This is a genomic window from Bacillus sp. MT94, from assembly GCF_058792475.1.
Genome location: NZ_JBXAEZ010000001.1, coordinates 1 through 57,671, shown reverse-complemented (window position 1 = coordinate 57,671; position 57,671 = coordinate 1). Strand labels below are relative to the sequence as shown.

At 33.3% G+C, this 57,671-nt stretch carries 50 protein-coding genes and 2 pseudogenes (1 of these 52 running past the window's edge); 16 read left to right on the top strand and 36 right to left on the bottom strand.

The genetic code is table 11. The features are described from left to right. The 5 genes from AC1Q51_RS00260 to AC1Q51_RS00240 all read right to left on the bottom strand — a co-directional run. Positions 1 to 1,004, bottom strand: partial view of an ABC transporter permease gene (locus AC1Q51_RS00260; RefSeq protein WP_090976120.1) — the 5' portion only. 142 nt of this gene lie to the left of the window's left edge; 1,004 of the gene's 1,146 nt are visible here — the first part of the coding sequence; the start codon lies at positions 1,002 to 1,004; the stop codon falls past the left edge of the window. A gap of 1 nt (position 1,005) precedes the next feature. Further along, positions 1,006 to 2,115, bottom strand: coding sequence for an ABC transporter permease (locus AC1Q51_RS00255; RefSeq protein ID WP_001020153.1), 1,110 nt, complete (start codon positions 2,113 to 2,115; stop codon positions 1,006 to 1,008). A gap of 37 nt (positions 2,116 to 2,152) precedes the next feature. Beyond that, on the bottom strand, positions 2,153 to 3,091 hold the full coding sequence (locus tag AC1Q51_RS00250) for an ABC transporter ATP-binding protein (RefSeq protein ID WP_001093820.1): 939 nt from the start codon (positions 3,089 to 3,091) through the stop codon (positions 2,153 to 2,155). Positions 3,092 to 3,229: 138 nt separating this feature from the next. Further along, positions 3,230 to 4,330 carry a sensor histidine kinase gene (locus AC1Q51_RS00245; protein ID WP_492331291.1) on the bottom strand — a complete coding sequence of 367 codons (1,101 nt, stop codon included), beginning with the start codon at positions 4,328 to 4,330 and terminating at the stop codon, positions 3,230 to 3,232. A gap of 4 nt (positions 4,331 to 4,334) precedes the next feature. Beyond that, entirely contained in the window at positions 4,335 to 4,973 is a 639-nt protein-coding gene (locus tag AC1Q51_RS00240; protein ID WP_000704780.1) for a response regulator transcription factor, read from the bottom strand. A 284-nt stretch (positions 4,974 to 5,257) separates the two neighbouring features. Here AC1Q51_RS00240 and AC1Q51_RS00235 point away from each other — a divergent pair, with 284 nt between their 5' ends. The 4 genes from AC1Q51_RS00235 to exsE are packed head-to-tail and all read left to right on the top strand — an operon-like array spanning position 5,258 to position 8,196. Then, entirely contained in the window at positions 5,258 to 5,740 is a 483-nt protein-coding gene (locus AC1Q51_RS00235) for an RNA polymerase sigma factor (RefSeq protein ID WP_232339738.1), read from the top strand. Continuing rightward, positions 5,737 to 6,180 (top strand): hypothetical protein, encoded by a 444-nt coding sequence (locus AC1Q51_RS00230; RefSeq protein ID WP_065228606.1) that lies wholly within the window; start codon positions 5,737 to 5,739, stop codon positions 6,178 to 6,180. The genes AC1Q51_RS00235 and AC1Q51_RS00230 overlap by 4 nt, the downstream gene beginning before the upstream one ends. After that, positions 6,173 to 7,243 carry a hypothetical protein gene (locus tag AC1Q51_RS00225; protein ID WP_001039116.1) on the top strand — a complete coding sequence of 357 codons (1,071 nt, stop codon included), beginning with the start codon at positions 6,173 to 6,175 and terminating at the stop codon, positions 7,241 to 7,243. Before AC1Q51_RS00230 ends, AC1Q51_RS00225 begins: the two co-directional genes overlap by 8 nt. Next, complete coding sequence (gene exsE, locus AC1Q51_RS00220) at positions 7,240 to 8,196, top strand: exosporium protein ExsE (RefSeq protein ID WP_090976116.1); 957 nt, start codon at positions 7,240 to 7,242, stop codon at positions 8,194 to 8,196. Before AC1Q51_RS00225 ends, exsE begins: the two co-directional genes overlap by 4 nt. A 30-nt stretch (positions 8,197 to 8,226) precedes the next feature. Here exsE and AC1Q51_RS00215 read toward each other — a convergent pair whose 3' ends face one another. Together AC1Q51_RS00215 and dsdA are read right to left on the bottom strand one after the other, a co-directional pair. Next, complete coding sequence (locus AC1Q51_RS00215; protein ID WP_016109732.1) at positions 8,227 to 9,474, bottom strand: DUF445 domain-containing protein; 1,248 nt, start codon at positions 9,472 to 9,474, stop codon at positions 8,227 to 8,229. Between the two features lie 154 nt (positions 9,475 to 9,628). After that, on the bottom strand, positions 9,629 to 10,960 hold the full coding sequence (dsdA, locus tag AC1Q51_RS00210) for a D-serine ammonia-lyase (RefSeq protein WP_090976114.1): 1,332 nt from the start codon (positions 10,958 to 10,960) through the stop codon (positions 9,629 to 9,631). Positions 10,961 to 11,110: 150 nt separating this feature from the next. On the opposite strand from dsdA, the gene AC1Q51_RS00205 reads away from it, so the two are divergent. Both AC1Q51_RS00205 and AC1Q51_RS00200 read left to right on the top strand, forming a co-directional pair. Next, positions 11,111 to 11,656 (top strand): helix-turn-helix domain-containing protein, encoded by a 546-nt coding sequence (locus tag AC1Q51_RS00205; protein ID WP_000427637.1) that lies wholly within the window; start codon positions 11,111 to 11,113, stop codon positions 11,654 to 11,656. Positions 11,657 to 11,740: 84 nt separating this feature from the next. Further along, a pseudogene (locus AC1Q51_RS00200) lies at positions 11,741 to 12,680 on the top strand (IS3 family transposase). 63 nt (positions 12,681 to 12,743) lie between these two features. Here the strand turns inward: AC1Q51_RS00200 and AC1Q51_RS00195 are convergent. Next, entirely contained in the window at positions 12,744 to 13,760 is a 1,017-nt protein-coding gene (locus AC1Q51_RS00195; RefSeq protein ID WP_090976112.1) for a hypothetical protein, read from the bottom strand. A gap of 4 nt (positions 13,761 to 13,764) precedes the next feature. Beyond that, positions 13,765 to 13,980 carry a hypothetical protein gene (locus tag AC1Q51_RS00190; RefSeq protein ID WP_046945431.1) on the bottom strand — a complete coding sequence of 72 codons (216 nt, stop codon included), beginning with the start codon at positions 13,978 to 13,980 and terminating at the stop codon, positions 13,765 to 13,767. Positions 13,981 to 14,254: 274 nt separating this feature from the next. On the opposite strand from AC1Q51_RS00190, the gene AC1Q51_RS00185 reads away from it, so the two are divergent. The 9 genes from AC1Q51_RS00185 to AC1Q51_RS00145 all read left to right on the top strand — a co-directional run bounded on the left by AC1Q51_RS00185 (position 14,255) and on the right by AC1Q51_RS00145 (position 23,626). Next, the gene (locus AC1Q51_RS00185; protein ID WP_492331290.1) at positions 14,255 to 14,833 is read left to right on the top strand and encodes a helix-turn-helix domain-containing protein; all 579 of its coding nucleotides are present in this window, start codon (positions 14,255 to 14,257) and stop codon (positions 14,831 to 14,833) included. 59 nt (positions 14,834 to 14,892) lie between these two features. Continuing rightward, a complete protein-coding gene (locus AC1Q51_RS00180) occupies positions 14,893 to 15,663 on the top strand; it encodes an ATP-binding protein (RefSeq protein WP_046945433.1) in 771 nt (256 codons plus the stop codon). A gap of 479 nt (positions 15,664 to 16,142) precedes the next feature. Then, entirely contained in the window at positions 16,143 to 17,435 is a 1,293-nt protein-coding gene (locus AC1Q51_RS00175; protein ID WP_090976110.1) for a DnaB-like helicase C-terminal domain-containing protein, read from the top strand. 24 nt (positions 17,436 to 17,459) lie between these two features. Continuing rightward, positions 17,460 to 18,536, top strand: a complete 1,077-nt coding sequence (locus tag AC1Q51_RS00170) for a toprim domain-containing protein (RefSeq protein ID WP_090976108.1) — start codon at positions 17,460 to 17,462, stop codon at positions 18,534 to 18,536. 27 nt (positions 18,537 to 18,563) lie between these two features. Continuing rightward, positions 18,564 to 19,121, top strand: coding sequence for an RNA polymerase sigma factor (locus AC1Q51_RS00165; protein ID WP_046945436.1), 558 nt, complete (start codon positions 18,564 to 18,566; stop codon positions 19,119 to 19,121). Between the two features lie 461 nt (positions 19,122 to 19,582). Next, the gene (locus AC1Q51_RS00160; protein ID WP_046945437.1) at positions 19,583 to 20,242 is read left to right on the top strand and encodes a hypothetical protein; all 660 of its coding nucleotides are present in this window, start codon (positions 19,583 to 19,585) and stop codon (positions 20,240 to 20,242) included. Between the two features lie 86 nt (positions 20,243 to 20,328). Further along, positions 20,329 to 21,723: a DNA polymerase gene (locus AC1Q51_RS00155; RefSeq protein WP_090976106.1), complete on the top strand. Its 1,395-nt coding sequence runs from the start codon at positions 20,329 to 20,331 to the stop codon at positions 21,721 to 21,723. A 623-nt stretch (positions 21,724 to 22,346) separates the two neighbouring features. After that, a complete protein-coding gene (locus tag AC1Q51_RS00150) occupies positions 22,347 to 22,751 on the top strand; it encodes a DNA polymerase I (RefSeq protein WP_090976104.1) in 405 nt (134 codons plus the stop codon). A 167-nt stretch (positions 22,752 to 22,918) separates the two neighbouring features. Continuing rightward, on the top strand, positions 22,919 to 23,626 hold the full coding sequence (locus AC1Q51_RS00145) for a DNA polymerase (protein WP_090976102.1): 708 nt from the start codon (positions 22,919 to 22,921) through the stop codon (positions 23,624 to 23,626). Positions 23,627 to 23,737: 111 nt separating this feature from the next. Here AC1Q51_RS00145 and AC1Q51_RS00140 read toward each other — a convergent pair whose 3' ends face one another. From AC1Q51_RS00140 to AC1Q51_RS00095, 10 genes are all read right to left on the bottom strand, one after another. Beyond that, on the bottom strand, positions 23,738 to 24,490 hold the full coding sequence (locus tag AC1Q51_RS00140; protein ID WP_090976100.1) for a hypothetical protein: 753 nt from the start codon (positions 24,488 to 24,490) through the stop codon (positions 23,738 to 23,740). A gap of 13 nt (positions 24,491 to 24,503) precedes the next feature. After that, positions 24,504 to 25,529: a vWA domain-containing protein gene (locus AC1Q51_RS00135; RefSeq protein WP_090976098.1), complete on the bottom strand. Its 1,026-nt coding sequence runs from the start codon at positions 25,527 to 25,529 to the stop codon at positions 24,504 to 24,506. A 102-nt stretch (positions 25,530 to 25,631) separates the two neighbouring features. Next, positions 25,632 to 25,988 (bottom strand): thioredoxin family protein, encoded by a 357-nt coding sequence (locus AC1Q51_RS00130; RefSeq protein WP_046945443.1) that lies wholly within the window; start codon positions 25,986 to 25,988, stop codon positions 25,632 to 25,634. A 106-nt stretch (positions 25,989 to 26,094) separates the two neighbouring features. Further along, entirely contained in the window at positions 26,095 to 26,268 is a 174-nt protein-coding gene (locus tag AC1Q51_RS00125; protein ID WP_000900867.1) for a hypothetical protein, read from the bottom strand. 13 nt (positions 26,269 to 26,281) lie between these two features. Further along, positions 26,282 to 26,506 carry a DUF1653 domain-containing protein gene (locus AC1Q51_RS00120; RefSeq protein ID WP_000369000.1) on the bottom strand — a complete coding sequence of 75 codons (225 nt, stop codon included), beginning with the start codon at positions 26,504 to 26,506 and terminating at the stop codon, positions 26,282 to 26,284. Positions 26,507 to 26,540: 34 nt separating this feature from the next. After that, complete coding sequence (locus AC1Q51_RS00115; RefSeq protein ID WP_046945444.1) at positions 26,541 to 26,837, bottom strand: hypothetical protein; 297 nt, start codon at positions 26,835 to 26,837, stop codon at positions 26,541 to 26,543. Positions 26,838 to 26,888: 51 nt separating this feature from the next. Further along, positions 26,889 to 27,605 (bottom strand): hypothetical protein, encoded by a 717-nt coding sequence (locus AC1Q51_RS00110; RefSeq protein WP_090976095.1) that lies wholly within the window; start codon positions 27,603 to 27,605, stop codon positions 26,889 to 26,891. A 163-nt stretch (positions 27,606 to 27,768) separates the two neighbouring features. Further along, positions 27,769 to 28,794 (bottom strand): hypothetical protein, encoded by a 1,026-nt coding sequence (locus tag AC1Q51_RS00105; protein ID WP_090976093.1) that lies wholly within the window; start codon positions 28,792 to 28,794, stop codon positions 27,769 to 27,771. 179 nt (positions 28,795 to 28,973) lie between these two features. Further along, positions 28,974 to 29,345: a hypothetical protein gene (locus tag AC1Q51_RS00100; RefSeq protein WP_090976091.1), complete on the bottom strand. Its 372-nt coding sequence runs from the start codon at positions 29,343 to 29,345 to the stop codon at positions 28,974 to 28,976. 141 nt (positions 29,346 to 29,486) lie between these two features. Continuing rightward, a complete protein-coding gene (locus AC1Q51_RS00095; protein WP_090976089.1) occupies positions 29,487 to 30,158 on the bottom strand; it encodes a hypothetical protein in 672 nt (223 codons plus the stop codon). A 506-nt stretch (positions 30,159 to 30,664) separates the two neighbouring features. Here AC1Q51_RS00095 and AC1Q51_RS00090 point away from each other — a divergent pair. Next, positions 30,665 to 31,630 carry a sigma-70 family RNA polymerase sigma factor gene (locus AC1Q51_RS00090; RefSeq protein ID WP_090976086.1) on the top strand — a complete coding sequence of 322 codons (966 nt, stop codon included), beginning with the start codon at positions 30,665 to 30,667 and terminating at the stop codon, positions 31,628 to 31,630. A gap of 122 nt (positions 31,631 to 31,752) precedes the next feature. Here AC1Q51_RS00090 and AC1Q51_RS00085 read toward each other — a convergent pair whose 3' ends face one another. The 17 genes and pseudogenes from AC1Q51_RS00085 to AC1Q51_RS00005 form a co-directional block, all read right to left on the bottom strand. Then, entirely contained in the window at positions 31,753 to 32,577 is an 825-nt protein-coding gene (locus AC1Q51_RS00085; protein ID WP_090976084.1) for a GH25 family lysozyme, read from the bottom strand. A 19-nt stretch (positions 32,578 to 32,596) separates the two neighbouring features. Beyond that, positions 32,597 to 32,896 carry a hypothetical protein gene (locus AC1Q51_RS00080; protein ID WP_000998963.1) on the bottom strand — a complete coding sequence of 100 codons (300 nt, stop codon included), beginning with the start codon at positions 32,894 to 32,896 and terminating at the stop codon, positions 32,597 to 32,599. Positions 32,897 to 32,912: 16 nt separating this feature from the next. Continuing rightward, a complete protein-coding gene (locus AC1Q51_RS00075) occupies positions 32,913 to 33,920 on the bottom strand; it encodes an N-acetylmuramoyl-L-alanine amidase (RefSeq protein ID WP_090976082.1) in 1,008 nt (335 codons plus the stop codon). A gap of 199 nt (positions 33,921 to 34,119) precedes the next feature. Further along, a complete protein-coding gene (locus tag AC1Q51_RS00070; RefSeq protein WP_000655296.1) occupies positions 34,120 to 34,497 on the bottom strand; it encodes a hypothetical protein in 378 nt (125 codons plus the stop codon). Then, positions 34,497 to 34,865 carry a hypothetical protein gene (locus tag AC1Q51_RS00065; protein ID WP_046392586.1) on the bottom strand — a complete coding sequence of 123 codons (369 nt, stop codon included), beginning with the start codon at positions 34,863 to 34,865 and terminating at the stop codon, positions 34,497 to 34,499. Before AC1Q51_RS00065 ends, AC1Q51_RS00070 begins: the two co-directional genes overlap by 1 nt. Before the next feature lie 569 nt (positions 34,866 to 35,434). Beyond that, the gene (locus tag AC1Q51_RS00060; protein WP_492331289.1) at positions 35,435 to 39,790 is read right to left on the bottom strand and encodes a DNRLRE domain-containing protein; all 4,356 of its coding nucleotides are present in this window, start codon (positions 39,788 to 39,790) and stop codon (positions 35,435 to 35,437) included. Between the two features lie 42 nt (positions 39,791 to 39,832). Further along, a complete protein-coding gene (locus tag AC1Q51_RS00055; protein WP_090976076.1) occupies positions 39,833 to 42,727 on the bottom strand; it encodes a halomucin in 2,895 nt (964 codons plus the stop codon). Further along, a complete protein-coding gene (locus AC1Q51_RS00050; RefSeq protein ID WP_090976074.1) occupies positions 42,712 to 43,323 on the bottom strand; it encodes a hypothetical protein in 612 nt (203 codons plus the stop codon). The genes AC1Q51_RS00055 and AC1Q51_RS00050 overlap by 16 nt, the downstream gene beginning before the upstream one ends. 40 nt (positions 43,324 to 43,363) lie before the next feature. Further along, positions 43,364 to 43,855, bottom strand: a complete 492-nt coding sequence (locus AC1Q51_RS00045) for a hypothetical protein (protein ID WP_001111326.1) — start codon at positions 43,853 to 43,855, stop codon at positions 43,364 to 43,366. 75 nt (positions 43,856 to 43,930) lie between these two features. After that, positions 43,931 to 44,374 carry a hypothetical protein gene (locus tag AC1Q51_RS00040; RefSeq protein WP_006916875.1) on the bottom strand — a complete coding sequence of 148 codons (444 nt, stop codon included), beginning with the start codon at positions 44,372 to 44,374 and terminating at the stop codon, positions 43,931 to 43,933. Positions 44,375 to 44,452: 78 nt separating this feature from the next. After that, on the bottom strand, positions 44,453 to 45,172 hold the full coding sequence (locus AC1Q51_RS00035) for a hypothetical protein (protein WP_492331288.1): 720 nt from the start codon (positions 45,170 to 45,172) through the stop codon (positions 44,453 to 44,455). A 23-nt stretch (positions 45,173 to 45,195) separates the two neighbouring features. Then, complete coding sequence (locus AC1Q51_RS00030; RefSeq protein ID WP_090976072.1) at positions 45,196 to 46,317, bottom strand: hypothetical protein; 1,122 nt, start codon at positions 46,315 to 46,317, stop codon at positions 45,196 to 45,198. Between the two features lie 13 nt (positions 46,318 to 46,330). Further along, complete coding sequence (locus tag AC1Q51_RS00025; RefSeq protein ID WP_492331287.1) at positions 46,331 to 50,953, bottom strand: hypothetical protein; 4,623 nt, start codon at positions 50,951 to 50,953, stop codon at positions 46,331 to 46,333. A gap of 76 nt (positions 50,954 to 51,029) precedes the next feature. After that, entirely contained in the window at positions 51,030 to 52,919 is a 1,890-nt protein-coding gene (locus AC1Q51_RS00020; protein WP_084064840.1) for a hypothetical protein, read from the bottom strand. 23 nt (positions 52,920 to 52,942) lie between these two features. Next, entirely contained in the window at positions 52,943 to 55,078 is a 2,136-nt protein-coding gene (locus AC1Q51_RS00015; protein WP_084064844.1) for a hypothetical protein, read from the bottom strand. A 122-nt stretch (positions 55,079 to 55,200) separates the two neighbouring features. Next, positions 55,201 to 56,877 carry a hypothetical protein gene (locus AC1Q51_RS00010; RefSeq protein ID WP_001146340.1) on the bottom strand — a complete coding sequence of 559 codons (1,677 nt, stop codon included), beginning with the start codon at positions 56,875 to 56,877 and terminating at the stop codon, positions 55,201 to 55,203. 149 nt (positions 56,878 to 57,026) lie between these two features. Then, positions 57,027 to 57,671 (bottom strand): annotated as a pseudogene (locus AC1Q51_RS00005) (hypothetical protein); the annotation flags it as partial.

Below are 57,671 nucleotides of genomic sequence, written 5' to 3'. Positions count from 1 at the left end.
TCTAACAACCAGCGCTGTGGAAGAAAATTAGCTACTTTTTGTACTGCACTTGGCATAATATCATATGGGAAATAACATCCCGCAAGTAAGCATGTTGGTACAATGACCATGTTTTGCATCGCATTTGCCGATGCTGAGTTTTTCGAAAAAGCTACAAGAACTAATGATATTCCAATTGCGATTAATGCAAATAGCATTAGTACGCCCATCATCACTATAAAAGGCATATTGATATTCGTATGAAAAACATTCGTTAGGAATAGGATTGTAATCAAAATTTGTACTGTTAGTATTATCATATTTACCCCGACATTAGATAATATGAACTTCTTCCCATCTATCGGCGTTGATAATAGTCTAAAGTACGTTCTATTCTCTTTTTCTTTTAAAATATGGCCTGATAAGTTAGCTGCTGAAAACAGCATAAACATAATAAGGTAACCCATCGTTTGATTTGTCATATCTTTATTTTTCGAAGTATCTTCTAGCGTCTCAGTTTTCATTTTAAATGAACCTTTTTGATACCCTGCGTACATATTGTCGAATGTACTTTGATCTGTTCCTGCTACTTTACTAATAGCTGCTATATTATCAATATAATTATATAAATATGATTTTATAAATCCTGTTACTTGATCACCTTTAATCGATGAAATTTCAATATGCTCTGGTTTCCCTTCTCGAACACTTTTTGAAAAACCAGAATCCAATGTAATAACTCCATCAAGTTTTTTGGAAGTGAGTTTATCTTCTACTTCAGACTCCTTAACCTTACTCACATTCACATGATTTAATCCTTCTAAAAACTTTATCGTATCATTTGTTATCGGCTCATTTTCTTTATTTACAATCCCGATATTTAACGTTCCTTGCCCTGCATTTCCATATATCGAGAAGGAAATGAGCGTCCCTATTATCGGCAAGCTAATTATAATGAGTAAACTTTTTTTATTTTTCAAAAGCACAGATAACGTTTTTTGTATGAGCCATAAAATATCCTTCATACTATAGCCCCTCCCGTCTACGTAATGCAATAATTGCAATTAATAAAAAGAGTGCTGAAATTCCAAGGTTTAAAGAAATGACTGATAATGCTGCCCCTACATCATTTGCATAAATAATTTTCATAACAGCTGTATTTGCCCAAGTTAATGGTGATAAATTCGTAACGAAATTTTCTTCTATTACGAAATATGCACCTCCAAAAATAGAAGCTAATTGCACAACAACCATAATAATTGCCCTAGACGCTTCAGCTGTTTTCGTAATATATCCGATTCCTAAACCGAAGCTAATTGCTAGAAAGACTTGTGTTAATAAAATAAGAAATATGATTCCAAGATGGTCGCCCCAATTCGCTTGAAAAACAAATTTACTAAATAACATGACGAGTAATATGCACAGGGCATTTGCTACTAGGCTACCAAGTACTTTTCCAATGAATATTTCAGCTTTACTTATAGGTGCAGCAATGAGACGATCTCCTGTTTTACGTATTCGTTCTCCTCGAATTAAAGAACTCGCTCCCATCGCAGCATATAGTGCAATCATCGTTGTCATTACAACCGCATAGTAATCCATAGAACCTGGTTTTTTCGCAGCTTGTAAGGATGTTTCTTTTATATAATCATTATGATTTCCGTTTGAAATAACTGTGCTCACCTTAGTAGGATCTACTTTTGCAACTTCGACCGCTACATTGTACTTATCAACAAATGTTGTAAGCATTCCTTCCACAATACTCCCCTCAATACTACTTTTGTCACTTCCGTAAAATTTTGCACCATCTTTATTTAACTCTACATAAGCAGCATATTTATTTTTCTTCACTTCTTCTTTCCCATCTATACCTTCGGAAGCTTTTTTAAAATGAATACCTGATTTATCCACTTCTTTCGTAAATGCTTCAAATGATTGAGAAAACGTGCTACTCGCTTCATCTTTATATAGCACTTGTATATCTTTAATCGAATGACTATCACTATTAAATGCGTTGGTTAACGCTGTTCCTAACACAAGCATAAGCACAATCGGAAATGCTAACATAAAAACTAAAGTTCTTACGTCTCTGAAATCTCTTTTAATATGCATAATTGCAATATTGAAGATGTTCAATTGATGAACCTCCCTTTACCTTTTCTTCATTTACCTTTTATTTATCTCGTAAGTTTCTTCCGGTTAACGTAAGAAATACTGTTTCTAAGTTTGGAGCCTGCTCCTCTAACGAACGAATTTCAATGTCATGATTAATGAAATGCTGAATAATTTGATTTAAATTATTTAATCCTGCATCCGAGTTTACCTTGATTACGTTCTCTTCAATCTGAACAGCTTTCACACCGTTTATCTCTTTTAACTTTTCTACATCTAAATTTTCTACTGACTTCACTTCAATCCAAATATCTTTCGTATCTGTAATAATCGCTTTTAACTGTTCTTTCGTACCTTCTGCAATCACTTTACCGTGGTCGACAATTGCGATTTTCGTACAAATCTCTTCTACTTCTTCCATGTAGTGGCTCGTGTAAATAATAGTGCTTCCCATTTCATTTAACTTCCGGACAGACTGAAGAATATAGTTCCTTGACTGCGGATCAATTCCAACTGTCGGTTCATCCATAATAATTAACTTCGGTCTATGTGCAATTGCACAAGCAATATTTAATCTTCTTTTCATCCCACCAGAAAAGTTCTTCGGATAGCTTTTCTGTTTATCACTAAGTCCTACAAATTGAAGAGCTTCCTCTACCCTAGCTTTTAATTCAGCTCCTCGTAATCCGTACAATCCAGCAAAGAATTTCACATTTTCATAGGCAGTTAACTCTTCATAAATCGCAATATCTTGTGGAACAATACCGATATTCATCTTTGCAAATCGATTATGTTTCTTTATATTTTTTCCTAGTATGCTAATTTCACCTTCATTACTTCTTAACAAACCAGCAATCATATTTATCGTTGTACTCTTACCAGCACCATTTGATCCTAAAAAGCCAAATATTTCTCCTTCTTTAATAGATAAAGACATATTATCAACTGCGATGAAATCACCAAATTTTTTCGTTAAATTTTTAATTTCTAATGTATTCATCATTTTCACCCCTATTTTGGTTTCTCTGCTTTTAGTATAAACAAAAAGAATGAACCTGCTCAGTGCAGAAGTTCATTCTTTTCACATGAGAATATTCACTTTTTTCATATGAGATGGTTCATCCTCGTACCATTCTCTTTATATTGGCAACAACATCGTTACTGAAAAACCACTTTTCCCATCTACAATAATTTTTCCGTTTACAGACGCCGTTCGCTCCTCCATCCCCATAATACCGAGACCTTTTTTAATAAGAGCTACCCCTTTTCCGTTATCCTTCACTTGTACCTTTACCATCTTGTTAAGTACATGAATATCTATAGAAATGACTGTCGCATCAGCATATTTCATTGCATTTGTTAGTGCTTCTGTAACATTCTCACCGATAATTTTCCACTGAATGGGAGAAATCATATCTAAGTTCCCTTTGTATACAAAAGGAATATTCACATCATTCTTACCGGCAAATTCCTCTATGAATAATTTCATACGGTGAATGCCAATTTGCTCAGTTGGTGGCTTCATATTTTTTAATGTAATGCGAATACTTTCAATTCCATCTTTTGAAATGTGAATTGCATTTTGTAATAACTCCGCTGATTTTTCTTTATCTATCCCCATTAATCTCTTTGCTGCTTCCATTTGAATTAATGCACCCGTCATCGAGTGGCCAATTTTATCATGAATTTCTTGTGATAACCGATTTCTTTCTTCTAACTTAAACGTGTATTCTGATTGTCTTATGTACTCTTTATTTTCATGTAAGCTTTTCGTAAGTCGTTGCATATCTTTTCGCATCTTATCATTTTGCGATTCAAGCTTTACTACACGCGATATATATCGATCTGCAATAGTTAAAACGAGAAAAGAAAATGCGACAATTAATCCATAAGTCATTCGAATACTTTCATCTGCAATTGTAATTGGGAGCATCATAATGACAAAGCGTGGCCAATTCTTTTCTATGTAATAGAATGTAATTTCGTATAAATTCAAAGGTAAAAACAAAATAAAAAATGGATGAACCCTCCATGTAAATAACATAACTACGCCAATGGACATACAGATTAATATTTTTTTATACGTATCTTTTTTAAATATAGAAATCATTACGTTTACAGAGAGGTAAATAAGTAAAGTAAATATAACCCACGGTAAATTTGCTACATTTGCGTAAATATAACTAAACACAATATATAAAAAGACAATTAATTTACTTACAGTTAACCAAAATTCCATATCATTAATCTACTTTCCCTGTTAAGTAATAAATCGCAATTTGTGTGCGATGTTCAAGTCCAGTTTTCCCTAAAACTGACGTAATATAATTTGCAATTGTTCCCTCAGATATAAAAAGCTGTTTCGAAATTTCTTTATTTGAGAAACCTTTTGCAATTAATGCGATAATACTAAGCTCCCTTTCTGTGAAAAGACTCTTATCAATTTTACATTCTTCCTCTTTACTTTCCATTAAATTAGACTTAATTTTATCGAGGACAACATCTTGCATAACAGTTTGACCGTTATATACTCCTTTTATCGCATCACGAATCCGCTCCGGATCGTTATTTTTTAATAAATAACCTTTAGCTCCGTTTTTTACTGCATCCAAAATATATTCATCATCATCAAACGTCGTTAAAATAAGCGGTTTTGTTTTCGTCTCTTCACAAATGAATTTCGTCGCCTCTACCCCGTTCATATTTGGCATGCGAACATCTAATAGAGCGATATCAACGTCGTTCTTTTTGCAATACTCCACTGCTTCCTTCCCATCATTTACTGTATCTACTACTTCAAACTCTTCGTATGTATTTAAAATAATTTTCATGCCCTCTCTAATAAAAGAGTTATCATCTGCTATCAATATTGTAATTTTCATGTTTGTTAGTATGGACCTTCCTCCTACTAACATTCACATCCTTTCTACGTGTAACATTTCCCACTTGCTCATTATATACTTCTCTTTACCATTTTTTCACACCTTTTTTCATCTAGCTCTCCTACAAAAAATATATTATTCTTTTTTTATAAAATGTGTAGGGTGACTTATCATTCTTTACGTCTATATAATAGAATGCGTCAAAAAGGAGGGAGAGACCCATTGAGGAAAAACAATTAATTGAAAAAGCACAACAAGGAAGCGAACATGCTTTTCGTATCCTTGTGCAAACATATCGTCATTATATTTTCCAAGTTATCTTTTCTATTTTAAGACATGAAGAAGATGCGAAAGATGTTACACAAGAAGTATTCGTAAAAATTCACGCCTCTCTCCCTAATTATCAATTTCGCGGATTAAAAACGTGGATGGCGCGTATTGCCACCAATCACGCTATTGATTATAAGAGGAAGAAAGCTAGAGAAAACGAAGAACTCTCCTTATGTAAAGAAACTGAGGGAAATATAAAATCCTCTCATAATATTGAGGATTTATTATTGACGAAAGAGCAAAAATTACTCATCGCTCAAAAACTGAGAGAACTTCCGGAAAATTACCGTGACGTCGTTCTCGCACATTACTTAGAAGAAAAAAGCTATCAAGAAATTGCTTTACAGGAAAACATCGAAGTGAAAACAGTTGAAATGAAACTGTATCGGGCACGAAAATGGATTAAAAAACATTGGAAGGAGGAAGAGTTTCTATGATGCATTATTCAAAAGAAGATTGGCGCAATTATACATTAGATTTTATAGAAAGCAATGAACGTGAATCTATGGAAGAACATCTTTACGAATGTGATCATTGTTTAACACTTTATATGGAAAGTATTGATGAACAACATGAAAACCTTCCAATGATAAATGATGATTCATTTACGAACGAAGTTATGACGCAAATTAATTTTGAAACGCTACAACCTAATGAAAATATAAAAACAAACTCACTAAAACGCACAATTATTCACTACATAATTGCGACTGCGGCTACAATTATTTTTATGGTAAGTGGTTTATTCCAATATATTTTTACAGCGACATCAAATTTCGAGAAATCTTCAAAACATAACGAGTCTTCTATCTCACAACAAATTGTAAACAAATCGGTAGATACATCAAAAAAGGACGGAGGTTTAAAGCATGAATAAAAACCCCTTTTTAGCACTTGTATTAGGGCTAATTCCTGGGCTTGGACATTTATACTTAAAAAAGCTAGGACGGTTTATTTTATATAGCGGAGGATCTTTATTTCTATTCTCCTTTGCAGTATTCTGTACCATAGTAGTAAGAGAACGTGATATTGCTTTTCTTTCTCTATTTTTACTAGCTGTTCTATGGGTAATTAACTTACTAGATTTAGTTATCACCATTATAAAACAAACGAAAAAACAAGAAGCTGGAGAATTGATAAATTCCTCTAAAGAGAGCGAACGATTTTATATCATTCTCCTATCTATCATCCCTGGACTTGGCCATTTCCAATTAGGACTTATGCAACGTGGTCTTACGTTTTTAGTAGCTTGCACAGGAATCGGAAGTATGATTATTTTCGTTGCACTTTTAACATCGCAAGAAAGTTTTCTTATCTTCCTTATTACATTACCTGTTTTATGGATTTACAATTTCTTCGATGTTGTTCAGCAACTCCAGAAAAAAGAACGTGGCGAGCAACTAGATGATCGTACTATTTTCGAAGAGTTTGAAGAACATCGAGAGCAAGGAAAGAAAAGTAAAACATTTGCTTCTATTTTAGCGATGTTCCCTGGAGCAGGTCATATGTATTTAGGTTTACAACGCCGTGGTCTTCAGCTTATGGCAGCCTTTTTACTATCTATTTATTTACTCGACTTATTAAGACTTTCTGCGTTTTTATTTTTAGTACCAATCATTTGGTTCTATAGCTTTTTTGATGCGTTACAGCAAACAGCAAAATACGGAAAAGAACGAGTACAAGACGAACCCATTATCGATTATTTTATAAATCATCAAAGATGGATCGGTATCGGATTAATTACACTCGGTGGTTATTATTTATTAAATCAAACAGTCCTTCCTATTTTGAATGATTATTTTGTAACTATATTTAATATTCATCTTAGTGAACTATATTATCGCTATTTCCAAACATCTATCGTTGCGCTCCTTTTAATTGGTGGCGGCTTTAAATTGTTACTTGGAAATAAAGAAAACAAAGGTGGGACAAGCGAATGAGGACTTGGCGTGTTGGAACATTCTCAATGGGGCTTTCTATTATATCGTTAGGATGCTTTTTACTATTTTCAGTCATAAAAGGAATTCAAGTATTAGATACACTAACTGCATGGTGGCCAGTTTTACTTATCATACTTGGAGCTGAAGTTTTACTATACCTTCTATTTTCTAAGAAGGAACAATCATTTATTAAATATGATATTTTTAGTATTTTCTTTATCGGTGTTTTAGGAAGCGTCGGAATTGCTTTTTACTGTTTATTATCAACTGGATTACTAGAAGAAGTTCGTCACTCTATTAACACAACGAGGCAAACGAGTAATATTCCAGACGGACAATTTGATATACCTGAATCTATCAAAAAAATCGTAGTAGATGCAGGACATCAGCCTCTAACGATAGAGGGAAATAATACAAATCAAATTCATCTTTTGGGAACTTATGAAATGACAACGAAAGCAAATGAAAAACTCAATTTAAAACGAGATGATTTCCTTTCAGTTCAAACGGCTGGAGAAACGATGTATATCACTTTAAAATCTTTACCTGTTCAGCATACATTATTTAATTCAGCACCACAGGTGAAACCAACGCTTGTTCTTCCGCAAAATAAAAATGTGGAAATCCGTGCTTCAAATAACGAACTATCTCTTTATCCAGGTCAATTACAAAATAATTGGTTTGTACAGGAAAGCTCAAGAGTGTCTGTCCATCTTGCAAAAGAAAGTGATGTATCTTTAACAGCAGTAACGAATCAAAAAGAAACCCATGGAAGTACACCTTGGGAACAAGTAGAAGATTTAACGAAAAACGAAAATACTTCTTCAGAAGAACATCCAGAATTAAACAACCAAGAACATTGGTATAAAAATTCGATTAAAACTGGAAATGGGACGTACAAGTTAAATATTGAGAAAGCTTATAATTTGAATATGAGTGTTCTCGAAAAATAAAAAACCTTCCGCAATTGCGGAAGGTTTTTCTCATATAATCGCTTTAATTCCTTCTAACACTAATCCAATCATAAATCCGCAAACCGCCCCGTTCACTCGGATCCACTGTAAATCTTTACCGACGTTATTTTCAATCATTTCGATTAACGTCTTATCATCTAACTTATCAAGGTTTTCTTGTACAAGCTTACCAATTTTCGAATGGTTCTTCTCAACAAGACTTACAACTTGTTTTTGTAACCAATCTTCTATTTTTTGAACTGTCTGTTCATCTTCTTTTATTTTATTCATTTGTTTTTGTAAAAATGGAATAACATATTTATCAGCAAATTCTTCATTATTTACAAAAGCAACTGCTCTTTGTTGTACTTGCTCCAGCATCTCTTTTATTTTGTCAGTAGCATCCCAATTGGCAATCCATTTTTCTTTCCAATTTTCTAATTCTTGTAGTAACGCTTCATTTTCTTTTACATTTATAATTTCTTGACGAATTTTCGATAAAATAAGTTGTCTCGTACTATTATCTGCATCTTGTAAGCTGTTAATATTGCTAATAATAAATTTCTGCAAAATGCCGCCAATTTTATCTTCATCTACAATATTCATAAACGATTTCAATGTAAACTGTAAAAATCCATCTACTTTTATATTTTCCATCGCCTTCATACCTAAGCTTCCGAGCTGGTATCGAGCTTCATCTTGCGCTGTCCATTCTTTCACTTTTACTAGTATGTAATCAAGTGTCTTTTCATCATATTCTTGCACTACTAATTGATCAACAAGCACTTGTAAAATGTTACTTGTATTAATTGTATGTAAATACGTCTTTAATTCTTTTTCAATAATAACCGCTAATTTTTCCGTATCGATTGAAACAATCGCTTTCTCAGCAATCGTTACAATGCCTTTTTTCACAGCATCAGACTGCATTTCTCTCTCAGCAATTTGCAGTACCATTTGTGCTAACTGCATCTCTTTTACTTTATTCGTAATACTTTCTTTCGTCAGCCATTCATTTTCTAACGTATTGATGAGCCCTTTCGTTACCCGTTTACGGTTTTTAGGTAACAAAGCTGTATGCGGAATTGGTATTCCCATCGGATGACGGAATAAAGCAGTAACCGCGAACCAATCTGCAAGCCCGCCAACCAATCCAGCTTCAAATCCCCCTTGTATAATCTCTCCTGCTACCGTTCCTTGAAAAGGGATAGAAGCCGCAAAGCCGACACCCATAACCCCAAGCGAAATACCCGCTATATATTTAGTCTGTAATGACATCGTATACACATCCTCTTATTATGTAAAATAAAGCTTTTTTGTTGTATTTATTCAATATTAGTTATCCTTTATATATACTATAAAGAACTATTGTGAAAATAACAAAGATTTTTATGTACATGAAAAAATGAGGCTACAACTAGCCTCATTTTTCTTATATCGTTAATTCCAAACCTTTCCTATAGTATTCATTCATTACATCTTTAGGAACCATACTTCCACCCGTTCCCCACACAATATGAGTACCTTTTTTCAACTTCTCTGTTAACTGTTGCTTTTGTAAATACTCATCTTCTTTACATACTTTCACTGGCCCAATCATACCTGCTAGTGCAGAAGGCTCTAAATAAATATTCTCCGTGTCAGCTAGTTCTTTTAACAATCTATATAACTCTTCATCGCTTACTGTGTAATTCCCACTCAAAAATGGTTCCATCGTTTTACCGACAAATCCAGACGGTCTTCCTACCGCTAGTCCGTCCGCGTCTGTTACATTATCAATCCCGATATCTTGAACAGCAATTTTATCATGAAGTCCTGTAATTAAACCGAGTAACATGCATGGAGAGTGCGTAGGCTCCGCAAAGAAGCAGTGCACGTTGTCTTTATACAATAACTTTAAACCAAATGCGACGCCGCCAGGTCCGCCTCCTACTCCGCACGGAAGGTAAACGAATAAAGGATGCTCTTCATTTACTACAATCTCTAACTCTTCTAATTGCTTTTGTAATCGCGATGCTGCTACTGCGTATCCTAAAAATAAATCATGGGAATTTTCATCATCTACAAAATAACAGCTAGGATCGGCATCTGCTTGCTGACGCCCCTCTTCTACTGCTTTACTATAATCAGCTTCATACTCAATAACGTTTACACCTTTACTTCTTAATAAATCTTTTTTCCATTGTTTCGCATCTGCTGACATATGAACCGTTACGTTAAAACCTAGTTTCGCACTCATAATCCCAATGCTTAGCCCTAAATTTCCTGTTGAACCGACCGCAATTGAATATTTGGCAAAAAACTCTCTACATGTATCACTATCTAAAATGGAATAATCATCTTCTTCTGTTAACATACCATGCTGCAATGCTAGTTGTTCAGCATGTTTCAACACTTCATAAATGCCGCCCCTAGCTTTAATTGATCCTGATATCGGAAGATGACTATCACATTTTAATAATAATTCTCCTAAAATAGGTTGCTTGTAATTTGTCTCTAAAGCTTCTTTCATAGAAGGTATTTTCACTAAAGATGATTCGATTATGCCGTTCGTCCCTTTCGTTTCAGGAAAAACTTTCGCAATATATGGTGCAAAACGCTTTAATCTCTCTTCCGCATCTTTTACATTCTCTTCATTCAATGGTGTATCTTTTATTGCTGTTGCATACTTTTCTATGTTTGGATTTATCCAAAATACTTCTTCTGTTGCAATAAGTTTATTCACTAATGGGTATTCTGCTTGTAATGCCCCTATTTCTTTCATTTTGTTTCCTCCTTATATCCTTGTAGCTCACCATATAATAAATTATAATTAAATTAATTTTAATATAGTTTAACACAAATCGTTAACTTTAGTTAATTTTAATTTAATTTATTTAAATATAATTTAATAACCATTAAGGAGATTTTCATTATGGAAAATATAGATATTGGTAAAAAAATTGAAAAACAAAGAAAAGAAAAAGGTTTAACTAGTAAAGAACTAGCAAAGATGGCCGATATTACACCATCTATGTTAAGTCAAATTGAGCGTGGGTCCGCTAACCCTTCTATTCAAACATTAAAAGTGCTTGCTAAAGCTCTTGATGTGCCAACATTTAGCTTTTTACTTGAAGATACAAATACAGACGATTTAATTGTACGTTCCCATAAACGAAAGAAAATGATTATCGATAATTTATCATATGAAATGCTTTCACCTGATTTCACTGGAAATTTAGCAACAGCAATTATGACCGTCCCGCCTAATACAGCTTCATCAGAAAATGTGCTAGAACATAAAGGAGAAGAATTAGCATTTGTCTTAGATGGGAAAATCACATTATATTTAAACGAGGAAGAATACGTATTAGAAACTGGCGACAGTGTAAAGATACCTGCTTATTTGAAACATAAATGGGTGAATCATTTTGAGAAAAATGCGATAGTCTTATTTTCTGTTACTCCGCCGATTTTTTAATGTATAAATAAAAACAGGTTACTTCTTATGAACTACACCTCCAATTGTTAGACACAGTCTAACAATTGGAGGTGTAGTTTTTTTATAACTAAATTTACTTCAGAAAACAAAATGAATGCAGCAATACATTATCAAGATGGAAGTGAGAGTATAAAAGATATTGCGAAATCATTGAGAGCGAATCACGACGTGGTTCGAATATGTATAAAACAATTTGAATATCATGGAATCCGAGCATTTGAAAAAGGCTATACAACGTATTTTGTACAGTATAAACTAGGCTTACCAAATTATATGTTCGAAAATGGGACGTCTCCAAACGAAACGGCAGTTATTTTTAATATTTCTTCATCTGGACTTATTAGAAAATGGCGTATTCAGCTACGTCAAAAAGGAGTAGACGCCCTTAAATCTAAGAAAAAGGGGCGTCAGTCTATGACTAAGGACAATCAAAAATCAATTAAGAAAGAAACAAACACAAACAGAAGAGTCAGTAGAAGCATTACAAGCTGAATTGGAGCGTTTGCGTATGGAGAATGCTTATTTAAAAAAGTTCAACGAATTGTGAAAAAGTTAGGTTTAAAGAGCCTAGTTCGTATGAAAAAATATCGCTCTTATAAAGGGAAAGTAGGTAAGATTACGCCAAATATTTTAGAACGTAACTTTAAGGCTAAAAAGCCAAACGAAAAATGAGTTACAGACATAACAGAATTTAAATTATGCGGCGAGAAGCTCTACTTATCACCGATGCTAGATCTATTTAATTGAGAGATAATCGCTTATACAATTGATTCAAGACCAACCTATTCACTTGTATCAAAGATGTTACGATAATGCGATTATTGAAAGTTTCTTTGGTATTATGAAATCTGAATTTCTTTATCTAAAAGATTTTGAAAGCATAGAACATTTTAAATAAGAATTTGAAAAATATATCGATTATTATAATCACAAACGAATTAAGGCAAAATTAAAAGGCATGAGCCCGGTACAATATCGAACTCATGCCCTAAAAGCTGCCTAATGAAACGACTTGTCAAACTTTCTGGGGTCAGTTCAACTTTTAACGAACCCATACCACTAGTACTCAAAAATTCTTTTCTCTTAACTTTGATATCCCCTTATTTACCGGACATTTTACTTTCACTTCCCAGTGTCCATGTACTGTAACTCTCACCTGAGGATTAAACATTTTGATTTCATCTACACTAAAGATAATGCTTTTCTCCTCAAAATTTTTTTCCTTAGTGTTTACTTTCCCTATGACTTCATTCTGCCAAAACACTTCTAATGAAGCCTCACTTTTAGGATCTCCCAAGTATTTATATACAACTTCAACTTCCCCTGTACGTTCAATTAGTTGAAAAAAACACTTTTTCATATCTATGGGACTATTAAGAACAATATTAGTCCCACAGGTATACGGCTTAAATATTGAGCCATCAAGTTCTGTAAGACAATTGACTTTATGATACCAATTTCCTATATAATCATTCTTAATGACTATTTTATTTGGGTTATACCTGGGATCATAATAAAATATTATATCATGTGGACTATTAAAAACTACTCCATGCACGCGTGTATGAGTTTGTCCTATTGGTGTAGTAAGATCGTTAATCCAAAACACTTTAAATACAGAATCTACCCGCCTGCTTTGGTAGGTATTGATAATGATATAACCTGATTTATTTAAAGGTAATTCATGATAAATTTCTGGAACCGACGTATATAATCTTTCACCACATCCATAGGGTTTTGCAACAGTTCCATCTCCGTCATCAATAATGAATATACCCCCTTCTACCTCTAAATCCATTAAATCTGTCTCCATTGCACAAAAAAATGCACCATCTTCAAAAAAGAACATTACATGATAGAGTTTTTCTACTTCATAATGCCCTGTAAATCCTTTTACAAACTCTCCATCATATTTCAATTCCTTAGTAGGTGGATATATTATACCTTTTAGACCCTTATATGCCCCTTCTTTAACCAATGCTATTTTCCCAATATTAGGATCTCGGGGATCTAATTTTGGTCTAGGAGCATTAATAGTACTAATACTATTACGCGTATTTTCACTTATAACAAAATCAGACAATCTTTTATCCTCCCACAACATGTAGTTCTATTGATTCATCATTTAATACAGTACGGTCCACAGCAATAACCATCCCCTCACCAACTTCAATCATAATGGATTTTTCAGTGATGTCTTTTAAACCACCAATATATGCATTTTCTTTACATGTAAGCATAATAGCTTTTCCAATTTGATCTCCTAATTCACAAATCGGATGAGATTTCCAATTACTCTTCATATCATCACCTCTAAACTATTCAAGTTGTAATACCCGCTTTATAATCGCTCTTTATAATCAAACCCAAACTACGCAAGAATATAAACAATTAAAGCTTTCCATTATTAAAAAACTACGTGTTTATTGGATTTTATTTAATAGTATTATAGGTAAATTGGATTATTTTTTATCTGAATGTAGAATTATTTTTTATTTCCTTAAAATTCCCCCTCAACTTTTTCAGCATATAAAACGATACTTATAATAGAAAGAGGTGTTTTAATTGTATAAAACGATGCCAAATTCAAAAGAAAGAGAATTTATATACAATAGCTCATACAACAAAGGGCATATAAGCACTCCTAGCATGGTAGCTCACTGTATTGGCCTAAGTACTCACGCAAAATTGGTGTATTCTAACATTTTGAATTACATTTATAAAAAAGGAGAATTTGCATTCCCAAGTATTTATAGATTATCTATATCTTGTTCCTGCTCAATAAATACAATTATTCGTTATATTAATGAATTAGTTGAAAAAGGATTTATAAAAAAAGAGGTCCCAGGTCGCGGAAAAAGTAATCGATACTACATAATAGAATGTGATAAGATTCCACTCCTAAAAGTATCAGAAATGATATGGGAAATAATGGATACACTTGCAAAAAAATATGGTTGGAAGGATATTATGAAATGCAAGAATTCAATATTGTCTTTTCTTAATCAAAATAAATATTCATTACATCATATGGAGATTCAGCAAAATACAATAAATCACTTAAATGCTTTATTCCTTCATGTTTTAGAGAAAAAAGAATTAAATATTGAATTATTGACTAGTAATTTTATATTTAAAAATCAATCTATTATATAACAGTTTTGAAAGTACAAAATCATATAAATAATTTATAAGCATAATGGGTGGTGTGAATATTGAATGAACCTTATGTTACTTGTGCACAATGTGTCGTTAGAGATTGGTGCCAACGTAGAAATGGTACTACTCCCCTGCCACAGGATTATACGATAAATCCTGAGTGTGGCGGTTATATCTTACTTAATCAAGCTATAAAGCTTTCTCAGATTCCTTTAGAATATCAAAATGCAAATAAAAGAAATTTTATAATAGACACGGATAACAAAATGTACAAAGATTACATTATAGATACTTTTAATTCAATAGAGGAAATTGTTAAGAATGGAAATAATCTCGCTTTTATACATCCACAAAAAGGAACTGGTAAATCATATACTGCTATAGCCTTTGCAATGGAATATATATTTAAATCAGTAATGAATCCTTCTTTATTTAATTTTGAGTCTCCGCTTGTACTCTATATTAAGTATGGTTCATGGGCAAATGATCTACGGCAAATTTATCAATTAAATGATGAAGATTTCACACAAAAAGTTTTACAACAAGTAAAACTCATGAAGACGGTTCCCCTACTAATACTTGATGATATAGGAAATGGAAGATTTACAAATTATATTAAGGATTTTACTTATGATGTGATTGATTTTCGTAAAGAAAACAAAAAATCAACATTTTTCACTTCTAATCTTACACTCCAACTATTAGAACAAGAGAATTGTCTTGGGGATATTATTACATCTCGTATGCTATTTAATACTGTTGTATATCAATTAGGAGGTCGTGATAGAAGACAAGAAAAAAGTTATATTCTGAAGCCAATTATATAAAGATCTCGTCATGTAACGGGTTCTTTCTAGAATCCATTTAACAATAATATGATAAATATGTAAAAATAGTATTACAATTAATATATTTCCATAGTATACTAATTTACATGATTAAATTTTCAGCTTATGAATTGAGTAGAAATGCATTAAATCCTTATATATAAATACCCGTAAAACAAAAGAAGTTAATCAGAACTTAATAAAGCATCAATATCTGTTTTGGATAGTAAGATGCTTTATTCCATTAGGGATCTGATTTAATCTTCTATTCTTTTACGCCCCAAAAACGAACATAAGTTCTTTTATTTTTCGATAAAAATAGAACATACGTTTTATTTCAAATCACAAAAGAACATACGTTTTATTTTTTCGCCCTAAAAACGAACATAAGTTCCGTGTTTTGTTATTAAAAAAATCGCAACTATTTCCATTATCACATCGATTATTATGTCGAGATTAGATGAAAAGGAGTCTATATTATGCCATCCATTGAAGAATTACAACTATTAAACCATATATTAGAAAACAAAGATTGGTCTTCAGTTGATAAAAATGGTCTTGATGAAGAACACTTTCCTATACATAAAGATATTTTTAATTACATTAAAAATTTTAAAAAATCACAAAAACAACTTCCAACAATAGAAACCGTAATGAATATATTTGAAGAATTTGAAATGGTCGAATTAGAAAAAACAGAATTTGTAGTAGATGCTCTTAAAGAAGATTGGTTACATAGAAAATTCAAGCCCTTTCTTCAAAAAGCAGCAAACCTTGTCGCTGAAAAGAAAACTGTAGAAGCTATTTTAGATATTAAATTAAATGCCACGAATATGTTAAAACTTGCGAATATTGACAACAAAGGATACTCATATACTGGAATGGCGGATACACGTAAGAGTAAATACTTATCAATTCATGGTAGAGATGAAAATGAAATTTTAGGAGCGACTACAGGCTTTAAAACATTAGATTTAGTGACTAATGGATTAGTAAGTGATGGGCAAGAAACTGATTATTTTCTTGTTTTCGCACCATCTAACATGGGAAAAACATTAATATCCTCATTTATGTTAATGTCCGCTTGGAATAGTAATATCGAGTGGGATTTCCCTGCATACTTTGCTTTAGAACAACGTGCCGAAGAAATTGCCCGAAATTGGGATCATGTCCTGGCTGGTGTATCAAATTTAGGCATACAACGTGGTACTATGTCAGCTGAACAAAAAGACCGTTATATCTTCTTTTTAGATCAACTAAAGAAAAAGCAAAAAGATATGGTCATCTATGATATTCAAAAAAATGGTGGTCGCCCCTATACAGTTACTGAAATACAACGCATCCTTGAGTCTGAAGGACATACTCGCTTTGTTTTAGATCAATTATCCAAAGTACGTTTAAATAGCTCCAATAATAATTTTGGGGATTTAAGACAAAGATTATTTGATATATCAGCAGCAGTACGTGAAATGATTTTAGGAACAGGAATTCCAGGTTATGTAGTAGCACAAGCTAACAGAGAGTCCGCTAAAAGAATAAAAAAAAGTCTAAATGATAGCACGATGACTGGTGAAGATATCGGGGAAACTTATGCAATTTTCCAAGATGCTAGCAAAGGTATATCTATTATCAAAATAAATGAAACTACCTTTAAAGTACAGGTTATAAAAAATCGTGGCAATGCTAGTGGTCAAAGTTTCATTGTGCGATATAACTTTGATACCGGACTGATTAGTACCATAAACAATCAGTATGAAAAACAGTTCTTCTAGTCTTAATAATGGAGATGAAAATACATGCAAAAAGCAAAAAATATAGAAATTCTCGAAAATACATCACTTGATATACCAAATCTAATAGATGATTTGCGTTTTAAGTATCAGTATTCCCTTAGATATCAAAGTAACCATGCAGCATTTTCAAAGAAAAATGATAACGGCAATTATATAATGTGTTGCTGTCCGAATCATACAGAAACAAGACCATCATTTGGTATTTCTAAAACCCCTCCCTATCACACACACTGTTTCTGTTGTGGATACTTAGGAACCATAGATTGTGTAATTGAAACCGCTTTTGTTTTAGAACAAGGCAACGGATTAAAAGCCCTATTATCGAATTACTATTTTGAAAACAATCGTAAACCTTTAGACATTTCAAAACTCTTAGCTACAAGAAAAAAATGTATAAAAGCAAATACGTTATCCGAAGAAACACTCAAAAAATTGGATGCGGAAAAATTTAAAAATCAAGGGATTTACAATGTAGCAATGTCCTATTTAATTAATCAGCGTGGAATAAACATGAAGACTTTAGATACTTACGAAATAAAAATAGATGTCAGAAATAAATGTATAGTATTTCCGCAGCGTACTCGAAAAGGGGATCTTCGCTTTTTACAAAAACGAAAAATTGGAAGCAATTATAAGGGTTCAAAATTTATCAACGAAGGATTACCAAACAAAAAAGATATTTTATTTGGACTTCATTTAATTAATCAATTACGTACATCAGCCAATCGAATTAAAAGAGTTCGTATCGTAGAATCTCCTATAGATGTAATGAGTAACTATCAAGTAGGTATTCCTGCTGTTGCAATTAATGGGAAATTATTATTTAAAAACCAAATACGCGAATTACATCTAGCAGGTATAGAGATTGTTGATCTATTTTTTGACAATGACAAAGCTGGAAAAGATGCAACACAAAAAGCAACAAAACAATTAATACAGGAAGGATTCACGGTCAATCATACGCTCTATCCACCCCAATTCACTGAAGATTCAAAAATCGACTCCAATGACTTACTTAAAATGGGATTACTAGATAAATTAAATACAAATTCAATTAGTTTACTAAGCAGTAAATTTTAATTCATTCAAATAAAGGGGATTTATATAATGAACACAGCAACTATAAACTTTCAAGATTTAATAATGGAAATACTAAACTCTGAATCTATAGCTAAAATTTTTAATTTCGAATTATTTAAAGTGAGAAATCAAGACAAAGAGGATGTGAAACAAGATTGTATCTTGCGCATAATGAAATCTCTTCAACAAACAACAGTTCCATCTGAAAAGCTACCTTCATTCTGTCAAACAATTATTAAAAGAACCGTGGTTGATTACTATCGTTATACAAATAGAATGGTAGAACAAAATTCGACTTCTGTATTTTATTGTGATGGATTTATTGAAGACGAATCTAGTGAAAACAATTGCCCTACATTTTGCCAAGAGTCTTACGAACAAGGATATGAATTCTCAATTGTTAAAGCAGATTATGAAATACATAGAAATAAATTTACTCCGACTGAACAACATGTTATCGAATACATGCTATATGACGGCTTAGGAGTCTGTATGAATTTAGCTGAAATCGCAAACGAACTTAAAATTAATAAATCGCACTCAACAAGAGCATTAAAGAAATTGCGTAGCATTTATTGTTGTTAATATACTTAGTTCCCTACTATCTCAAACAACAATCACCTAAAAATATTGTAAAATAATTAAGAACATTTTGTAAACAAAAGTAACTTTTATTTTTATTATAAATTCCGCAACTTTTTAATTAGTTATTACGATAACTATTAATTAGTCTAGTATATACAACTAGTATACAACATCGACAATAATTTTCAAAGGCGTTTTATCTGTTTCTTATTAGATTTCAGCCTTCTTTTATATATAACACTTCATTACATGAACTTTACTGGAAAATTATTAAGCTTAATTATTGATTTGTTACTATTAAATATTAGCTAGATTTATAACTTACAGTCTGCATTTAAAAAATTAATTTCTGTTTATTTATATAAATAGAATAAACAAAATTAATTTAAATAAACCTTTATACCGATATATAACAATTTAATAACATTATATATCCTGTCAATTTAAGGAGGAAATAAAGTATGACAACAATAAAAGGATTAGATGCAATTTTAAAAGTGGGAAATACCTTTCTTACGTTTAAAGATAAAAAACCACTTACACTTTTATTTATCGATTGGTATGAAAATCTGGTTGGTATTCGCGAGCATTATGAACCCACCTTAAAACCCAAATATATACGTTGTCCAGGGACAGGTGTGTGCCCCCTTTGTCACGTTAATCCGAGTAAATATCCGAATTTAAAGATTAAATTACGTGTATATGATCCATTAGATAATAAGATTAAGCTAGTCTCTTTAGCGAAAACTCACATTCAAAAATTACACACAGATTTTAATTTTTACATGATTGATCCTACAAAAGACTTTGTCACTATTTCTAGAAGTGGAACAGGTGCTAATGATACCACTTATTCAGCTAAACCATACCATTATACTTCAGTGGATGAAGAACCTATATTAAAGAAACCAGACTTTAATGAAATTGAAATGCTTGATATATCAACATATATAACTTCTCATAGTCCTGATGAAATCCAAGAATTTATGAATGCAGCATCAACAATATATAATTTACAGCAAGCACAGTTTCAATGTAGTTCCCCTACTCTTCCATTGGCTACTGAAGGTTTTGATGAAAAGGAACAATTGAGAACTACTAATCATAAATTACCATTTTAGAAAACAGTATGGAATTTTAATTTCTATTATTAAATATAGAAAGGGACGATTATTTCGTCCCTTTTTGAAGTAAGGAGTTGTAAATTTTGTTTTTTAAATCAAATGAATCCAATCAGGACATTTTTACACTATTAAATAGGCGCGAAGTAAAAGAAAGCACACAAAAAACTCGTATAAAAAAAAATGAGAAAAAAAAGATTACGATAAAACAAAATCAATATGTTCACGGAATTAATCATTCAGTAAAACTACCTTCAAATTACTATTTAATACATACACCTGAACAATTTGAAGAATTTATTACCAAGTATAAGGTGTATAAAACCTTACATTCGCAAGCTTATACATTTATTGATACGAAATCCACTGGTTTTAATCCTTTTAAAGACTCAATCATCTCAATTACGATTGGATTTATTGATAACAGTTTTTTTTATATACCTATTAAGCCTTTTAAACATGGATTATCACAGCATATCTCTACATTAAGTCTAGAATACACGATGAAAAAACTCTCACCACTATTAGAGAAAGATACCTTATTAATACTTAGTAACAGTAAGCAACACATTCATGCTCTATATAATTGGTGTGATTTTGACATTACATATAATATCTTTTGGGATACTGAGATAGCTGCAAGCCTATTAAATGAGAACCATCCAAAAGGTGTAAAAGAATGGTATAAAGAATATGTATTACCTCGTCTTATTTCAAATGGAACCATTTTAAATACCATTGATAGAAAAAAATATATGATTGAAAAGACACTCTATGATCAGCTACAACATCATGTAGCTACCTACTTCGCTTGCTATGATATTTTTATGCTAAAGTCTGTATTCGAGTATCAGAAAAGAATTTTTGAAAACCCTAAATTTAATCTTGTTTCTATATATAAATTATTTAGGGAAATAGAGATGCCTTTAATAGCCGTACTTACTACCGCTGAAAGAAAAGGAATTAAAATTAGTGAAGAATTTCTAAGTAATGATGTAAAACAAATACTCCAAACGAAATTACAATCCGTAAAAAAAGAAATATTGAATTACCTAGGTTCCACTATCACATTAAATAATTGTATACACCCACCTAAGCAACAAAATAAATATAATGGCGTAAATAAATTAACAAGCACTTTGTTTAATATAAATTCTCCAGCCCATTTGGCCCAAAAACTTTATATTGATAACGCTATTCTAAAACCTATCATGGAATATGACAAAGGTTGCAAAAGTGTGATTTCCAAACTAAAAACAGATAGAAAAACGCTGATACATAATCTATCAAAGCATCCTGTAATTCCTCTAATTCTAGAATATCGTCGCTTAGTGAAATTAATAAGTTCTTTTTGTGACTCCCTACCCAAAGAACAACAAGGTACTATTGATAATAAAATCCATCCTATCTATAACTCTGTAGGAACTAAAACAGGCCGTATGAGTTGCTCGTCACCAAACCTAAAGTTGTGGGCTGCATAAAGGTGACTTTATGTGTAAGCAGATCGTTAATTCAGGGGAAACTAAGGGTAATTACCTATGTCAATCCTGAGCCAAGTCTAATAGGGATATTAGAAAGGTGCAGAGACTACTTAAATTAACCTAGAACAGGCGAAATAAGCACGAAAGCGATCCACCCTTCTACAACAGGGTGATGATATAGTCCGATACTCTTTGAAAAAAGAGAGCAAGGATAAAGAGCCTTGCATTACTACAATGACAACAAGTACCAAGTAAAGCTGATTTTATACGTATGGCCTTTAGAGCAGAAAGAGGTAGATTGTTCACCAGTATTGACTTCAGTTTACAAAACGTTGGCTGAAGTCGTTAATCTAAACCTACTCAAAACAGGGAACGCCCTCATGTAACGGTGGAGCGAATCCTGTGCTTCTAGTGACAAGAAGTGCAACGACTGCTTGTTAATTATCATCTCGATTCATAGTTAACAAAATAATGAGTCGTCTATCAACCAGAATTGATAAATCAATCGAACTCATTTATACGGTAGGCTATGGGCTTAGTAGTCACAAAATTCGCCCATTATTTGCAGGAATGCAACAGAAGGTATAGTCTAATCCGGCTCCTTTAAGGAGTGTTGAAATACCATGAAAATGGCGGTATACATACAACAAGAATTACGTTGGCTCGCAATAGTAACACAAGAACCGGTACTAATTGAAGCCTTTAAGAAAGGTTTAGATGTACATAGTCAAATCACTTGCCAAATTAAGGGATTTACTTATCACTTGTTTGAGGATATTCGAAATTATAAAAGAGAGACACTAAAAGAGACTCAGCATCATATAAAACAGCTTATAAATAAATGGTCAGATACTCCAGAATGTCTATATATCTTGAAGATATATAATATGAAGGAACTAAATAGTACTACCATTCCTACTCTAGCAAATGCTTTTGAATTGCTTAGAAAAGAAATGAAAAGCATTGTATTCGGTAAAGGGATTGCCGAATTAAAATCTCACTCAAAACAGGGAAACCTAAGTGTATAAGCATATGGTAATCCTGTGCCAAAGCGTTCATTTGAATGGCAGGTGCAGAGACTTATAGCGTTCCGCGGTTAATAAACAACCAATCTAACGAGTTCGCTTAATGTGAGAAGCAGCTTAAAATAGTTGCTAAGGTATAGTCCACTCCCTTAGGAAACTAAGGGGTTTAAGTGACCTTATATGGTATAACAGAAATCGGCTTATCTGATCAATTAAATATTACAAAAGTAGCAGCGACCTCGTTAATTAATCAATTTAAAAAACAATTACCCAACTTTTTAAGATGGGAAGCTGAAACACATAGAGAAGTTTTAACCAATGGTTATGTAAAAGATTTTTTTGGTAGAAAAAGACGTTTTAAAGAAACAATATTAAAAGCTACCAATTCTTCCACCTTTAAGAACAAAAATTCAGATTGGAGATTAGAGAAAATAAAACGGCAAAGTTGTAACTTTAAAATACAAGGAACGTCTGCGACACAAGTTAAAAAAGCCATGGTAAATTTATTTTATCCCACCCGGCCAGATGGTACAAAATGCTTAGATAGAGATGAATGGCTACAGGAGAATTTCAAATCTATACTTGAAGAGCATGATATACACATCGTATTACAGATACATGATGAATTAATCTTTGATGTACCACAAGATGTTTCCCAAGACGTTTTAAAAGAAATTTCAAACATCATGCTAAATGCCATTCCTTCTACCCATTTAGGAGTGACATTCCGTTCGGATATTCATACCTCTCCATATTGGGGTGGTACATTTTCAATCGAAGAAATTAAAGAGTTTTCTAATAGTGATGTAGATCTGAACAGATTATTTCATCAACAATTTAAACAGAAAATAAACAACTTCCTTAATTCAACGTTTTAGGTGAATTTAATAGAAAATAAATTAAACATTATAATTGCCACTTTGATCAAACGAGATAATAAAAAAACGTACACTTCTGTACGTTTTTTTATCTTTATAGTTCCTAATTATCTATACAAAAAATTGAAATACCATTTCAACTTCTGCCTCATTTGTATATTCAACCCTAGGCATGGTGCTCGGATTACCATCAATAGCTAACGATAACGGTGCAATACTAACCATTGGTGTAGGTGTTGTTAATAAAACCTTACATGCAGTTACCCATTCTACGCCATATTTCTGACGCGCCGAATCATTTAATTTCACATCAATTCTAGAAATATTTCCAAAGTTCGTTACTGACTCCCCTGTTTGCCTATTGAACCCTTTAACCGCAATACCATTACGTAACGAGTCATACGATACAATATACTTCTCTGATGCAATTGTAAGGATTTTATACGGCATTGCGCTCTTAACAAATTCAAATACATTTGGTCGTTTATCGGGCTTTCTAGTACTCATCTCAAACACTTTAATTAATTCAATATCTTTAAGTAATAATTGTCTCTTTTTACCTCCGCAATTGCTTGCTGTATCATATGGTGCAGGAGCTATATCATGAAATAATTCACCTGGAATGTCAATACAATTAAAGCATCTTTCAATAGATTCTATAATTGTAACAAAGTTTAATAATTCAAAATCTATATTTGTACGTTCTAATTCATATAATTTTTGTTCAAGCATCTCTAATTCTATTTCCAAACGACATTTTGTAATAGAGGAACAATCTGAACTAGCTATATCATCTCTCATACGCTGCATAGCATCTTCAATAGCTAAAATCTCCTCATACAAATCTCCAAATCTAATTGTCATTATCACTTCCTCCTCACTTTTTTTTCGGAGCCTTAGTAGGATCTAATGTCCAAGTGATCCAATCGCTTACATCTTTTAAAGTACTTACATGGAAGTACTCTCTACACTGTCTAAAGAAAGGAATGATAGGACTATTCCAATTCCCTGGCCCTATTTTCCCAGGTCCGTTTCTTCCAGGAAGAACTGTATATATAGTTTTCATAGGCACTAATGCATAACGATTAAATACTTTAAGGCTATTTAGCTTCCCATCAACCTGATCGTATGTAACTTCTTTATACAGGCGATGTGAAGGTTCGCTACTGCCCTCTAACTTTTGTCTATCATCTGATACAAGAATAAGAGAATTCTCTACAGGTTTACCATTTACTACACTTTTATCTATCACTTGATCAATTGAATGATAAATTGCAGACATACCAGATTCAGGGAAATCCGATCCTCGCTTAAATGTTAGCGTACCAATATCAGAAAATGCTTGTGCTAACCCTTGTACATCTACACTTTTATTCAGTAGAATTCTCCAAAAGTTCGGTCTATTATCTCCTGCTCTGTCTGTTGGATCAGCGTAGGCCACTAATGATACTTTACATGGGATTTTAGCAGCTTTAGCATAACGTTCGATTTCATTTGCTGTGGCAACCAATAAGTTTCTAACACGCCCTCCAGGTTCAAGGCCCCCTCCTTCAAACATGGATTCAGAAATATCCACAACGAAAATAATATTAACCCCTGTGACTGTAACAGGTGGTACCCACGGATCCGGTTTTGGATAAGGTAAAACTTGTGGTTTTCGTGCATAAGAAGGTCTCACGCACTCCCTTATACATTCCCTGATTTTATACATTAATGTATCCAAGTTTTCACCAGATTCAAGTCCTGATTCCATGATTACTTCACGTATAGCTTCTAATTCATCTACATATTGCCGTAAAGCATCTACTGAATATGGATGGCTATGTGCCATACCCTTACGCAAATCTTTAATCATTTTATCTATTTCTTTAACATATCTCATAATACTTTTAAGTTTAGGCATATCGATTGTAACCTCCTAACTAAATATAGTAAGCCCATTATAGGAAAAGGTGTGTCAAATGACACACCTTTGTGGTATTACCTTTTCATGTTTCTTCTCACTTTAAGCATCTTTTTCTAATACTTCCTCTTCAGCCTCCATTTGGCTTGCTAATTTACTAGCCTCAATAAACTCCTGAATTTCTTGCTTAGGAGTAAATCCCACTTTCTTTTCAATATTTTTACCATCTTTCATAAACAGAAGCGTTGGAATCGTAGTAACTTCACACAATTTAGTGATATCTAAAAATTGATCAGCGTTAACTTGAATAAATTTAATATCGTCAATTTCTTTTGACAATTCCTTAATATCCTGTGTAATCATTTTACAGGGGCCACACCAAGTAGTATAAAAATAAACTAAAACAAACCCTTCTACTATCTTTTCTTTAAATTCTTCAACTGTATTAATTTCAAACATGTTATTCCTACCTCCTGTAAAGTATTTATAAGGAAGAACGCCAATAAATTCTTTATACCGTATATTAATATAAAATAATTATATATTTGCATACATTTATGTCTACTTAATTTCCACCACAGCCGCATCCAACCTTACGAGCTACCGTATATGTATTACCGTCATTCCACTCTTGAGAAATATTTAATGCATTACGAGCAGAACTAGCCCAAACTTCTTTTTCTACATATTTTCCTTCTGCATCATGACCAGAAACCATATATTTTCGCTTGCCTAACAAATTAACCCTCTCCTTAATTACTTTTATAGAAATTACCTAAATGCTCAAAGCGAGGAACTTTTACTCCGCATACCTCAATATCCGCCATAAAAGTACTCTGAGGTTCAATCCAAGTATTTCCTTTAGCATCTTCATAAATTACCATTTCTTCATCCGTTCCTGTTTGTTTTCCCTTACCAGTAACGAGATAAATTCCACCCTTATAATATCTATAGATTTTAACTTTTTTATTATCCATATCTCCTCAACCTAAACATAATCCTCATATAAATTTATTTAATAATTTCCTTCATTTCTTTTAACCAATTTACTAACACCATTTCTATTTCCTGCAAACGTCTTATAGAAGTACTTTCAATCATTCTTTTAGATGCTTTATTGCAAATATAGAGACGTTCTTTTTCAGTATCAAATACCAAAGAAAGATGGTAATCTTGTAAACCAAGTGAAGTGGAATCATATCTTACCATTCGCTTAATGGAATGTTCGATATGTATCTCCTTTAACTTACTAGCGAGGTTTTCTCTATGCTTTTTCCACTGATCCGTTGTAAATGTATTTAATAGCATATTAAATTATCACCAACCTTAAAATCATACCCTCTAAATCTCATTTATTAACTACACTAAAATTGCTGAATCATAATCCCCTGATACAATATAATTAATCCCTGAATCATTATGAATTTTAATTATAATCACTTCGTTAATTTGATGATTTATAAATGATCCATAAGGTACCTCAATATCTTTCATTGCATCAATAACATTTTGAATCTCTTTATTCTTAACTTTCATTGCATTTTCTATTTTGTTGCTACTATTAGAAAAATGTAATGGATACTGTAAGTTTTGCTCCGTTACATTTTTTACATTTAGTTGTTTCACTAAATATTTCACATAATCTTCTGCTTTTTTAAGCCGATTCTCCATATTACGATAGCTCTTTTCCAGCTCCGCAATATAAAGATTTCTACTCATATCTGCCTCATTATTAGAAACTGATTCAGAAGCATTCTTAGCCTTTTTATTCAATTGACTTTTCCCCTCAATGTTATCTCTTACTTGCAAATGTTGTACCTCAAGCAAATCTACATGTTTCAAGGCATTATTTTCACCTTGTTCTAATTCTTTTTTTATTGCCTTTCGCAAGTAATTAAACCATTGGACCAGCCATGTGTTATCAATATGACCATTAATAATTTTGTTTTGTTCTTCCATAGAAAAATCCATGTCACAAATTTTAGCAAGTCCGGAATTAATGTCGATACTAATGGACAAATTTTCGCCACTTTGAATTAACTGTACTAATCGACTAATTTTCTTAGATAATTCCATATCGTTTACCTCTCCTATTTCATACTGGTATTATAGTAGTCGAAATATATATCAATTTAGTTGCGATTTTTTTCTATAGCAAATTTAAATATTAAACTTTCTATAATACGTACTTCCTTATGAAAAATACTGTACTATGTTTTTACATTCACATTAAAAAATCTTAAGTAGTCGGTAATTCATCTAATGGTTTATATTGAAATGCATTAGATTTTTCAGACTCTTTACCCTCTAAATTAATTGCCGTCATTTCAATTACAGATACTTTATCATTAAAAATGTTATGATCTAATTTAGCAGGTGAATGCTCAACACCTGTTAAAACTAATACACCATTTACAAAAATGTTATAAGTCTCACTATCAGGTGACGTACTATAATCAAATCTAACTTCTACTCCACTTTCCATATTATTCACAGAAGTAATAGCTGGTGGTTCAGGGGCTTCATTTCCTACGACTGTAATTGGTAAAAATACTTCATGCACCCCATTTGTAATGACTATATCTGTAGTTCCTCCACTAAGGCCTGTTACAATTCCTTCAGGGCTCACCTTTGCTATATATTTATCTTTGACAGAATAAGTAGTGCCTGTACTCGCCCAATATACATAAATTAACCAGTTATCACCAACTTCTTCTTTACCATCTGTTTGGAAAGTAATCCCTAAATAGTCACCATTTAAATTTACAATTCGATATTCATTTCGTTTATTCGTTGCTATAACTTGTAATCCTTGTGTTTCTCTATCATCACCCACACCAAAACCATTGGTAGTCTTTACTATTTCAACTGTTCGTTCTTCGTATTTATAATTACTAATGTCTACCGTTGTAATTAAACCTTTATTATTATATAAATTATCTATATCTTTAAATAACATGGCCGGACGAAGTTCAGCAGTAACATTCCTTGTAACCCCATCACTAGTTAAAGCTTCTACATTCAACTGAACTTGATCACCCGTGTTGAGATTTAAATTCTTGTGGGAAACCATTAGAAAAGCTGTTGATGATAAAGGCTCGAATTCTGTATTAAGAAAAGCATCAACTTTCTTCTGGTACTTCTTTAGAGAGTCCTCCAAAACTAACTTTGCTTCTCTATAGGAAGTCTCAATTAAAGCAGAACTTACCTCATCTCTCTTTTGCTCTAAAGTGCCTAACTTCGTTAAAATTTCTTTTGCCCTCATATTTCATCCTCCTCCCTCTTGTATCGCATTCATTATAAGGATTTACAAAATTTTTTATTTAATTTTTTGTAGAATAATTCTAGCTTTTTGTATAGTCATATTGTTTAACTTCCCAAAAGAAAAACTCTTTATTTTCAAATCTATAAAGTAATTTTTTAATGATGCTGCCCTGTTCATTATTATTTTTTAAATGCAGGATGTTCTTGAATACTTCTTGTTGCTTTAGAAACATCTTCATTCAACTCAGTTGTAGCTAGAGAGATATCTTTGGCTAAGCTAACTAACATGGTCATATATTCAACTTCTGCAAAGGATATGATAGAATTTTCACCTTTAGCATTTTTTCGAATAATAGTAGTACCATTTTCCTGCCATTCCTTAAACTTACTTTGAAAAAAAACATCTGCTTCCTCTAAGCTAAGACCTTCAGTTACTTCTTGTGTCTCACTCTTTAACTTTTTTATTAACTTATCCTCCAGCCAATCAACTTTCTTTGAATTACCACTTTTAAAATAAAAAACCGCAGAAACATTAAATTTATTTATTTTCATATTTAAATACCTCCTAGATTATAATCTTTCATCTACACCTGATCTTACTCTAAAGCTTCAATAAGTTAATTAGTTTGATATGGAATTTATCCTTACAGTTATATATTTATAGTCGTTTTACTTAACTAAAGTGTTGCGAACTTATTTCCTAATAATTAAAAATGAGCCAATATCATGGGAAGCATCTATAGGTATTGATATGATTCCTTTAAGATGAGAGGTACCTGATTTACGAATTGAAATACTTCCCTCTAAGCGCGATGCACTTGCAACATAAATAGAGCTTTTTATTTCGTCAAACATACTCTTTCTAATAATAGCTGTTCCAATAAGAGTATAGCTTGCATACTGTCTTGTTAATATTGTAGAAATTATTTGAGACATATCAGGATATACCACTAAAATATTGCTATGAATCTCCATAAATTTATAATAAGTACCATCTGCAAATGGTTCCGTATTTAATACTTTTCCAATTAACAAATTGTATGCTGAGCCGCCAATTAAATTAATATCATGATGTTTCTTTGTATCCATGTGCTCAAACACCAATACAGTACGATTATTAGAAAAATCATATATCCCACCTAATTTACAAAACAAAGGAATGTTATTATCTCGAAAAATAGTTGTAATCATTTCAGGAAGTTCACTTTCAAATTGCTCATGATAAGTTTTATATTCACCTGTCTTTAATATGACATTGTATACAATTCCATCGATCTTAATTTCTAGGTTTTCATCTAAAATAGAAATAACATCCTCCAATTTTTTATCGCAGTATATTCTATCACCATGTGGAGTCAATGCCACTTTCTTCACCTCCTAAGAAAAGCAAACTTTCAACAGCTTTGTTACTCTTTAAAGAATTTCTTTGCTTTGAATTTTGTTTAACTGAAATTTTGTTTGAATAAAACAGAATTATTACTCCTCCTTTTTCATAATAGCTATCGAAATATCCCTAAAAATAGTTGTAAGATTTTAAAAATCTAAAATGAAAATAGTTTTTTGCTAACCTTCAATTCGATACTTACAAGTGTCTTCCGTTTATCCACTCAATAAACCTATATTTTCTCCTGCCCTTTTTTAAATCCTTCTACTTTTTCCGTCGCAACCTATTAACTTCTCATAACGACAGTTAGTATGCAGATTCAACAAACAGGAGGATTTAGAAATGACAAAAGACAAATTAATAAAGCTATTATATTTCAATTTGGATAAGTTAAAGTTAAACTCATACTTTGATTCGTTACCACAATCTTACATCCTAAAATTAACCAAAAGTTTTTTCTTTGTTAATAGAGTTGGGGTGAATTAAAGTGCCTTCCCAAAGATATATTGATCTTAGAAATGATAATTTACCTGATTTGCATAACAATGTGTTATTGAAAGCATGCCAAGAGGATTCTGATTTACTCTCTGAACTTTTATATGAAAATAAAGAATTTCTCTTCTCAATAATTGCTCACTACAAAGGAAGCATTGAATCCCTAAAAAGCAAATTCAACGTTGATGAAGAGGAGTTACTTCAACACGCTTATATAGCTGTTATTACAGCTATTAGAGATTTTGATTTTAATAAAGGAATTAAGTTTACAACTTATATTTATCGGCCAATTATATGGGAAATTAATCAATTACTCTATAATGATTCTAGACTAGTACGATTAAGCCGAAGTGCAGTAGATCTACTCAAACAAATGGAGAAAGTTGAAAATGAACTAGGTTATTTCCCAAAAGCTGAAGAATTAGCAATATTACTTGATGTTACTGTAGAGCGCATTGAAAATGTTCTTCGATTCGCTTCAGAATTAACCTCTTTAAATTCACTTGAAAACTTTGAACCCGAGGATTACTCAATAGGTTATGAAAGTAAAGTAATGGATAAAATCTATGTAGAAAATCTACTTAAAAACTCCGATTTATCCGAATTTGAAACTCAAGTGATCAATCTTATTATGGATGGTAACAATAACTCACAGATAGCAAAAAAATTAAATGTCTATCCAATGACAGTTAATCGTGCTTTAAACCGCATAAAAAATAAATTAGATAACAATTTTGAGTCAAAACGTTTGTCCAAATATGAAAGTGAAATTGAACTAATTGCAGAAGAAATGTCAGAATTAAACTGTATAATGAATATAGAACAACTCAAAGATTTATTAGATGTATGTGGTTATAATATAAGCAAGTATAGCTCTCGGGTTTTATATTATATCCGCCAACAAGCTATAAGCCGCTTAGAACAGAACCTATCTGAATGCACTAACTGCTCACAATAAAAAAATTAAGAGAGTATATAATTTAAATTGATCGAAGATTGAAATTATTACTTACTATCAAATTCAATATAACTATATATAAAAATAAGCAGATTCTTTATTTGAAAGAATCTGCTTATCTATTAAAGCTCCTGAATCCACATACCGTAGCTAGGAAAAGCTGACTTTAGTTTATTAAATGTTTCATCCAGCCATGATTTAGAATTAAAATCTCCCACAACAATCCTATAGCTGTCATTACCTAAATTTTCCTCCCACAAACCATAACCAGGCAGGATTTCTTTTATTCTATTTACAGTAGCATTCTTCCATTCAGATGAATTAAAGTCACCAACGTAAATACGATAATGCTGTTTGTTCTCCTCTTCTCCCAAGAACCATTTAAGAGATTTATCGCCATTCAAACGGTTAACATCACAATTTCCAATTCCAGATACATACCCACCTGTTGTATTGTCTGCGTATTGCCATAAATCACAACTATATTTCGGCTTATTGCCATAGCGTGGAACCCATAAAAAATCAGCTTTTATATTACTTAACCCATATTTTTCATACATATGGTGGCTTACATATAAACCAACTTTCCACCCTGCCGCTTTACATGTATCAATAAATGCTTGAGATGCTGCAGCTAATTTACTTGGTCCACAACTTGCGAGTGTATCATCTTCTACATCTAACACTAAGAATCTAGCATTTGGACTAACTCGTGCCATAAAATCTTTTGCTTCCACAATTGCATCATTAACACTTACATAACACCCATATGCATATGCTGCATGCGGGACGCCATATGCTTCTAATTTTTGCACATGCTGATTATACAATTTATCACGTTTCAATGAACCATATTGCACACGACAAATAGCAAGATCTAAATTTTTCGCCGCCACAGCCCAATTAATATTATTATTCCATTTTGAAATATCAACAATATATCCCATACTTTAACCCCATCCTTCTTTAACGTAAAATATCAAATTTTTTCAAAAATCCATTCGCATAATTTGCTCCTCTACTTGCCAATAATCCTGCAGATATAATGGATATATATTTTCCATATCCATTCAAGTCAAAGAAGTTTAAATTAAAAGCAAATGCTAAAGAAATACCTACAAAAATAGATAACAGATACGTGAAACGATCTTGAATAGTTCTATTAGGTATCATGTTTTTTAGAATCTCTGTAAGAGATTCTGTTAGAATTGCTAAAATCACTAACAATGCTCCATTCTCTAGCATTGACTGTAAAAGGTCATTCATTTTCTATTCCTCCAATTTAAAATAGTGCATACCAAGTTTGCATACCAACTACACCATCAATAGATAAGAAACTAGAATTACGCTGATACTCTTTGATCTTTTCTTCTGTTTCCTTACCAAATATGCCATCAACACTCACTTTTAATGTTCTTTGAATCGCCTCTATATTCCGTCCCCTATCGCCTCGTTTTATAGGCTTTCCTGGATATGGTCGAACAGGAGGGCTTCTCATATACTCTTCTAGTTCTATGTTGATGTAATTCTTGCCTAATTGAGGTGAACCTGGCTCGATTAAAATACTTTGTCCTTCATACAATGCATGGATGTCCAGTTCTGGATTTAATTTTTTTAAACAATCTGCTTTTATACCAAATTGTGTGGTTAAAGACTGAAGCGTATCAGTTGCACGTATTGTATATAACTTTCCATTTTTGACCGATATCTGTTTAGCTATCATATTGGTTTCCTTTGTACAACTTTCAAACTCGTCTACTACATCCATAATGAATTGATTAAAGCTTTTACCTACAAATTCTAGTCCTTTAGTGGGATCACTTCTCAGCTTAGAATCTAGTACATCATGCCCTATAATATCTCGGCGAGGATTTAGTCCAAACTTATAACAAATATAAGCATGTAGCCAAACATAGCGCTTATACGAATCTACCTTATCAATTTTTTCACCGTAGCATAATTCCACTCCGATGGCAGAATTATTAGCACATGTATCATATAATGCATTACTAGTATTAACATCATAAATTACATGAAAGGCATATTCTGGTTCATGTATCACAGCAGGTATACACTCAATAATTTGTTTATCATCTACGAGAAAATGTACCGCAGTATTTGATTGATTCTGTGTACGTTGATAATAATCTACACTTTCTCTTGCTGTTAAGTTGGGATGCTCTACACCATGTGCCACAATAAATTGAACATAAATACGATTACCAGGACGCTTGGTTGATCCTTCATCCAGATAATCCGTTTCAATTTCAAATTTTTTCTTAAATCCCACATCAAGACCTCCTCATGCCTGAATAAAACGAAGAACATTAATCTCGTATTGCAATACTTGATTTGCATTATTATAAGAAGAATATTTAATGGTTTAACATTTACTAAGAATAATAAATATATTTAAAATAAAAACATATAGAGGTAGTCCTTGTTTTTAAAATAACTAATTATTCTGAATGGATTTCCAAGGAGTCACCTTATTCCGTAATACTATTGCGTCTCCTTTGTACCTCTTCTTTTAATTCTCTATTCGCAGTGGTTAATTCATGCACTTGCGTTTCCAGACTCTCATTACGAGCCGTTAATTGTCTTACTTGTACTTCTAATTGAAGGTTCGCTTTTGTTAATCTAGCAACCTCTAGAGTTAGTTCTTTCACCTGATTTTGATATGTTAACATCATATCTTTGAGTTCAATTCGAAACTGCCTTTCGTCATCAGATAAAGAATGACGGTTTGTACTTGTATCGATACTGGTGTTAGAAGTTGGTTTGTTCTTAGAAGTTAAATAACCAAAACCTCCTGTAATAAACATGCCTAATACAGAAGCAATTGCAGAAATTAAACTATCTTTCATTAACCGTCACCTACTTTCATCAGCTTAAGATAGAGACCTGCGGCCATAAGTGCCCAAACAAAATAACTTGTACCTGTTGTAGCACTATCACTTAACCATAAGGAAACGGAAACAAATGTCCAAAATCCAATAGAAATTAACAATCCAATACTTCTAATAATCTTATTATCTGTAGCCACCCCATATAATAAGAAGAAAGATATAAATAAGCATTGCATGCCCCATAACTGTTCCGGCATAACTTGCTCCATAGTACTGTAAACAGAATTTTTAAATGTAGCAATGGGAGATAACAATAGAACTGCCCACCACAGTGCTATACTGATCAAACCAATTTCAACAAGATTGTATTTTCTCTGTTTAGGCATATATAATAGCCTCCTACTTTTAGAAATTCTCCCACCTTAGACATAACTTAATGTGAATTATTACAAGGTAAAGAGATGTTGCACATGAAATACACTCAAAATTTCCATCTCCATATATTGTCAGAGATAAAACGTATTCCTATTTCATTTATCCTTATAACTTTAGGCAGCTATCACTTTCTATCATTGAGGCTTATCTAGCTTCTTACGTAAACAAGTTAAAACAATTTCAAGTCAGTATACATAAAACTAACTTTCTACATTGGAAATATTTACGCTGTTAAAGAATTTGAGTAGAAAATGTATATATTCCCTCTAACATTACTCAAAAATAAAAAGGTTACACCTTTCTTAGAGAAACAATATCTACAATACAATACGTTAAGAAAAGGTACTTTAATTAAACCATTAAAAGTTCTTTAGACAATGAAAATTGGATCTTACAACAAAATCATAAGAATTTATATGATTCATATATTTATAAATTTATTATCTTATTCAATAGAAATTATAAGAATTTAATCATAAAAAATAGCCTACCCAGTGAAATGGTAGGCTACTTTTCTCTTTTACATTATATAGGCATATGGATATGCTGTTACGACCTCAATACTACTCTCTAAATTGCTAACGCGCTTAATTAAAGCTGTTACCGATATCTGTGATTCATCACTTTGTCTTACAAAGAAATTGTAAGCTTGTAAGTCACTTTTATCGGACTGTCTAACAGCTATTGTTCCAAGTTTATCATATGCAGCTGATCGTCTTACTGCAATTTTACTACTTAAATCTTCCTTATCACTCTGCCTTATAACAACCGTGGAATTTACACTGTAATGTTCAAATACTTCAACTAAACCAACAAGATTACTATTCGAAGACTGTCTAACGGTAGTTTCACCATTAAGTAAACCACCATCTGTTTGAGAATCACCCCATACTCGTACAGTAGCGTTCCCGAACAAATTAAAATGATCATAGCAAGCTATTTCACAAGCTAAATCTGCTAAGGCAATTTGTCTTGCGGCAATCTTGGAAGGTAAATCACTAACTTGTTTAGCTTGAATAAATCCATTTAATCCGATTTCAGCACTTCGTCTAATACTAATACTTGATTCTTGATTCTGGTTATCGCATATTCGAATAGCTATTGTTCCATCTAGTTGTCCGCCATCAAGCCAAGAGTCACCCCATACCCTTACTACAATAGAGTTTTCTAGTATCACTGCACCAGTTTGTCTTATTCTAATAGAAGAGGCTAAATCTCTATACCGTGGCTTACTAGCAGTAATGCTAGAGAACAAGTTAACCCAAGGCCTTACATACCCCTTAATCGGAAGCCTATCTTCAGTATTTTGTTTAACTCTTACATAACCTCTAAAATCTATATGACCTATAGCTCTTACAGTTAGTTCTGAATAGAAGTTACCTGAATTTATTTCAAATATACTGTCTAAATCTGAGCTTCTTCTTACTCGCGCATTTAACATGGAAACCAGATTTTTTTGCGCATTAATAGGAATCGTAATAAACGATTGTAAATTACCTGAGTTTACTGTTACAATACCTGGAACATCATACATCATGCGTAGATTAATTGAAGAAGGAATTTCCTCCCACCCACCTAGCGGAATATGAATAGTCGCAGGAAGATTGTTCTCATTATTTTGTCTTGCAATTACATGGCCATTTAATAAAGATTTCTCCCAAACATTAATGTACGTTTTTAAATTAGGATTTCCTATGTTACCATAACCTTCTAAATCTACTCTATACTTAACGTACATTTCAGAATGTTGATCGGTACATTCTTCAACCCTAATTCCAATTGTACTATCTAATTCAACTCGCTCTTTAACATCTAAACTACCAGACAACTCAAAACTACGTGTGATTTCAAATTCCATGAGTAGATTATTTTGCAAGTCAGTATCATTAGACCTTACTCTTATATCAAAATTAGAAATGAGATCATCCCTATAAAGAACATAAACACTAGAGACTTTATTATTTTCAGTAATACTCATAGTAGAGGCTATTTGCCCACCATTAACTATAGGGTTCCCCCATACACGAGCGGTAATATTAGTGCTCAAATCATTTCTATAAAGAACATAAATACTCGAACGTTTTTCTATTTCATTGGCACGAATATAACCATCAAGGTCAGATGCACCTATTGTTTTAATAGCTATTTTTGCAGGAATTTCACTAAAATCTTTTTGTCTAGATACAATACTACCTATAATTTGTGGATGGTTAATCCAAATTCGGGATTCTAACTCCCTAGGTTGATGAACATGTAAACTAGATGCTAGATTACCAAATCCTTTATTATCTCTAACAAGAATGTTACCAATTAAATCTTTTACCTTATTCTGAATAATTGTGATTTCTGCTGAAACATACGCATGATCATCAGAATATATCTGCATGTCATAGTATGTAACTTCTAACTCTGGTCTTCGCTCGATTGCTTCTTTTGTATAAAATCCTCTAGATAAATTTTCGGACTCTTCTACTGCCCGCACTAAGAAACCAAGGTTAGGTTTTTCATATATATGCCACTGCTTAACTAAATGCGTTACATCAAACTCTACGTATCTAGCTGCTCCACCTATTACTCTAGTTACGGAAAATCCATCTATTGCAGCTTGAGGTTGATTAGCCCACGTTACACCTGTTTCATTCCATTGACTATTACTTTCAGTGACCTGGACAGACTGAGAACCTTGTCCTCTCCCATCATAATACAGTCGTAAAATAGCTTTACCTATTTCAGTATTTACTGTCGGTATTGTTGAAATATCAAATCCAACAAGAGAACGATATTTCTCAGGAAACGGTGATCCAGTCCTACCTATATACATCTGTGTTTCTGAACCATAGTTTAATTTCGGAAAAAATTCACGAACAAATGCATCCTTATTCGGATACAGTTTCATATTAAACTTCGGCCTTTCCATCATGCCATAACTAGCCCTTAATACGAATGGCTTAGAGACAAACAATTTACAGTGTAAATTTTCAGTTACTCTAATCGATAACTCAGATGATAACCACTCAAAATAAATAGGCGCTATTTCATAGGTAGCCATCATACTGTTTTTCAAATTAATGAACATGTCTCCATATAATTCATTCCACTCTTTAATCCCTAAATCCATAGGTAAATCTGCTATAAAGATTGGAGAAATTTCATAACTGGCAGACATTATTCCTTTTACAGCTACCGTTAAGGTACCATCGAGCTCTGAAAGACTAGTAATAGTAATTTTTGAAACCAAATCATCTATGATAATCCCAGACATACCATACTGTGCTCTCATGGATGAACGGGTCGTTACGTTAATAGTAGAGAGAAGTTCCTGTACAGCTCTTACAGTAAGATTTGCAGGGAAATCTCTAATGGTAATACCATCTACTCCATAGGTTGCTCTTATATATGAAGTAGTAGAGATGTGTAAACTTGATTCCAAGTTATTCGTACCCATTACAAAAATCTCGGAATAAAGATCACTATAATACGAAGGCTCAGTAAAGTATGTAGCCCTTACTAATCTATCTACATTTATATTAACTCCAATATTGGAAGGTAAATCTTTAAAATATGTTACAGAAATGGCACCTTTAAAATCATGATATGAAGCTTTGTCCGTTTCATACTTAGCAGACAAATGAATTTCTTTCATATTCACTATAATGTTTGATTTTAAATGTGCAGGATATGTCAATACATTTACTTCAGAGAGTAAACTTGAAATATATTGCTCATCAATCCCATAATGACCTACTAATTTGGCATAAGGGTTAATAGATATATTTGAAATTAGATTATTATGTGTACATACTCTAATTTCTGATTTAAAATCGCTAGATCCATAACCCTCCATATTATATTCAGAACGCATATAACTGATAGGATTGATATTCAATGTACATCTTAAATCTTTTTGGAAATGTGTGACACTAATTGTAGCAAATAAATCGTCTTCTCCAAATTTATCAATCTCATAGTTAGCGGCTATTCTAATACTTGGATTAATTATAATAGAACTTATCATATCTTCAGGTTTCATAATATCTATGAAGCCTTTTATATTTTGACTATCTACTTTGGCTGTCTCATATTTTGCTGTTGCTCGAGACATCATGCTTACATTTAAGGTAGCTTCTATCTCATCACGCCATAATACTAATCCCTTAGAAGATAGTTCACTTTTATTGTCGGTAATAAGAAAACCTGCATTGTAACTATTCGTTACCTCATCCCAACTAAGGGCCCTTTGATATATTCTAAAAGTTGCTATATTCCCTTCAAAATAACTATTATTTGCTGTTGATGATTTACCTAATACTAATGGGGCCTTTGTATTAATATATTCTCCTAATACAGGTAAACTAAAGCCCTGCGGAGCTGCATTGATCATCCCCCATAAGCGTTCCCCATCATACAGCAAAGTTACATGTTGCCAAGCCTTTATGTTAACTTCAGCAAAAACAAAAGACATTTTCTTTGTTTCTGTCGTTATTTGAACCCGAATTTCACGAGTATCTAAGTCAAAATAAAGTGAAAACCCTCGTTCACTCCCCGCACCATAAGATGCGATATAACCTGACTTAACTGGTTTGACCCAAGTTTCAAACGTAAAACCTGAGTCTGTTGGCAGTAATTCCAAATGATTAGGGATTACTACGTGATTGTTAAGGCCGTTAAAGTAAAGTGAATAAGGGTCAGTAAGTATATTCATACCTGTCCAAGTCTTATCTTGCGAAAAGTTAAAACTTATCAAACTTCCGTTATGCCCTTTTCTTGCTAAATCAAACCAAGAATTAACAGGGATTGTATTTACACCCTGTGAGTAACCTTGGTTAGCTAACGCAGAGTGTAAATGTAAGGTCAGTCCCTTTAACGGATATGCCATTCTAATCACATCCAATCCCATTGTATTGAGATGAAAAGCTCATTAAGCAGGACTTGCTTTTGCCTTCATATCAAATGTACCACCCTCTGTAACTGTAACTTCGGACAAGAACCTAATATAAAACTGTCTAGCGTCTCCAATAGGTATAGTCCCAGGGAAAGGTATTTCATCTACAGGTACAAAAGGATTGTTTGATAAACTTAGTTGGACTGTAATACCTGGTTTTACTGTAGGTGGATCAACCCAAACTTTCATATCCTTAACAGGGAAATCAGCATTATTCTGCAGCCATACAGGATAAGCCTCAGAGGTACTACCCGCTACCAAAGTTCCATATTCTAAATATCGTAAAATATTACCTGCTTCATCAGTATAGTACAGGCCTATTTCATTTCTAAAACCTAAAATCGGAAGTTTTGGTGGGATGTGTTTTATTAATACGGGATCCCCATCTCGATTCTTTTCATCAAATGCCCAAATATTCACGAAGTCGTAGGCACCGTAAGTGGAAGGATGTCGAATTTCTGGTGTATATTTGGCTTCGAGTGCATTATAAGATCCTGAGCTAGTATTATTTCTATTATAGAAGCTATTATCAATTGTCCAACCTGTAATAAAATATGTTACTTGGGGAGTTTCTCCTGTATAATTATAATCACACGTCGAGTTGTATAGAGCTGATGCTCTTGCATAACCTGTAATAATTACTCTAGAAATCTTTACATTCCAAACCCCATCTTGGCTATTTCTACTAGAATTATAATACTCGTGCTTTCTATAATGAACTCCGCCAACAACACCGGAAGAGCTAGATGCTTTACGCATATCGGCATGGACTACGCAATCCTGCACCATAATATCTTGACTACCTTTTGAAGAGTATACTATATAAGGTATATTACCAATAATCCCACCCATATAACCATTGACTTGGTCAAAAATACCTGATACAGTACATTTTGATATATTGGCTCTCTTACTTGTAGTACCTACAATACCTCCAAAATACCCACTTTGCTGTTGAATCGGGGCATCGAAGTGACAATTTTCTATAATAGCTCCGTCACCCATATTACCTACCAATCCTCCCGAACCATTTCCGTTTCCTGAACCAGCGAAAGCCTTATAATTAAATGAGTTAAACATTTTTACACTTACATTAATTAATTTAGAATAATCCCCCATTTTACCCACTACAATACCTGATTGATTACCAACTTCCATGTCAACATCAATAATAGTCAGATTTTTCACAATAGCGTAATTAGATAATTCGTAAAATAGCCCAACATTACTAGATGAACGTCTATACATATAAAGGTTACCTATAGCCTTACTATTCCCATCAAAATTACCTTCAAAAACATTAGCAAACCAGCCATTATTATAATTACTCATCCCCATTCCAATTGGCAGCCAACCATAACCCGACTTGGGATAGTTCAATATAATATCATTTTCCATACGAAAATGTTTATCCGCGAAATGACGGACCTGTTCTAAATCAAATTGATTATAAATTAGGAATGGATCATTTGAAGTACCTTTACCTTTTCTATACTTAATAAACTTCCTATTCTCAGGATATCCCTTATTAACTTTATAATCACCAACATACCAAAAATTCTGATAATCAAACGAATATGAAGAAGCTTTTTTCATGTCTGCTTCATTAATTGCATTGCCTCCACCCTTAGCTACTCCGCCTTGTTTTGTAAGATTGTAATAGCAAGAATATATGCTGCTTCCTGAACCTACAAACCCCCCATGATTCGAAGCATTTTTAGCAACTGTTAAATCAGTAACAGAACCTGTTGAGAAACATTGAGATACAGATCCACCATTAACAGTTCCTACAAAACCACCACAGTTATTACCTGAAGACATCACATCCGCATGACTGTAGCTTCTAATGATACTCCCTGCATTTTGGTAACCGACTAGACCACCTGTATGTTGAGCAGAGCTCCCCTCATTTTTAACTGTTCCCGAAATTACAGCACAATCTTCAACATCTCCATCAGACTTTCCTACTAAAGCACCTACCATTGATCCATTGGCCACGATATTTACATTAACTAATCGAACACGCTTAATAGTTCCACCGGTTTGTTCACCAAATAAGCCAATATTAGATTGGGAACGATTAATATATAAATCTTTAATATCATATCCCGCACCATCATAGTAACCTTTAAAGCTAGTAATTGGAGCAAAACCAGAACCAGTTTGATAACTAGTCATAATAATATCCTTTGTTTGCGTGTAGTAAGCGCCTAAGTTACTTCGGACATTATGTAAATCCTTTTCATCCTCAACTAAATAGGGACTAGATTGTGTTCCCCCTCCACCAGAGAAATGGTCAACATATATATATGTCTTACCTTTTTCTTTTACAAAGTATGGTCTTTCTTGATCTTTTTCTGTCTTTTGTTCAATAAAGACAATTAAAGGATTTCCATCTTTGTCCGGATCAGTAGCAATAAATACTTTGTCGTAGTCATCTTGAGGTAAAATAATAACGCCGCTTGTTTCAGATGCCCCGTCTACCCAAGTAAATTCCCGTGGCAAAACAATACCTGCTTCAGAAATTAAATTAGATAAATCGCGAACACGTTCACGACTTCGTACAGAAATACCTGTCGGATCATCTGTATCTAAAATAATTTCACTGTCCAGATGAACTTCTTGAAATGTTGAATATACTAGACTTAAATCTTCATCACTTACTACATTTTCAATATCACACCATTTATCTTCTACTAAAATTTGAACCGGTATATTAAATGTTTTTAAGTGAACTTTCTTATCTATAACTTCTATTGTGTAGTTTCGAATCTTTTCAGTATCTTTTACTACACTCCCATCCATGTTATAAGACGTACCATAAAGGATATTTAGAAGTTGATCTCTTGTTAACTTTACTGAATTATCCAATTCAATTCACCACCTATATTAGGTTCAAGAGGCGCTTTAGTTTCAAAAGCTACTCGTCCATTATTTACTATAATCACTTTGCCATCTAATTTCTGATCAGCTACCATTCGTAAATTAATCATGGCAGGTTGATTAAGTGGAAGTTTTACAATGGGTTTAAAATGAAAATTAATACTCTCTACATTAATATTCGTTTTATAACCCAAGCTGTAATGAGTAATACGGTTCGATAACACTCCGTTTCCCTGAAAACCAGCCACAAGTCCTGATGCTTCCGCATCTTTAAATGTGATAATATCGTTAATGTCATACTTAAAATCACCATTTAAAGGTATGGTTTTCCCATCAAATTCATAAAAGAATTGAATGCGATGACCTGCTATATTGAAAATACCATCACGCTCAAAATAAATTTTATTACCGTGACCAATTAATCCAAATCGGAAAAGCTTTTTTCTATCAATCTTATAAAAGCTATTCTCTTCTTTTGTATTAAAATCAAACTCTGGGAGATGAGTACCGTCAGGATACTCAGCCACCCAGATAAAATCCTGTGCCACAGGAGAATGTGTATATTTATCATTTTGTAAAATCAATTTGCTTCCCCCTACCTCATTGCATTGAAGTAACTATTTTTTATACGTACTGATATGCAACACGTGTTAAGAATGCTACGTTTCCTGCTGTCGCGTTACCTGGGACATTGGCACGAAGAATAACTTCTGCATAATTTCCTTTTGCATTCGTTTTATTACCATCATTTTTAACACCTAAAATTTCATTTGCATTTGGAGAAAACGTACCATCAGTATTCGTTGAATTTCCTCCCGCCTGGATTGGATGAGTAGAATTACCTCCAATAGGTGTACGGCCAGTTTCAGCTGCCGATGCAACAGTCACCTCAACCCATTTATTTGTTACTAACTCACCCGTATTACCACCTGCACTATCTTTTGTCGTAATAGTACAGTTTGTCATAGTAGATAAATCTGTTGTTCCCGCAAAGTTATTCCAAATTAATACTCCAAAATCAGAGGAAGGTGTTCCTGCATCAATGGTCCCAATATTCCAAGACGGTACAGCTCCTGAGTTGTCTTGTTTTCTCCAATTCACTTGTGGTGCTGGCATATAAATGACCTCCTAATTTTTATTTACACTTTAATTATCGCTACATCTCTTTATAAAGTTGTGATGAATTGTTTATTATTCTTCGAGAGCTAATTCAACTACCAACTCTACAGTAATATCTTTTACGCCCTTACCTACCTCTTTGATATTGATTCTAAAGTGATCATCACGATTAACAGCTAGTTGTGACGGTTTAAAAGAATATGGTGTAGAGGACGTACGATTAGATTTGCTCTTCCCATCAATAACAAGTTCATCAGCAAGAATGCTATGCCAAATAGGTGTTGTATCATATGAACTTTGACTGCATCTTTCAATGTCGATACACGTTTTTGATTCTCCCATTGTGCCGCACGTTACATACGCATCAATTAACTCTCCCTCATAAGGGAAACGTAATTCTGTACGAACAATACCTACTTGTACAATAGATGGCACAACAAATACCATCACTTTATCGTCAAGCTTCCGTATACGCCTGTTATTGAGATGTGCTCTATTGTAAGCAATAAAATCCATAAATTTATCCTCCTTATAAATCGAGGTATGCACTGTCATTATAAGAACTTTCCATTGGAAATTAACAAAGGGATAGACTTAGCTATCCCCTCGTACTGTTGTCTTTAATAGTCTTCTAGTTGCAGGATCATATGAAAATTCCCTTGTAACCTGTTGAGATAGACTTCCAAGACCATCTGTATAATATACAGTCTCTGTTTTCAATTCACCCTTGACCATAGGTGCCTCGTTCTCATAATACGTAAACTCTCGAATAATAGTATGATCTCCCGTGATAATTTCACGAATAATTTGACCTCTTTCATTATATTCATAGTCTATATCTACACTTGAATTTCCACCGTACACCAATTCTAACTGGCGTTGTATTTCATCTAAACGTGCATCTAACGAAATATGAGGTTTATCACTCTCTCTGAATTGCCGAGCATCATATATTTCCTTTTGTAAGTCATAAAATTGCGTTCCACTAATAGTAGCTTGCCCCCTACTACAATATTGGTTTTTATAGACTTCTATGTACACCTCATCACCAATTTGTAGCTGTATAGAACGCTCTTCATTTTTTGAACCTACACCTAAATGGATGTGATAATCATCCAGCTCAATATAATCAACTCCGCTTAGTAAACGCCGGCCATTATAATACACTTTTAATAGCCCTTTATTTGGTTCATAAGTATGACCAACTGGTAAAATAGGATTTGATGTACCATATGTTTTCACGAAATCCTGATCAACAACGTGTAATATTTCATCCCAATCTTTTGTGATAGGACTATATCTATGGAGCTTCATTCTTGTTCCCATTTAGCCACCCCTTATTCGTTTCTTATTTCCAAGAAGAAGTGTGAAGGTCTCATCTGTTGTTTTATTTTTTCAGGATCGGTTGTATCGACCCTAGCAATTCTCACCCAAAAATCCTTTGATTCTCCTTCATGTAACGTTCCGATACGTATTGTTGTATCTTCATATTGATTAGGAGTACCGTTGTTGTCTGTGGCAAGATCACACCATCCCCAGCCAAACTCTTTTTTATAAACAGCAATCTGAATTTCAATATTCTCTGCTACATTTCCCGAAGTATCGTTTAAGACAGTCAATTTTTGTTCAATTATGTCACTTTTCAGTGCACCTAAATGTGTAGCTTTTGTTTCACTTAACTCTTGGCCTTTCCATTTTACTTTTAAATTTGTACCTCTTAAAAACAGATCGCCGCCGTACATTTCAGCATATTCTTTTTGTTCATCTATTAAAACATACTCACCTGTCTCATTCTTATCGTAAACTCTAATTTTCCCCTTAAAAGGAATGGTAGGTAATTCGATGTCTATACCTGAATATCCATCTGGAACTATTTGAGTAGTTACAACATTTCTTTCATAATCAATTAACTCAACTTTATAAAAACTATTTAAATTACCAACACTAATATTTGTACCCTTACATAAGATAACCCTTTCTACAATAAGGGGTGTATACCCATCTCTTGGCGTCCCTTTTAATACAACTCCAGCCATAGCTGGATCGATACAAATTGTTGAGTCAAATAGCTCCCACGCATTTCCTCGCTCTGCAAAAAAGGTCCACAGATTTTGTTTTTTTACTGTTCTCCAAATATTATAGGTATTCTCATGAATGCTATCTTCACTTTCCAAAAACTCAACTTTCTCAAGAGCATTCTTCCAAATAACGAGACCACCTTCATCTCCCAAATATTTTGGTGTATAGTTCGAATGCACTTGTAGTAACAATTCATCTTCATTTTGAGGAAGAGAAAAAAGAGCATTTGTACTTCTATCAGTAGAGTTGTGTTTAAGTACTAATTGTTTATCAGAATCACTGTACGTATAAGAGTCAGTAGGGGATACGATCCAACGTGAATCAAGTGTTTCGAAATTATCATCAAAAATAAGTCCAGTCTGAACCCTATGAATGCTCAATAGTAACTTCCTCCTATCGCGTCTTCTTAATATTCCAACCATTCCATGCAGGGAATGGTTTACCCATAATGAGCCATACTTTATCCTTTTCTTTTTCATCCCATGGCTTATCTGGTTCAGGTAAGCCTATACCTGTATCATCTTCATCAATTACATTCATTTCATGCTTTCTTTCAATATTTAAATCCACTTCATTTTCTATAGAAATTATATTTGAATTCGAATGCATTCCCTCATCAATTTCATCAATAAATCCATAATTCCCTTTATTAATATTTAACAATTCCTCATCTTCTATAGACATTGTATTTGATATTAATTTTTTCGTTGTAGTTTCACTATCTATTGTGATATTTGAAGCAGAATTAATGTTTATCTGTTCTTCTTCATCCAGTATCATTATAGTTTCATTACTTGAACTTCCCTCTTCTTCTTGGAAAATCCTTATTTTCTTCTTATTTACCTGTTCTGTTTGCATTTCATCTTCTATTGTCATTTTTCTATTTTTACGTAATATTGTTTTATCAAATTGTTCTTCGATAACATCTAAGAATACATTACATTCTGCTAAGGTACTTTCTTCTACCTCTGTATCTACATGAATTCCCGAAATTGCCATTTCATTATTGTTTATAATTGAATCTGTTTCTTGACTATTACTCGCAAAATCATAGTGATTTATAGTAGTTTCGAAATTACTTTCTGAACCTGCAAACTCTATTTCTTCTAATGTTGTTTCTCTATCATTACCACTATTTACGAATTCAATTGTTGCAATATCCACTTCATTTGATGCATGGTGATCTGCTAAATTCGCATCTATAACTACAGTGTCTATAGTTGCACCCATTTCACCTTTAATAGTAGGATCAATAATTGACTCATAAGTATCTCCCAAACTCATAAGAGCCCCATCAGTAACTACAACTCCAATTTCATTTGTTTGATTACCTGAAACTGTATCTTCAATGGTAGCATCCTTTTCTTTCCCTATATTGGTTAGTACTTGATTGTTCATTTCAATATCAAATATGTTAAACAGATGAGCTAAATGTTTTCTTTCTACTGCAACGTGGATTTCACTTCCACTTAATGCGCTTTCTACATCTTGTATCATTGTTTCATATTCTTTATGAATAATTAATGGTTCTACCTCTTCTATTAACGTTTCATAAGTCTCTCCTACTATACCTTCTGATACATAATCCAATAGAATACCATTGTCTTTTTCAGCCATATTTGACATTGTATTTTCCTTATAGACAACACTATCAATTATCCCATCAGATTTTGCTGTACTTAGATTAATGAGGTAATTTTCCTCTTCACGAAGATTTTGAAATGCTCTATCGTCACTTTGCATATACACTTCTAGCGTTTCTTCCAGATTCATATCTAGTAATTTATCGACGTGTAATTCTTCTTCGCGTTCAATTTGGGCTGCTATCTCACCATTTTGCACATACGTTTCTAGTGTTTTTTCAAGATTCATGCTTAGCGGTTTATCGACATGCATTTCTAACGTTTCTTCCAGATTCATGCCTAACAATTTCTCTACTGTTGTTTCTTCTTCGCGTTCGATTTGTTCTGCTATCTCACCACTTTGCGCATACGTTTCTAGTATTTTCTCCAAATTCATACTTAGTGGTTTATCGACATGTATTTCTTCTTCACGTTGTAATTGATCCAATCTATCCATACTTTGCACATGCATTTCTAGCGTTTCTTCCAGATTCATGCCTAACAGTTTCTCTACAGCTGTTTCTTCTTCGTATTCAATTTGTTCTGCTATCTCACCAGTTTGCGCATACGTTTCTAACGTTTTTTCAAGATTAGTGCTTAATAGCTTCTCGACATGTAGTTCTTCTTCGTTCATTCGTTTTGCTTTATTACTATTTTGTACATACGTCTCAAGCGTTTCTTTTCTATTTTCATTTTGTTCTGCCATATTACCGCTTTGTACATACGTTTCTAATATTTTTTCATGTTTCGAACTCACTAACTTCTCAATATATACCTGTTCTTTATGATCAGTTTGATTCGCTCTATTACTATCTAATAAATACAAGTCTCTTGTATTATCTAGAACAGCATCAATTAGATATATTTCATTGGGCTCTTCTTCTCGTTCTGCAAGCGCTGCTGAATCGTTATTTTGAATATAGGTTTCAACTATATTTTCTAATTCCAATCCAATTAGATTATCAACATGAGCTTTTTCTTCTCTCTGTATATCATCTGCTATCATGCTGGTTGATACATCCGTATTCAATACCTTTTCACTTTTAGCATCTAAATATTTCACTAAATTTATTTCTTTTTCTTGTTTCAATTGATTTACTACATTACTATCTTGAATATAAGATTCAAATATCTTTTCAAGTTTTGAATTAATCAGTGTGTCTTGCTGAATTTCCATGTTCTTTTCGGGTTTATTTACTACACTTTGTTCTTCTACACAAAGTTCTAAATTCTTCTCTATCTCCCCAAAATCTCCATAGTCATTCGAAATATCAACTAAGATTTCTCTTTGATCACTTAAGATAGTTGTTGAAATAAATGTGTCAAATTCTTTATCTAGATGATACTTAATTTCATTTTCTATAGTTACCTCATAATCAGCTACACTATTTTTAACAGAAATATTTTGTTCAATTTCTGTTTCATTTGTTTTTTTCTTTTCACTCTTTTTTACTACATGTGTAACCACTACATCTTCACATTGTTCCAACACACTTGAAGAAAAACCATCTATTTTAGCGTCCTTTAATAAAGAGTGAGTTTGCATTGTATTTAACTCGTTAAGTTCAACATCTATCATATCCTCATTGCTAAAGGCCTGTTCTATAGCTATTAATTCCCCTTTAAAAGCATAACGATTAGCGCCATTCTCTAAATTATTCAAATGACCATTTTGAATCTGAAATGTTTCACCGGAATTTATAACAACCTTTTCACCAACTTGGTAATTTCTATCCCCACTAAGTAGATTTAACTTTTCTGCTTCACGAATAAATTCTGTGCTATCCAATAAAGTAGTAACATTCGCTTGATAATGACTACTAAAGTTACTATTTAATACTGAATCTTCAAATCCATACTTAAATGATTTGCTTTGTGTTTTTTCCATATTCAGTGACTCAGAACCAGAATGGTAAACCTGACCTAATTCAAATCCTGATAAATTATTTTGAACATTTTTATACTTATCTGCAATGATAAATTTCTCACTATTCTTCGTATACTGATAAGATTTACTATCTTCCATTTTATGAATTAGCTGTTTTACAGACTTGAAAGAGGTACTACCAATGTACTGACTAAAATCGTTCAAAGTATAATTCACATTTGCCCTTGGCACTGTCATTGAATCTACTCTTACGTCTGAAATATTCTTACCTGCACCTAAACCCTGAATAATTACATCATGTACGTTTCTTGTTTCATCTAATGAAGCTTTCTGATTCATTAATCTATAGACTTCACTAGCTTCACTTAATGAAGCTATATGAGACACACCCTCGTAAATTTTAGGTTCAATATACGCCTCATATACATCAAATGGGACTAATCCATATAAATGATAATTCCCCCTACTATCCTGAGAAACGTTTCCTTCTAATGCAATTAAAGATCCTGTTTCAGTATTTGCAACCTTACTTGATAACAGCTTATTTCCATTACTCATTTCATGCTTTTCTAGAAAACCTAAAATTCCTTTATAGGATTCACCTATATCTCCTAAATTCAGAACGCCTTGAATTGGTGTATCTTTTCCTTTTAATATTCCTTCATCAGGATAACTTGTAAAAATAACTTTAAAATTCTCAATCTTATTGGGCTCTTTCCCAAATTCACTTAATTTGTTACCCTTATCCAATTGGCTATAGAGAGCATCCCAAACCACTTTTAAAAAATTAGCTTTTGCTATTTCTACAACTTGCTCGCCATATTGTAAGGTTAGTAACCTTTCTTCAGTATTGATTTGCCCACTTTTAAATAATACATCTGCTAATTCTTTTACTTGATTATGACCAAAACTCGGTAATAACTCGAGTAGTTCTAAACTAATATTTTCTCCAATTAACTCTTTCAAAAAGCCAAAATCATACGAATTCCTTTCACTATAAACCCTCTTATTACTACTTTTAAATTCAAATGGAGTTTCTGTATGAATCATCGACTTTTTACTAGATTTCAAGTCATATTTGTTTAGTTTCTTAACTAGATTTGTATTAATTTGACTAATAACCTCTCCAAAATAAGCGTAAAAATCCTTATTCTCTGTTATTCCTATTAAATTCCCTTGTCGTGCACTTTTATCCCCTCTAGTTAACGCTTCTCCTACCTCCGCTATATAAATAAGACTACCTTTTTCTAAATTTAAATTGGAGCCTTCAAATATAGTTTTGTAATCAGCTAATACAGAGTGCATCGCACCAGCCGCTCGTTTCACTTTTGTACCCATTTTCATATCATCTAAAGCTAACGCACTATACCTATTCCAAGGATCAAAAGCCAATGGGACAACATCTAGATTAGGTACATTTTGATGACGATTGAACCTGAATACATATCCCTTTTTATTATAAAAAAGGGTAGTGAAACTGAGTAAATAATGCTTACTGTTACTCATTTTCCACCACCCACCTTTCGACAAAGTAAGACTTGCACCGTAGTATTCGGTACAAGTCATGACTTAGTTGCGGTTATTATAAATTTTCTTTTAAGAAACCAAGTCCAATAGGAGCATATGGAGTCATGTTCGCTAAACGGAAAGGTGTTCTAGGTGTATCTGCTAAAGTGTAACGATATGTTTGGGCGTAATTATAAGAAACAATCACTTCTACGCGATCTTTTGGAGCATCACCCAAAATTAATCGTTTGGTAGAACCATCTACTGTAAATTTCCCAGCAGCTGGAGGTGTATCTGCTTTATATTCAACATAATTCGTTTTAGTTAACGTATTACATCCAGCTGAACTTACTAAGCGAACTTCAAATTCATCATCGATTGTAGGTCTATGGAATAAATGAAACTCTTTGATTGCTCCATCTCCTGTACCTACTTGCTCGTTTTCAGATCGTTCTTTTACTTCTAGTTCATCTAATTGTGAGATATTTTTTGGATGAATTGCATAAACTTCATCTAGTCTACCCACATAACCATCAGAAGGATGAACAATATACATTGGCGAAATGTGATATTTATTAGAATATACAGACGGATTAAAACGAGACTCATGGCTTGGATCTACGTCAGCATCATGAGTAATAAATGCTAAATAGTGTTTTTGATACATTGCCCCGCCAACAGTTCGTTGTACAAGTACAGAACTATTACCATTAGATGTATTTACACCATAGTCAACTACACTACGTCCTAATTTCATACCCGCCTTATATTGAATCTCATCATCAGAACGAGCTCCACCAATAATTACATTATTCATTCGAGGAGTCTTACCAATTGTCGATAGACGTCCAATATATAATGGTGCAAAGAACGTACTTTCAGGATCCGGCGCAGGATCTAAACGGAAGTAAGAAACGATACGATCCTTTGTAATATTTCCCCAATAATAAACTTGAGAATCTCGTCCCCATCCTAAACCGATATCATTTTGCGGAATAAACGATACGGCTGTTGGTAATGAAGGATAAACAAAGCGAACTGCATCATAAGCTGCCCCCATAAGTTCTGTTGGAACTTGCGGATTAAACTTATTTACTTCAATATCTCCATAATTACCGTTTGCATCTTTTACATATTCTAGTTCATAGTCAGCGAATAATGCTAACGGCTCAGTTCCTCCTGAAAACGTTACTGTACCGGCCTCATGGTCCACAGTATAATCAGCGGAATCAAGAGGTACTGTTCCAGTTAATTTATCATAGAACTTATATGAATTCTCGCGGATACGTTGGTTCCCTTTCTTCATTTTAAAGCTAAATACTCCACCTTTTTTGTCTTCTAACTCAGCCAAGTCAGGGCGTTCAGAACGTAAAATAAATCGAGTAGGGATAAATCCTTCAAACGTAAAGAACCATAAGCGTTTTACTAGATCAGGAGCATTATCTGTAAGCGAGTATGTAGAAAGAACCTTACCTACTTGACTATCATTGAATGTTACCGTCCCTTTCTCTCCATCTATTAAATACTTTGTTGTAGCTTGGTCAATCATTGAACCATCTTCACGATATAAAATTACACTAGAAGGAATAACGGGTTTAACCATAAATTCAAATACTGTCTTTGTTTTTTTGGCCCCACTAGGAGTTACATCCTTCATTTCACCTAAAAATGTATCTTTTGAAATTACAGGTTCCTCTCCAAGCTTTCTCACATTTCCACCATAACCTGTCGTGAATCCAAAGTAGCGATGTTGTTTATCACTACCTTTCGATTCAAATAGAAAAGTTTCAGCAAAAGTTTTTCGGTATGGATCCTTCTTTCCATTTGCATCTGTTAAAGGCGATACCGCACGGTATTTCCCTAAAGTACTCCATCCTCCCGCATTAAACAACTTCTCTAAATCTAAAGGTAGAAGTTGCACGGACAAATCTACATCGAAAAATCCATCTGTATTAATTAATGACATATTGGTCACCCCTTCTATATTTATTAAGAAACCTCTATAGGTGTTGCAGTAATACCTACAGATTCGTTACCGGCTGAATCCACCGTAGTAATTTTGATCTCAGGTTTAAATCCTGTGTTTAATCCCATTAATCTATAATAAGTTGTTCCAGTAATTCCAGTAGCATAGATCTTACCATCTAAGTAGATATTGACATGCTTTAAATCCTTATCTGTAGGAAGTTCAAATTCTACATCAATAGTCTGTGATATTGGACTTAATACTTTAGTAATCTTCACTTCTCCTGGAGGAGTTTTATCATTCTTAATGTCGTGAGGAACTTCATTTGGATTAAAGTCCTCAGAATAAATCCCCAAACCTACAGGACGGAAAGGTGTAACAGGTAGCTTCGTTAGAGGAGATACCGCACCTATACTATGTGGTTTATACATTTCATAAACTTTTTCCGGACAGTTTTGTTTTGCAACACGTAAGTTCGTTGCACTCATTCCTTGTGAGTTAAAACCAATTGCTTTATCTAAATACCCCCTCACACCCTCTTCAGGATGAACTACATAAATTCGAGAGGAGTGTACTTTATCTGAGTATCGGGAAGTATTAAATTGATATTTATAATTGTTAGTTTTTTCAACCGGATTATATGCTCTCGGATATTTCTTACCAATTTCATCTACTCTATTTGGTGGTAGCTGGTTCGAAGGTGCGTTCCATGAGAGATAGTGAGCCTGATAACGTGCACCAAATCTTGAACGGGAAACCATTACAGAATCTACACCATTTGAAGAATGATGTGGATACAATTTAAGTAAAGGATAAATTGTTTCGCCAACAGTTGCGCCAGGATCATCAAAATCAAATAAAGATACTACATCTTCATTCTTCACTCGTTTGCTAGCGTTGTTAGTCGATAGACGAGCAATTGTCGCACCTGTGTCCCAATAAGGTGCACGCATGAATGTTCCAAGTTGCGCACGTTCAACAGTTAAATAGTTACCTTTTTTCTCAATAAGTTTAACTACCTCTGTACCATTAATCGTTAACAACGCTGGTGCCTCAGGTAATTTCGTCGCATCATTTACATAAAGGATTGTATCTCCAGGCATAATTTTCCGCCAAGAAAATGTAGTTTCTTTTCTAGTTGAATCCACACGCTTTACAGGTGGAATCGTTCCTGAAAATAATGCATAGCCTTCATCTTTATCTCCATCTAAAGAATTTATTTTACCGAAATATAGCGGTATAGTCGGAACCAAATTCTTCTCCCAAACAGGGGCTGTATCAGCTTGAAGAACTAGGAAAAATGTTGTGCTATCAATATGACCTTTGACACGAACTTCTGAATCTGTCCACCAGTTCGTATGCCATAAAGGATCGTTTATATGCTCTAAAAATTCAGCGCGCAATGTAGTCTTAACAATTGGTGACTGCATTACACGAGGATCAGCTTTTTCAATTACCGCTTCTTGCATATCAGTATCCCAACGTGTTTCTAACACTTCAATATCTAGTGCTGAACGTATTACATGGAAAGGAGAAGCTGATAATAATTTTTCTTCATAAATTAAGTCTTCTGGATCGTAGTCTCTATCTTCTACATGGTAGTTTCCTTCAAAATACTCATACCACCACTTAGACCAGTCATCTCTATCCCTATCTCTGTCTTGCTCAAAGGATGTACCACCCATACCTGGCATAGTAACGATAGAAACAATACCATCTTCTTTAACAAGATTAGAGTTTGGTAACTTCTCTAACATATAGAAATACAAGTTTGTTCTTGTTGTATTATCTACATACTTTTGTTTAATCCATTCATCCCAAGTAGGTTTCATTTTAAAGTTAGGATCATTAGGATCGGTATCATCGTGAGGTCTACGAATAGGCTGTTTTTTCTCATACTTGTACTTAAGAGGGAATTGGCTAATTGTCGCAAAACCTAGCAATTTCCCATCTGCATTTCTAAAAATGGTATGTCTTGCAATTGCATAATTGACTTGATCCGTTCGGCGATTGTACGCCCTAGTATCTACCGCAGCTTTATAAAAGTTCCTCACTAACGTCCAACCGTTATCAATTAACATTTGTGCAAATACGTCCTGCAAGTTATCTTCTTCAAACTTAGAGGGATAATCCTGAGGAGTTGAATCAATATATGGCATCTCATCACCCACTTAATCATTTTATTTTAATAATAGGTTAATTAGTTTTATAAATAGCAATTCTTCTATGTCATGTATATTATAGGTAGGTACCTTTCTTTCATAACATGTAAGTTGCATTACTACATTACGTTCACAGATACTTCAATACCTGCAGATTCATTTCCTTTCATGTCTACAGAAACTAGTTTAATTTTCACACCATTTCCTTTTGTCACATTTTTAATAGTATATGATTCTACTTCAGTGACACCTGTTGCATACTTCATACCATTTACGAAGATGTTAACCGTTGAGAGCTCCATATCATTCGGATTTGTCCAAGTAAGTAATACAGTTCCTTCTTGTGGATTTGTAGCTTTTAGGTTAGAAACATTAACTAGAGTCTTATTCGCTGCTGGTTTCTTAGAAGTATTTAGTGCTTCTTTGTACAACCCTAATCCCATTGGTCGAAATTGTGTGGATGGTCGCTTCGTTAGTGGTGAAATTGCACTAACTGGGACACACTGATATACATCAAAAACCTTTTCTGGACAACTCTCTTGACGAATTCTTAATTCACTAGATCCCATATTAATTGAATTAAATCCTACAGAGTTCTTTAAATATCCTCTTACTCCTTCTTCTGGATGAATCAGATAAATAAATGAAGTTTGTACTTTATCCGAATAACGTGAAGGATTGAATTGATAATTATTAATTCGTTCCCATGCTCGTGGGTATTGTTTATTACCTACTTCAGATACACGCTTAGGAGGCATATCTTGTGCAGGTGCATTCCAAGACAAGTAATAACTTTGATAACGAGAACCTAATTTAGTACGACTCACCATTACAGAGTCAACACCATTAGATGGATTAGAAGGATATTTTTTCAGGACAGGCATAATTTGACGCCCACCTTTAATCTTAATATCATCAAAGTTATAAGCAGCAACGCCATTTGTATCAGTACCTTTTGGAACAGTTCCTGCGAATAATGCGATAGCAGGATCACCTTCATCTATTGCTTCAATATCGCCAAAGTAAATCGGTACAATAGGTACGACATTATTTTCCCACATTGGTGTATTATCCGTTTGGATAATTAAGAAAAGACTATTACTGTCAATATGTCCTTTAATATTAATTTCCGAATCAACCCACCAATTTGTATGCATATAAGGGTAATCAATATTTTCAAGTAATGGTGAACGTAGAGATGACTCTACAATAGGCGACTGCATCACAACAGGATTCGCTTGCTTTACAAATTCTGAACCAGCACTTGTAGATTTAAAATCAATTTGTGTAACTTCAATATCTAAAGCCATTTGAAGTCGTTTTTCATCTGCACTAGATCCCGTTCCCCATGGGGTAAATAATTTATCTCCCTCTTTTACATCTGGTAATTTTTCCAACATATAAAAATAAAGAGATGTATTTACTTTTCTTTTTTCAAATTCTTTGGCCATATAGTTAATAAGGGCCTCTTTTTCAGTAGCTGTTGATTTAAAAGCATTGTAATATGGAATCCCTTTATCATGAGCAGTAAACTCCTTCCAATCTGCAACTACAGCAAAACCAAACAAATCACCTCGTGCATTACGTAGAATAATATGATTGGCAACTGTAAATTTTTCATCATGCCTTCCTTCTAAAGGATGATCTGTAACATAATAAGACCCTGTTACAGCTTTTTTAAACTCTACTACTTTGGTCCAGCCGTGTTTAATCAGTAAATCCATAAAACCGTGTTGTAAGTTACCTTCACGAACCTTATAAGGGGAAAGTGCAGGTGTGCTATCAATATACGGCATTTCTACACCTCTCTTTCTATTAATTAAGGACGAGATTTTACCCGCCCTTATTCTGCAACTTAGTTATCGTTATGAGTAGGTAATAAGTTGCAACTAATTACTTAAATTCATTATAAGTAGTCTTTTTATTCTGTTAACAACACTCATGTCTAATTAATAATTTTAGCTTTTAGTTTTACATCCGAAGGTACACTACTTCCACAATAAAGGGTATAACTCCACCTGCTTCCTTTATCTTGACCATCATTCATTACTACTCTTAATTCCCCATCATCAGGTTTATAATAAAAACCAAATGGACTTCCTTCTTTTTCCATTTTACGTGAAGTATCATAAATTAATTCATTATTAACAAATACTCGCATCCTATCTGGTGCAGAGAAGAAATCATATTCAACATAGCAGATGCCATCTTCACTTACAGCATGAATATATTCCCCATATCCCATGCCACCCTGTGCCGTTTGTCCGCATTTTAGTACATTTTTACCTGGTTTCTCACCTTCGCCTTCTGGCTTTCCACCTTCACCTTCTGGTTTTCCGCCTTCGCCTTCTGGTTTTCCACCTTCACCTTCTGGTTTTCCGCCTTCGCCTTCTGGTTTTCCGCCTTCGCCTTCTGGTTTTCCACCTTCACCTTCTGGTTTTCCGCCTTCGCCTTCTGGTTTTCCGCCTTCGCCTTCTGGTTTTCCGCCTTCGCCTTCTGGTTTTCCGCCTTCGCCTTCTGGTTTTCCGCCTTCGCCTTCTGGTTTTCCGCCTTCGCCTTCTGGTTTTCCGCCTTCGCCTTCTGGTTTTCC

What these genes read in the sequence shown, in the direction of transcription:
- AC1Q51_RS00250 (WP_001093820.1), bottom strand. Translation starts at nt 3,091, where the DNA reads ATGAATACATTAGAAATTAAAAATTTAACGAAAAAATTTGGTGATTTC.
- AC1Q51_RS00245 (WP_492331291.1), bottom strand. Translation starts at nt 4,330, where the DNA reads ATGGAATTTTGGTTAACTGTAAGTAAATTAATTGTCTTTTTATATATT.
- AC1Q51_RS00240 (WP_000704780.1), bottom strand. Translation starts at nt 4,973, where the DNA reads ATGAAAATTACAATATTGATAGCAGATGATAACTCTTTTATTAGAGAG.
- AC1Q51_RS00230 (WP_065228606.1), top strand. Translation starts at nt 5,737, where the DNA reads ATGATGCATTATTCAAAAGAAGATTGGCGCAATTATACATTAGATTTT.
- AC1Q51_RS00225 (WP_001039116.1), top strand. Translation starts at nt 6,173, where the DNA reads ATGAATAAAAACCCCTTTTTAGCACTTGTATTAGGGCTAATTCCTGGG.
- exsE (WP_090976116.1), top strand. Translation starts at nt 7,240, where the DNA reads ATGAGGACTTGGCGTGTTGGAACATTCTCAATGGGGCTTTCTATTATA.
- AC1Q51_RS00215 (WP_016109732.1), bottom strand. Translation starts at nt 9,474, where the DNA reads ATGTCATTACAGACTAAATATATAGCGGGTATTTCGCTTGGGGTTATG.
- dsdA (WP_090976114.1), bottom strand. Translation starts at nt 10,960, where the DNA reads ATGAAAGAAATAGGGGCATTACAAGCAGAATACCCATTAGTGAATAAA.
- AC1Q51_RS00205 (WP_000427637.1), top strand. Translation starts at nt 11,111, where the DNA reads ATGGAAAATATAGATATTGGTAAAAAAATTGAAAAACAAAGAAAAGAA.
- AC1Q51_RS00190 (WP_046945431.1), bottom strand. Translation starts at nt 13,980, where the DNA reads ATGAAGAGTAATTGGAAATCTCATCCGATTTGTGAATTAGGAGATCAA.
- AC1Q51_RS00185 (WP_492331290.1), top strand. Translation starts at nt 14,255, where the DNA reads ATGCCAAATTCAAAAGAAAGAGAATTTATATACAATAGCTCATACAAC.
- AC1Q51_RS00175 (WP_090976110.1), top strand. Translation starts at nt 16,143, where the DNA reads ATGCCATCCATTGAAGAATTACAACTATTAAACCATATATTAGAAAAC.
- AC1Q51_RS00170 (WP_090976108.1), top strand. Translation starts at nt 17,460, where the DNA reads ATGCAAAAAGCAAAAAATATAGAAATTCTCGAAAATACATCACTTGAT.
- AC1Q51_RS00165 (WP_046945436.1), top strand. Translation starts at nt 18,564, where the DNA reads ATGAACACAGCAACTATAAACTTTCAAGATTTAATAATGGAAATACTA.
- AC1Q51_RS00160 (WP_046945437.1), top strand. Translation starts at nt 19,583, where the DNA reads ATGACAACAATAAAAGGATTAGATGCAATTTTAAAAGTGGGAAATACC.
- AC1Q51_RS00150 (WP_090976104.1), top strand. Translation starts at nt 22,347, where the DNA reads ATGAAAATGGCGGTATACATACAACAAGAATTACGTTGGCTCGCAATA.
- AC1Q51_RS00140 (WP_090976100.1), bottom strand. Translation starts at nt 24,490, where the DNA reads ATGACAATTAGATTTGGAGATTTGTATGAGGAGATTTTAGCTATTGAA.
- AC1Q51_RS00135 (WP_090976098.1), bottom strand. Translation starts at nt 25,529, where the DNA reads ATGCCTAAACTTAAAAGTATTATGAGATATGTTAAAGAAATAGATAAA.
- AC1Q51_RS00130 (WP_046945443.1), bottom strand. Translation starts at nt 25,988, where the DNA reads ATGTTTGAAATTAATACAGTTGAAGAATTTAAAGAAAAGATAGTAGAA.
- AC1Q51_RS00120 (WP_000369000.1), bottom strand. Translation starts at nt 26,506, where the DNA reads ATGGATAATAAAAAAGTTAAAATCTATAGATATTATAAGGGTGGAATT.
- AC1Q51_RS00115 (WP_046945444.1), bottom strand. Translation starts at nt 26,837, where the DNA reads ATGCTATTAAATACATTTACAACGGATCAGTGGAAAAAGCATAGAGAA.
- AC1Q51_RS00110 (WP_090976095.1), bottom strand. Translation starts at nt 27,605, where the DNA reads ATGGAATTATCTAAGAAAATTAGTCGATTAGTACAGTTAATTCAAAGT.
- AC1Q51_RS00105 (WP_090976093.1), bottom strand. Translation starts at nt 28,794, where the DNA reads ATGAGGGCAAAAGAAATTTTAACGAAGTTAGGCACTTTAGAGCAAAAG.
- AC1Q51_RS00100 (WP_090976091.1), bottom strand. Translation starts at nt 29,345, where the DNA reads ATGAAAATAAATAAATTTAATGTTTCTGCGGTTTTTTATTTTAAAAGT.
- AC1Q51_RS00085 (WP_090976084.1), bottom strand. Translation starts at nt 32,577, where the DNA reads ATGGGATATATTGTTGATATTTCAAAATGGAATAATAATATTAATTGG.
- AC1Q51_RS00080 (WP_000998963.1), bottom strand. Translation starts at nt 32,896, where the DNA reads ATGAATGACCTTTTACAGTCAATGCTAGAGAATGGAGCATTGTTAGTG.
- AC1Q51_RS00070 (WP_000655296.1), bottom strand. Translation starts at nt 34,497, where the DNA reads ATGAAAGATAGTTTAATTTCTGCAATTGCTTCTGTATTAGGCATGTTT.
- AC1Q51_RS00065 (WP_046392586.1), bottom strand. Translation starts at nt 34,865, where the DNA reads ATGCCTAAACAGAGAAAATACAATCTTGTTGAAATTGGTTTGATCAGT.
- AC1Q51_RS00060 (WP_492331289.1), bottom strand. Translation starts at nt 39,790, where the DNA reads ATGGCATATCCGTTAAAGGGACTGACCTTACATTTACACTCTGCGTTA.
- AC1Q51_RS00045 (WP_001111326.1), bottom strand. Translation starts at nt 43,855, where the DNA reads ATGCCAGCACCACAAGTGAATTGGAGAAAACAAGACAACTCAGGAGCT.
- AC1Q51_RS00040 (WP_006916875.1), bottom strand. Translation starts at nt 44,374, where the DNA reads ATGGATTTTATTGCTTACAATAGAGCACATCTCAATAACAGGCGTATA.
- AC1Q51_RS00035 (WP_492331288.1), bottom strand. Translation starts at nt 45,172, where the DNA reads ATGAAGCTCCATAGATATAGTCCTATCACAAAAGATTGGGATGAAATA.
- AC1Q51_RS00025 (WP_492331287.1), bottom strand. Translation starts at nt 50,953, where the DNA reads ATGAGTAACAGTAAGCATTATTTACTCAGTTTCACTACCCTTTTTTAT.
- AC1Q51_RS00020 (WP_084064840.1), bottom strand. Translation starts at nt 52,919, where the DNA reads ATGTCATTAATTAATACAGATGGATTTTTCGATGTAGATTTGTCCGTG.
- AC1Q51_RS00015 (WP_084064844.1), bottom strand. Translation starts at nt 55,078, where the DNA reads ATGCCATATATTGATTCAACTCCTCAGGATTATCCCTCTAAGTTTGAA.
- AC1Q51_RS00010 (WP_001146340.1), bottom strand. Translation starts at nt 56,877, where the DNA reads ATGCCGTATATTGATAGCACACCTGCACTTTCCCCTTATAAGGTTCGT.